Consider the following 55,212-nt stretch of genomic DNA (forward strand, 5'->3'; position numbering starts at 1 on the left):
TCCGCCGCCATTGCCTTCGCCTTGTTCGCCGTTGCCGCCGTTCCCGGCGCCGCGTTCGCACAACAGGCCAGCACCAACACCAGCCCCGACGCCACCACGCTCGACAGCGTGACTGTCACCGGTTACCGCTACGCCATCGAAAAGAGCCTTGAGCAGAAGCGTGACGCCAATGCCGTGGTCGAGGTGATCACCGCAGAAGACGTCGGCAAGTTCCCCGACAAGAACGTGGCCGATGCGCTGCAGCGCGTGCCGGGCGTGATCGTCACCCGCGACGGCGGCGAAGGTAAGAACGTCAGCGTGCGCGGCCTGTCCTCGGAGTTGACCCTGACCGAGTTGAACGGCAACTACGTGGCCACCGCCGAATCCAACGGCGACCCGACCCGTTCGTTCAACTACACCCTGCTGCCGTCGAACATGCTGGGCAGCGCCGAGCTGTTCAAGTCGCCGGAAGCACGCATCGACGAAGGCGGCATCGGCGGCACGGTGATCCTGCACACGCGCCGTCCGCTGGACATGGAATCCAACACCGGCTTCGTCTCCGTCGAAGGCACCTGGGCCGACACCACCAAGAAGACCGACGGCCAGCTCTCGGCCTCGTATTCATGGCACGACAAGGACGACCGCTTCGGCGTGTTCGTCGGTTACACCGACCAGAAGCGCACCACCCGCACCATGGGCGCCAGCACCGAAGGCTGGTCTTGGTACGGCCGCGACGAAGGTGGCACCGCGGTTGACGTCAACGGCAACCCCTCAGACTTCAACTCCAACTGGTGGGGCGGTACCGGCTTCTACGACCAGAACGGCAAGTACTACACCGGCTTCATGATGCCGACCTCGGTGAACCTCGACGTCAAGGACGAGGAACGCGAGCGCAAGGGCGGCCAGATCACCCTGCAGTTCAAGCCGGTGGACAACCTCACCCTGACCGCGAACTACTTCCGCTTCGACCTGTCGCAGAACTCCCAGACCCACACCATCAAGGTGCCGGAATGGAACATCGCCCGCTATTGGGGCGACGGCAACTGGGCCGGCGGGCGCCTGCTCGACGGGCTGACCATGGACCCGAGTGGCACCATCGTCACCGGTGCCGACTACAGCAAGCACCCCGGCAAAACGTACTACTGCAAGGAGCCGACGAAGGAAGAGATCGAGGCGGGCCGTCTGCCGGGTGGCTGGGGCTCGGACGACTGCACCGTGCCGACCCCGCAGATCACCGGCAGCTACAACATCGAAGAGGCGCTGTCGCAGACCGTCGATTTCTCCGCCGAATGGATCGGTGAGTCGGTCGACATCGCTTTCAAGGGCGGGCGCACCTGGGCCGAGGGCGGCCCGTCGCTGCAGTTCTCGGTGCCGCTCAAGCCGCGCAGCCAGAATGCGGACGGCAGCTGGAACCTGGGCAACCTGGCCAGCTCCTGGAGCCTGACCGGCACGCCGTCGATGGCGTTCTCGCCGGAACTGATGCAGAACCTGAAGAACGGCATCCTGCAGGTTGACCTGGGCTCCACCGGCTCGTCCTGGACCCGCAATACCAACCAGCAGAAGTTCGCCCAGATCGATACCACCTGGCACAACGACTCCGGCTTCCTGGAATCGCTGCAGTTCGGCGTCAAGTACCGTGACGGTGGCATCCACCGCAGCACCGGCAACAGCTACTGGGCCTGCCCTGGCACCGACCCGAGCGACTACGGCAACCGCTACTGGAACGGCCGCTGCAACGACATCGCCCAGCAGTTCTCGCCGGAATTCGTGTACGGCATGGGCAACTTGGCCGGCGGCATCAATGCCAGCGCGTTCCCGGCCATCAACTACCCGGCCTACATCTCGTACCTCAACAAGACCTACGGGCCGATGCAGACCCGCAACGAGGACAACTTCGTCTACAACGTGGACGAGAAGATCTACTCCACCTACCTGCAGGCCAACTTCCGCACCGAGCGTCTGCGCGGCAACGTCGGCGTGCGCGTGGTCAGTACCCGCCAGCACGCCGATTCCACCGACAAGGTGACCTCGTACAACGACTACTTCTACGATGACGCCAACGGCAACCCGCTGGCCTGCCAGGCCGGCGCGACGGTACCTGGTGGCGCACCCGCCGATACCTATTGCGGCACCGAAGGGTACTGGCGGCTCTCGGACGACCAGCAGCGCGAAGAGTCGTTCGCGGTCAGCGCCCTGGACCGCAACTACACCGACGTGCTGCCCAGCTTCAACCTGGCCTATGACCTGACCGACAACCTGCTGCTGCGCGCAGCCGCCTCCAAGGTGATCTCGCGCCCGAGCTACAGCAACATCGCCGCACCGGGCAGCCTGGAATACTTCAGCCCCGAATACGTCAACGATCGCCGCCTCACCGGTGGTGCCAGTGAGCAGGGCTGGTACGGCTCAGGCAGCAACAAGAACCTGGAAGCCTACAAGGCCACCCAGTACGACATCGGCGTGGAGTGGTACTTCCAGCCCGGCTCGGTGTTGGGCCTGGGCCTGTTCCGCAAGGACGTCAGCAACTTCTCGGTGCCGGTGGTGCAGGACGTCACCCAGAACATCGGCGGACAGACCGTTGTCGTGCAGAACTACTCCACCACCGCCGGTGGTCGTGATGCAGTGTCGCAGGGCCTGGAGTTCTACGCCCAGCACACGCTGGATTTCGGCCTGGGCTTCCAGGCGAACTACACTTGGAACGACACCAACGAAGCGGCGATCACCCTGGAAGACGGCACCCAGATCGGCAAGTCACCGCTGGTTGGCAGCGCCGAGAACCAGGCCAACTTCACCGTGTTCTATGAAGTCGAGAAGCTGTTGCTGCGTGCCTCGTGGAACCGTCGTGGCGAAGTGGTGCAGGGCCTGGTCAGCGGCCTGAACCTCTACCAGGAGCCCTACCAGCAGATCGATCTGAACGCCGCCTACAACGTCACCCCGGCGCTGAGCCTGACGGCATCGGTATTGAACCTGACCAAGGAAGAGACGCGCACCCATCTGGGCAACGACACCAAGGCCCGTTTCTACTCCAACGGTTACGCCGGCCGTGTTGTCTACTTCGGCGTGAACTGGAAGTTCTAAGACTGTTGTAAGCGTGTCTGGTGCACGCGGGTAATGAAAAGCCGCGCTGGTAACAGCCCGGCTTTTTTATTGAAGCTGGACGGAAACTGCTTTCCCTTCTCCCGCCTGCGGGGGAAGGTGCCCGAAGAGCCTGCCCCAGCGAACGCGAGGGGCGGATGGGGGCGCTGTTGCTGTTGCTGTTGCTGTTGCTGTTGCTGTTGCTTTTGCTTTTGCTTTTTCTTTTGCTGCTGCTTTGGCTGGAACTACTGTAGAACCACACCGAAGATCGCATCCCTTCTCCCGCCTGCGGGGGAAGGTGCCCGCAGGGCGGATGGGGGGCTTCTGCTTCTGCTTCTGTTTTTTTGGCTTTTCCTACCGCACTTCCTGGTAAAGAAGCCCCTAGGTAAAAGTCAAAAGCTCCCCTCACCCCAACCCCTCTCCCGCATGCGGGAGAGGGGCTAGCAATCCGGCATGCGGGAGAGGGGCTAGCAACCCGGCATGCGGAAGAAGGGCTGGCAATCGCGCATCCCTATAACTCACGTCAACGCCGTCATGACCCCTGTCCGATAAGCCGGCCGCTGCTGCAGCCGCGCATACCACGCTGCCAGATGCGGCAGCTCCGGTCGCTGGATCGGCATTTCAAACCAGGCATAGATGAAGGAACCCAGCGGAATATCGCCCATCGCAAAACGCTCACCGGACAACCAAGGCTGCTTTTCCAACGCCGCATCAACCAGCGCCAACAACTCCCCACAACGCAACAACGCCGCCGCAATCCGCGCCTCATCGCGATCCGCCGGCGCAGTACGTACCACACCCCAGAACAGATCACGGAACGCCACCGCGAAACTCGACGTGGTCCAATCCATCCATTGCTCGCTGCGCGCCCGCTCAACCGGATCGGACGGATACAGCACGTCCAGCGCATAACGTGCAGACAGATAGCGCACGATGGCGTTGGACTCCCAGACCGGCAGGCCTTGGTCCTCGATCACCGGCACCAGACCGTTCGGATTCATCGCGCGGTATTCGGCCGTCTGCGTGCCACCAAAGGCGCCGCCCACTTCGATGGACTCATACGGCAAGCCGATTTCCTCGGCACACCACAGCACCTTGCGCACATTGCTGGAATTGCGCCGGCCCCATATCTTCAACATTCCGCTACTCCTTTCAACTCAGTTTTCATCGCGCGCTCCCTTGCGTGGCAGCGCGCGTACCGCCGATGACTTGCCGGCACGCTTGACCTCGAACAGGCCGGTGGCATCGATCAACTCGCTCAACTTGCGGTAGCCATAATTGCGCGAATCGAACGAGGCGCGGTTGGCGATCTGGTTACCGACGGCACTGAGCAAGGCCCAGCCCTGCTCATCAGCCACTGCATCCACCGCGCCGCGCAATAGATTGAGCAGGCGCGTGTCACCACGCAGTTCATTGGTGCTGCGCGGCTTGATCGGCGCTGCCGGTGGCTCCGCGACTTCCGCTGCAGTCGTCGCAGTCGGCGCACTGCTGGCAGCCACCTGCTCGATGACTTCGGGCGCATCGTTGCCCAGCGCTTCCAGATAAGTGAACTTTGAGCAGGCGTTGACGAAAGCCAAGGGCGTCTTCTGTTCACCGAAGCCATAGACCTTCACACCGTCAGTAAGGATGCGCATCACCAGCGGGGTGAAGTCGGCATCACTGGAGACAATCGCAAAGCCGTCCAGGTTGCGCGCATAAAGCAGGTCCATCGCGTCCACCACCATCGCCATGTCCGAGGCATTCTTGCCCTTGGAATAGGCGAACTGCTGGATCGGCCGGATCGCGAACTCATGCAACACGCTTTCCCAACCCTTCAATCGCGGGTTCTTCCAATCGCCATAGGCTCGGCGCACGTTGGCCACGCCGAAGGCGGCCACTTCCACAAGAATCTCGTCGATCTTCGATGACGGCGCGTTGTCAGCGTCGATCAACAACGCGATACGCTTTTCGGGCTCAGACACGGGCTGACTCCATGGCGGCAAGCTGACCGCCAGTATCGGTCATCGCTGTTTCAAAGCACATCAATGCGATGATATGCGCTGACAACCCGCCCCCACGGCCGGTGCACCGGCCACACCGGAGTACGTCATGCCGCAACACCCGCACCTTGTCGTCATCGGCGGAGGTTTCGCCGGGCTCTGGGCCAGCCGAGCACTGGCCGATGCACCTTTGCGCATCACCCTGGTCGATCGTCGCAACCACCATCTGTTCCAGCCGCTGCTGTACCAGGTCGCCACCGCCGGCCTGTCGTCGCCGGATATCGCCGCGCCGCTGCGGCACATCCTCGGCAGGCAGCGCAACATCGAGGTGCGGCTGGGTGAAGTGGTCTCCATCGACAAGCACGCCAAGCACGTGCAACTCGGCGATGGCAGCCAGATCGCCTACGACATGCTGCTGGTTGCCAGTGGCGCCACCCATGCCTATTTCGGCCACGACGAATGGGCCGCCGATGCACCCGGCCTGAAGACCCTGGACGACGCGCTTTACCTGCGCCGCAAGCTGCTGCTGGCGTTCGAACGCGCCGAGGCCGAACCCGACCCGGCCAAGCGCGCCGCATGGCTGAGTTTCGCCATCGTCGGCGGCGGCCCTACCGGCGTGGAGCTGGCCGGCACGCTGGCCGAAATCGCGCGCCACACGCTGAAGAACGAGTTCCGCCATATCAATCCGGCCGACGCCAAGGTACGCCTGGTTGAAGCCGGACCGCGGGTGCTGTCCTCCTTCCCGGAAGTGCTGTCACTGAAGGCGCGCCGCCAGCTGGAAAAGCTGGGTGTGGAAGTGCTTACCGGTACCGCCGTCAGCCATATCGACGGGCAGGGCTTCCAACTCGGCGACACCCACGTACCCGCACGCACCGTGGTGTGGGCAGCCGGTGTGGCCGCCTCACCGCTGGCACGCACGCTGGACGTACCACTGGATCGCGCCGGCCGTGTACAGGTGGAACCGGACCTCACCGTTCCCGGCCACCCGGAGATCTTCGCCGGTGGCGATCTGGTCGCGCTGATGCAGGCCAATGGCCGCCCGGTGCCGGGCGTGGCGCCTGCCGCCAAGCAGATGGGCAAGTACGTGGCGCAGGTGATCCGCGCGCGTCTTGATGGCAAGCCGGCACCGGCGCCATTCCGCTACAACGACCAGGGCAACCTCGCCACCATCGGCCGCATGGCGGCCATCGTGCATGTCGGCAAGCTGCAACTGTCCGGTTTGCTGGCCTGGTGGTTCTGGCTGGCCGCACACGTGTTCTTCCTGATCGGTTTCCGCAACCGGCTGGTGGTGCTGCTGAACTGGGCGGTGGCCTATTGGAGCTACCAGCGCAGTGCGCGCATCATCCTCGGCGATGCCGACGAGGACGATGGCAAGGAGCCTGCTGGTTGATCGGCATGACGCCAGTGGCGATCAACTGTTGCCGCTGGCGAACTGCTCGAATACTTCGCGCCCGGTCAGCGTCGGCGTCTGGTTGGCCAGATCGTAGTACGACGGCTTTTCGTCGATGAAGATCTGGCTGGCCAGTTCGAACGATTGTTCCTGGAACAGCCCTGCCGGGACGAAGTATTCGCCGTCCGGCACCAGCCGGTAGTACAGATGCGTGCCGCAGTGTGAGCAGAAGCCGCGCTCGGCCCAGTCGGAGGATCGATAGGTCTTCAGCGCGCTGCCGATGACCTGTACCTGATCATCGCAATGCACCGCGAACAGCGGCCCACCGGACCAGCGCCGGCACATGCTGCAATGGCATAGACCTATTTCGGAATGCTCATTGGCGATCACTTCGACCGCACCGCACAGGCAGTTCCCTTTCATCACCAGCTCCATCTGCAAGAGGAATGCAGAATCTACACGGGAAAGATCCCTTGTAGTGCCGAGCCATGCTCGGCAGGGGCGTTACCGGTGGCGGTTGGTCCGTGCATGAAGCTTCTGCCGAGCATGGCTCGGCACTACAGGGTGCGCTGGTAAGGCCACTGCCGAGCATGGCTCGGCACTACAAAACAAAGGCCCGGGTTTCCCCGGGCCTTCGTGTCATTGCTGCGGCCCTGCTCAGGCGGCGAACAGTGCCTTCATCTTCTTCAGCGCGTTGGCTTCGATCTGGCGGATGCGCTCGGCAGACACGCCGTACTCATCTGCCAGTTCCTGCAGCGTCACCTTGCTGTCGGCTTCCAGCCAACGGCGGGCGATAATGTCGCGCGAACGCTGGTCGAGCTTGGCCAGACCTTCGCGCAACAGGCTCAGCTGGTTGTCTTCGCTGTCCTCGCGCTCATAGGCCTGCGACGGATCTTCATCGCGCGCGACCAGATACGCAGCCGGCGACGGCGGCGCGTGATCGTCGTCTTCATCCGACGGCGCATCGAAACCGATGTCGCGACCGGACAGACGCGATTCCATCTCCATCACTTCACGCTCGGAGACGTTCAGATCCTTGGCGACGGCGCTGACCTCGGCGGCGTTCATCCAGCCCAGGCGGGTCTTGGACTTGCGCAGGTTGAAGAACAGCTTGCGCTGCGCCTTGGTCGTGGCGACCTTGACGATGCGCCAGTTCTTGAGGATGAACTCGTGCATCTCGGCACGGATCCAATGCACTGCGAAGGACACCAGGCGCACGCCCATGTCCGGGTCGAAGCGCTTGACCGCCTTCATCAGGCCGATGTTGCCTTCCTGGATCAGGTCGCCCAGCTGCAGGCCGTAGCCGTTGTAGCCGCGAGCCACGTGCACGACGAAACGCAGGTGCGAGTGCACCAGCTCACGCGCGGCGTGCAGGTCCTGCTCGTCACGGAAGCGGCGGGCCAGGTCCTGTTCCTCATCGACCGACAGCACCGGGATCTGGTGCACGGCACCGATGTAGGCGTCCAGCGAACCGAGCGCACTGGGAATCGGGAGATTGTTTGCCACAAGGGCAGTGGAGGTGTTCAGGTTCATAGGACCTCATCTTAGCAGTCGAACTATTGGACTGCTCAGTACAGAAAAAGTTCCAGCGTTCTGTTTTTGTTCGCAAACTCGAGGTCAAACCTGAATAGGCGACAGCAACGACGGCATTCCCAACCCCGTCAAGGTAGCAAAGCCAAGGTCTCCGCGATATGACAGGAATCAAATCAGTTCAGCGATCAGCCGGGGCCGGCGGCAGGTCAGCCAGCGCCGGCAGCCGCCAGTCGATCCGGGCCTGACCGTTGCGGGCCAGATAGTCATTGGCCTGCGAGAAATGCCGGCAACCGAGGAAGCCACGGTGGGCCGACAACGGCGAGGGATGCGGCGCCTTGAACACACGGTGGCGGCGGGTATCGATGACCTTGCCCTTCTGCTGGGCGTAGGCGCCCCACAGCAGAAACACCAAGCCTTCGCGCTCGCGGTTGAGCACGTCGACCACATGATCGGTGAAACCCTCCCAGCCGCGGCCCTGATGCGCGCCGGCCTTGCCCTCTTCCACCGTCAGCACGGCATTGAGCAGCAGCACGCCCTGCTGCGCCCACGGCAGCAGGCAGCCGTGGTCCGGGCGCGGGATGGCCAGGTCGGCTTCAAGCTCTTTATAGATGTTGAGCAGTGACGGCGGCACCGGCACGCCCGGCTTCACCGAGAAGCTCAGGCCATGCGCCTGGCCATAGCCGTGGTACGGGTCCTGACCCAGCACCACCACCTTGACCTGTTCGAACGGCGTGGCGTTGAAGGCCGCGAAGATTTCCGGGCCGGGCGGGAACACGTGGGCGCCGGCTGCCTTGCGCTTGCGCAGGAAGGCGGACAGCTCGCGCATTTCCGGGCGCAGCAGCCAATCGCCGATGCGCGCCTTCCAGCTGGGCTCGAGCTGGATCTGTGCGCCGTCTTCGCTCACAGCACCACCGCCGGCTGTGCCATGCGCGCCAGCCGCAGCTGGAACAACACCTTGGTCACCAGCAGACGTTCTTCAATGGGTTTCTGCACCAGGTCATTGGCGCCGGACTGCAGCAGCGCCGACTGGTTGTGCGGGTTGCTGTCACCGGTCATCACCAGCACCGGCAGGCGGCGCTTGCCGTAGGCGAAGTCGACGCGGATGCGTTCGACCACATCGCGGCCGCTGAGCTCGCCCTTGAGGGTGACGTCGGTCAGCACCAGGTCCACCTGCCGCGTGGTGCGGCCCAGCGACTCGGCGGTGAGCAGCGAGAACGCATCCTCGGCGGTGAGCACGTGCACGACGTGCAGGTCATGGCGCTCGAGCATGCGCTTGGTGGCTTCGGCCACCACGCGGCTGTCTTCGACATAAAGCACGGTGGCATTGGCCACAGGCTCGGGCTGCACATAGCCACGGATGAAAGTCGCCAGGGCTTCATGGCCCAGCGCCTTGTCGAAATAGTCGGTGACGTATTCGGTGAAGCGGCGCTGCTCCAGATGCTGCTGGGCGTCGCCGGACACCACGATCACCGGCACATAGGCCTGCCCGGCGGTTTCGCGCACGCCGCGTGCCAGTGCCAGGCCATCACCATCAGGCAGCGCCAGCGAAGTAGTGACCAGATGCACCGGACCAGCGGCCAGCGCTTCGCGCGCCTCGGCGATGCTGGCGCAGCCAACCACCTCGACATCTGGCAGTTCGCGCTTGAGCACGTCACTGATCAGGCGCCGTACCAGTTTGGATCCATCGACCACCATTACCCGCGGCGCGTCGCTGATCAGATGCTTGAGCTCGTGCGTGGACATGCGGGCCTCAGGTTTCAGTCGGGCGAGTCTGCCTGAGGAAGTGACCAGTCACCAGCCATGCCCCCAACCAACCCAGGATCGTGGTGCCAACCAGCACCATGCCCGAATGCAGCAGATCCAGGCCATGCAACATGAAAGGACTGCCGTAGCTCTGCGACAGATTGGCCAAGGGCGCGCGCAGGGCCAGCCCGCACACGCCAATCAGGCCCAGTGCCACGGCACCGGCACCGAGCCCGTACCACGCCCCCAGATAGACGAACGGGCGCCGGATGAAACCGTCGCTTGCACCCAGCAACTGCAGCACGCCGATTTCCTCGCGCCGCGCCTGGATGTCCAGGCGCACGGTATTGCCGACCACCAGCGCCGCACCCACGCCCAGCAGCACCGACAACACCTGCACCAGACGCGCGCCGAAACCCAGCCAACCATCCAGCCGTTGCCGCCACAGCGCATCGTGCTGGACCAGATCGGCCTGCGGCAGGCTTTCCAGCGACTTGGCCAGGGCTGCATCGGCACCATCGGCCGGAGTAACAACCAGCAGCGTTGGCAACGGGTTTTCACCCAGCGCATCGATGGCTTCGCCCAGACCGGCGTTCTGGCGCAGCTCCGCCAGGCCTTCGTCCGGCGTACGCAGCAGCACCTGGCCGACATCGGCGCGGGCGCGCAGGGTCTTGGCCAGTTCCTGTGCCGCGGCGCCATCGACGTCAGTCTTCAGGAACAGGTTGATATCGCGCGACTGCTGCACGCTGCCGGAGAAATGCTTGAGGTTGTCCAGGCCGATCGACAGGCCCAACGGCAGTGCCAGGGCCAGCGCCATCACTGCCACCGTCAGCGCGGTAGCCCACGGCCTGCGCACTGCGCGGCCGAGACTGAAGACCACACTGTGCAGATGGTGGTTGATCCAGGTGGCCAGCCGCGACGGCGCTGCCGTGCTGGTATTGGCATTGGTAGCGGTTTTCTCGACGTTGTTGCTGGTAGTCATTCGGCCAGGTCCTGCGGCGAGATGTCATCGACCAGACGGCCGTGGTCGAGGATCAACACGCGCTTGCGCATCTGCTTGAGCAGGGCCAGGTCATGGCTGACCACCAGCACACTGGTGCCGCGCGCAGGCAGCTCGGCAAACAAGGTCATGATCTCCGCCGCCAGGGTCGGGTCGAGGTTGCCGGTGGGCTCGTCGGCCACCAGCAGCCTGGGCTCGGCGACAATCGCGCGGGCGATGCCGACGCGCTGCTGCTCACCGGCCGACAGTTCGCTGGGCAGCGCCTTCTCGCGATGGCCAAGGCCCATCCGCTCCAGCACCGAGCGCACCCGCTTGCCGGTATCGGCACGGCGGTCACCGCGCAGGATCAGCGGCAGGGCAACGTTCTCGCCAATGCTGCGGTCGACCAGCAGGCGGTGGTCCTGGTAGACCGCGCCCACCTCGCGCCTATGCAGGGCGACCTTGCCGCCGCGCACCTTGAGCAGGTTGCGCTCGCCAAAGATCACCGCGCCACGGCTGGGCCGCTCGCTGAGATGGATCAGCTTGAGCAAGGTGCTCTTGCCGGCACCGGAGTGCCCGGTAACGAACAGCATTTCGCCGGCCGCCACCTCGAAGCTGACGTCCACCAGCGCCTGATGGCCACCGGCATACTGTTTGCTGACATTGTCAAAACGCAGAACGCTCATCGTGCTGATTATGCAGGAGCGCAGGCGGACTGCGGGGGATGCCGGTCACGTGACGTGGGTCATGCGTAGTGCCGAGCCATGCTCGGCAAGGGGCTTTACCGGCCATCAAGCTTGTAGGAGCGGCGTAAGCCGCGAAGCAGGGATTGCATCAACCGGCAAAAAGCTTACCCCTCCCCAACCCTCCCCTTTGCTGCGCAAAAGGGAGGGAGCTGTAGTGCCGAGCCATGCCGGCATGGGGTTTTACCGGTAATGCCTCTGCCGAGCATGGCTCGGCACTACCGCTTTGATCTTGCCGGTAGAGCCTCTGCCGAGCATGGCTCGGCACTACAGGCTCGCGGCGATCAGCTGCCGGACAACATCCGGCGGATCTTGCGGCCCAGGCGGGTCAGGAACGAATCACTGTCGTTGCCGGCACGCATCGGCTTGGCCTGTACCTGCACCGGACCGTTGTTGCTGGCCACTGCCGGTGTTGCACCTTCGGCACCCTCGACCGGGCGACCGTGGCGACGGCGGCGACGCTTGCGCGGTGCGCGCTCGCCTTCCACTGCCGGGCTGTTGGCGGCATTCGGCGCACCTTCAGCGGCCGGACGCGACGGCTTGGGCGTGCCTTCGGCATTGGCCGGGGTGCCTTCGACGCGCGGCTTGCGCGGGCCACGCGGCTTGCCGTCACCACTGCGCTCGCCACGACGCTCGCCAGGCTTGCTGCCAGTGCGACCGCCGCCACGACGGGCTTCGTCAGCGGCCTTCTGCTCGCGGGCTTCGCGGAAGATGGCGCCAACACTCTCGCCTTCTTCGCCTTCCGGCAGCGGCGCGCGCTCGGGACGCGGCAACGCGGTCATCAGTTCGGCGGTAACCGACTCGACCGGGATCTTCTGCTCGATGTAGGCCTCGATGTCCGGCAGGCTCATCGCATAGCGCTCGCAGGCGAAGCTGATCGCATCGCCCTCTTCGCCCAGGCGTGCGGTGCGACCGATGCGGTGCACGTAGTCTTCGGCGTCGAACGGCAGGTCGTAGTTGTAGACGTACTTGATACCATCGATGTGCAGGCCGCGCGCGGCCACATCGGTGGCCACCAGGATTTCCAGCTGGCCCTTCTGGAACCGGTTGAGCAGGCTCTCACGCTTCTTCTGCGGCACGTCGCCGGACAGCACGCCAACACGGTAGCCGGCCTTTTCCAGCGCGCGTGCAACACGCTCGACGAACACCTTGGTGTTGACGAACACCATGGTGCGGGCGCCTTCACTGCGCGACAGCAGGCCGATCAGCAGCGGCAGCTTTTCTTCGTCGGCCGGGAAGTAGATACGCTGGCGGACGCGGTCGGCGGTGATGCTTTCGGTCTCCACAACCAGCTTCTGCGGCTCGTTCATGTGCTCATAGGCCAACTCCAGCACGCGGTGGCTGAGGGTGGCGCTGAACAGCAGGGTCTGGCGCGTGGTGCGCTCCGGCATGCGCCGCAGCAGGAAGCGGATGTCCTTGATGAAGCCCAGGTCGAACATGCGGTCGGCTTCGTCCAGCACGCAGATTTCGCAGGCATGCAGCGAAACCACCTTGTGCTGCTTGACGTAGTCGATCAGGCGGCCCGGGGTGGCGATGATCACGTCCACGCCCTGCTGCAGCAGCTCGCGCTGCTTGTCATAGTCCACGCCACCGTAGACCAGCGCGAAGCGCAGGCCGGTGTCGGCGGCGAACTTCATCGCGTCCTTGTGGATCTGGATGGCCAGCTCGCGGGTCGGTGCCAGGATCAGCGCGCGCGGATCTTCCGGCTTGCGGTCGGCCAGCGCCGGACGGGTCAGCAGGCGGTTGGCGACGGCGACCAGGAAGGCCAGCGTCTTGCCGGTGCCGGTCTGGGCCTGGCCGGCGACGTCGCCGCCCGGCAAAGCCACCGGCAGGGTCAGCGCCTGAATGGGGGTGCAGCGGGTGAAACCCGCGCCTTCAAGACCTGCCAGCAAGGCCGGCTGCAGCTCGAAGGAGGAAAATGTCACGTCGGTTAGCGGTTTGTCGCTCATTGATTTCGTCTTTGTAGTGCCAGCCGGTCAGTGTGGCCGGGCAGCTTGCATCGATTCGGGCACCGTCGCACACTGCGGCCCCTGCGCCGGGTCGCGCGACACCTGGGCCCTGCCCACTGTCCGCGCAATGCCCCAGTTTACCGCAATGCGACCGCCAACCCGGCATGGGCAGTCGCATTGCACCAGGAGACTCCAAGTGAGCGATAAGGTTTTACACGTCGGCGACGCCGACTTCGACAGCGCCGTCCTGCAATCGAGCGAACCGGTCCTGGTGGATTTCTGGGCTGAATGGTGCGGCCCGTGCAAGATGATTTCCCCGGTCCTGGACGAACTGGCTGATGCCTATGACGGCAAGCTGAAGATCGCCAAGGTCAATGTGGACGAGAACCGCGCCACCGCGATCAAGTACCACGTGCGCTCGATCCCTATGCTGCTGTTGTTCAAGGATGGCCAGATCCAGGCCACCCAGATCGGCGCAGTCGGCAAGGGCCAGCTGAGCCAGATGATCGACAAGGCGCTGGTCTGATCCAGCACGGTCCGGCGGCCCCCTGCCGCCGGCCACCGGGCCAGCCTGACCGCGGCCCAACAGGGTTTTGCAGGCGCTTGCACCGCCGCGCTTGGCGGTGTTAGTGTCGCTACATCCGGCAGCATTCGCGTGCCGCACCCTCTGGACGGGTTCTCGTCCGGACCATCCCAACCATTTCGCAGCCCCGCAGGGCGCTCGCACATCCAAGCGAGAGGAATCAAGCACTTGTCCGAGAACACTCCTTCCGAAACCGGGAGCACCGATGCTCCTGTCGAGAAGCGCGTGCGCAAGCCGCGTGTTGCCAAAGCAGTTGAAAGCGCCGACAGCGGTGCTTCTGCCCCCGCCCAGCCGGCTCTTCCGTTGCCTGCCGCCCCGGCCGCTCCGGCTCCGGTAGCTGCGGCTCCGGCACCTGCACCGGTTGCTGCGCCTCCCGCACCCGCCGCGGCGGCGTCCAGCAATGAAGGCCAGGCCCCGGCAGCAAGCTCCGGCGACAACACCTCGCAGGGTGGCCAGGACAACGGCGAAGGCAACAACAACCAGCAGCGCTACGGCCAGCAGAATCAGCAGGGTCAGGGCCAGGGTCAGGGCAACCGCCGCGACCGTTTCCGCAACCGTCGCGACCGTGACCGCAACCGTCAGCGTGACGACAACGGCATGGGCAACGACGGCGGCAACGACAATTTTGTCCCCCGCCAGATGCCGAGCGTACCGGAAGGTTTCCCGGTCTATTCGCTCAGCGACCTGAAGCGGATGCCGGCACAGAAGCTGCTGGAAATCGCCGAACAGCTGCAGATCTCCGAAGGCGTGGCCCGCGCCCGCAAGCAGGACGTGATCTTCGCCCTGCTCAAGGTGCTGACCCGTCATGGCGACGGCGTTGCCGCCGACGGCGTGCTGGAAATCCTGCCGGACGGCTTCGGCTTCCTGCGTGCGGCCGAAGCCAGCTACCTGGCCGGCCCGGACGATACCTATATCTCGCCCAGCCAGATCCGTCGCTTCAACCTGCGCACCGGTGACCACCTGTCGGGCCGCATCCGCTTCCCGAAGGACGGCGAGCGCTACTTCGCGCTGTCGATCGTGGACACCATCAACGGTGAGCCGATCGAAGCCTCGAAGAACAAGGTGCTGTTCGAAAACCTGACCCCGCTGTTCCCGCGCAAGCGCTTCACGCTTGAGCGCGGCAACGGCTCCTCGGAAGACATCACCGGTCGCATCCTCGACCTGATGGCACCGCAGGGCAAGGGCCAGCGCGCCCTGATCGTCTCGCCGCCGAAAGCCGGTAAGACGATGATGATGCAGCAGATCGCCACGGCCATCACCACCAACCATCCGGAAGTGCACATGATCGTGCTGCTGGTGGATGAGCGCCCGGAAGAAGTGACCGAAATGCAGCGCACCGTGCGCGGCGAAGTGGTCTCCTCGACCTTCGACGAACCGGCCGCGCGCCACGTGCAGGTCGCCGAAATGGTGATCGAGCGTGCCAAACGCCTGGTCGAGCACAAGAAGGACGTGGTGATCCTGCTCGACTCGATCACCCGCCTGGCCCGCGCCTACAACAACGTCGTACCGAGCTCCGGCAAGGTCCTGACCGGTGGTGTGGACGCCAACGCCCTGCACCGCCCGAAGCGCTTCTTCGGTGCTGCACGTAACGTTGAAGAAGGCGGCTCGCTGACCATCATCGCCACCGCGCTGGTTGAAACCGGCTCGAAGATGGACGAAGTGATCTACGAAGAATTCAAGGGCACCGGCAACAGCGAAGTGCACTTGAACCGTCGCATCACCGAGAAGCGCGTCTACCCGGCCATCGACATCAACCGTTCCGGCACCCGCCGCGAAGACCTGTTGATCGAACCGGAGCTGCTGCAGAAGATCTGGATCCTGCGCAAGCTGCTGCATCCGATGGACGAAATCGCCGCGATGGAGTTCCTGTTGGACAAGATGAAGAACACCAAGTCCAACGACGAGTTCTTCGGTTCGATGAAGCGCTGATTCCGGTTGGAATTGGCAGCAGGCAAAAACCCCGCGAAAGCGGGGTTTTTGTTGGGCGTTGATTGGACCAGCGATGCTGGCTTCGCGGCTTGCGCCCCCCCTGTAGAGCCGAGCCATGCTCGGCTGGGGCATTGCCGGTGACGCCGCTGCCGAGCATGGCTCGGCACTACCTCCGTATCGGGGATCAGCTGCCCTGCAGTGGCGTCAGCAGCCGCGGACCGTTGTTGTCCACCAGGTTGACGCTGCCATCGGCCAGCGCATCCGGTGAAAACCCGAGCTGCTCGCCGGCATCGAGCCAAGGCGCACGTTCACGTGGTCCCGGAACATAGGTCACCCAACGGCCCGCGTCGCGCCCCTCAGGAACATTGTCGTTCAGTGAATAACTTACCGGCACACGCACGTTCCAATAGCGCTGCGCGGGCATCGGAGGCTGCGCGGGAACGCGGAAAGTCCACTGTTTGACGCAATCACGGGCGCTCGCCGCCAGCATCTCGCGGCTCCGTCGCAGCTCACTTTCCCTCCCGAGGACTGTAAGATTCACCTGCTCGGCAAACGCATCCTGCACCTTGCCATCCATGCCTACTTTGAGCACCAGATATACGCTGCCTGACACACCGGCAGCCATTGCCTGCTGAGGATAACGCGGGGCTACCGAATCAATGATCGTGATGCGCTCCAGGCTATCCGAATCAAGACGGTTGAAATTGATGCCGCCCAAGCGGATTTCATAGCGACCACGATCAAGTTCGCGGGCGATCACCCGCAGACTCATGGGCGCACGCGCGCGCACCGCTACGCCATCTTTGAGGACAGGCTCGAAGCGCCACCTCAATGCCGTATTGCGCACCAAGTCGACCAAGGCGGTGGGCAGCGCCTCCTCTTTCTCCAGCTTTATGGCAAACACCGAGCCGTCGGTCTCAATGCCAACCTCGCCGCGTACCAACATGCTGCTTTCAATCCGCTGGCGCGCCGCACTGATACCGCCACCTCCGGCGGTGGCCACCACCGGCATCCCCATCACCAGCACCGCACCCAACGCCACTGCTGCAAACATGTGTCGCATCGCACCTCTCCCTGTGTCCCAGTCACGGATTAGAGCGCAGCCGAAATTGCGCCACAAGCATCAAGCCAAGCGCAGCGCCGTTGGGTAGGGCGGCGTGTCGGGGTAGCGTCCTTCGCAGAAGCCGGCCTGCAGGCCCTGCCACCATTCCGGCTCGAACAACTCGGCGTATTTTTCACGTACAACGTCCAACAGGGCGGCAGGCAAGCCCATGAACAGCGCGAAGCGCTCCGGGAATACATCATTCGCCGCAACATGGAACCACGGCTCCGCCGCCATCGCCTCCTCTTCGCTGCGCGGCTTCGGCCATGCGCGGAAATTGCATTCGCTGACCAGGCACAGTTCGTCATAGTCGTAGAACACCGCACGACCATGGCGCGACACACCGAAGTTCTTCAGCAACATGTCACCGGGGAAGATGTTGTTGCACGCCATGTCGCGGATCGCCTGCGCATAGTCCAGCGCAGCAGCGCGCGCCGCCTCGGCACCCTGCTCGCGCAGGTACAGATTCAACGGCCGGAACCGCCGCTGCACGTAGCACAGCGCGATCTCGACCTCATCACCGTCGATGCGCACGCTCTGGCTGCATTCCTGTACCAGCTCCTGCAGCAGCGCGGGCGCGAACCGCTGCAGGGGAAAGCGCAGGTAGCGATAAGGCTGTGCATCCAGCAATCGACCAATGCGGTCCAGGTTGAACACCAGAGCGTACTTGTCTTCCACGTCTTGCCGGCTCATCGTCTTCGGCCACGCAAAACGATCACGTATCAGCTTGAATACCAGCGGATAGCTGCGCAGGGTGAATACCGTCATCACCATGCCCGGGGTGCCATCGGCGTGTACCAGCTGCTCATTGTCGTGCTGCTGGAAATGGCTGAAGAAGGTGCGGTAACGCTCGGTCTTGCCCTGTTTGGCACGCCCCAGCACGGTATAGATTTCATCCACCGGCTTGCCAGGCAAGATGCTGCGCAGGAACACCACCGCATCGGCGACGGTCGGCAGATCGGCCTGGAAGTAGCTGCGTGACACGCCGAACAGATGCGCCACATCGCGACGGCGGCTGAGCACTGCTTCCACGCGGATGCCGCTGCCATCGTTGACCAGCGCGATCACGCATGGCGAGAAGCGGTGCTCGCCAAACACTCGCCCGACCAGATAGGCGCGGCGCTCGCGATAGAACACGGTCTGCAACAACTCGATCGCACGCACCGGGTACGGCCCCCAATGCGCTAGATCATCTTGCAGACGCACCGCGATGGCCGCCGCGCAGCGCAGCTGGTGCGAGTACGGCAACTCGAACGCGTAATCGGCCAATAGTCGCGAAAACGCCTCGACCGGACGCGCCTCGGAGACGGCATAGACATGTCGCGCTACCGGATGGGTGATGGCATCGGAGGGTTCGATATCCAGTGCCATGAACTCGATGCTGTCATCCACCCCGTGGGTAGCGAACAAGCGCCGGGTCAGGGTGTTGTAGAAGGTCTTGTAGAGCTCGCCGTCGATGCGGCCTTCGATAAGCGCGGCGAATTCGCGCTTGATCTGCTGCCAAAGTGGCTTGGCGTCAATTGCGGCAGGCAGCAGTTGCTCGAGCTGCGCGCGGCACTGCGCCACGCTGACGTCATACAGTTCGATGCGCGCGATTGCATCCGCCTTGGCAGCGGCCCAATCACGGTTCTGGAAGCGCTCGCGGGCGCGCTGGCTGATCCGGGCGAAGTCGCGGTGATAGTCCTCGAAGCCCTGTCCGATGCAGCTGGCAATGCGTTCGGCCAAGGCATTGTCTGGCGCCGACTGATTCATACCGGCATGGCCTGACGCTGCTGAGGTGCTGGTTCAATGCGGATACTGGGCAATCGCATGCGGGAGAACACCAGGGAGTTGCACTGACCATACGCCACTGGCTGCGGTTGGGAACAGGCTTGGATGCTGGGTCATTGATTTTGTGCCGATCCTGGATCGCGGGCTCCGCGCCAAAAGCACCCCTCCCCAACCGTCCCCTTTGCTACGCAAAAGGGAGGGAGAGGATCGCCGCCTTCTGCAGGCTGCGCGCAAGCACTTGCTTTGCCCCCTCCCTTTTGCGTAGCAAAGGGGACGGTTGGGGAGGGGTGCTTTGGCTTTGGCTTTGGCTTTGGCTTTGGCTCCAGAGCTCCTGCAGCCCGATCACTCCGCAGACAACTCCGCCTGGATCTTGCGGCCACACTCGCGCGCGCTCCACAGCACATGCCCGATCACACTGCGCTGTCCGCAGGCCGCCATCAACAGCAACGAGCCGCGCGGCAGCGGGATGGACTGCATCAACACCTTGCCCTCGCTGGCCTGGAGCATCAGTACGTCCAGTGTGCCCAAGGCCAGTTCGCGCCCAACTGCCGAAGCCAAGGCCAGCATGGCGCTGGTCATCGCCGCCAAGCGCTCGCCGCTGGATGACTGCGTTGCCGCCTGCGCAAGAACAAAGCCATCAACACTGGCGACCACCGCGGCGCGCACGCCATCCACCGAATCGGCGAACTCCTGCAGCCGGATGTCGATCGCCTTGATTTCCCAATCCTCCAACAGGGCCATTCCTTTCGCCTCAGACATGGTCACCCACCAAGGCCGCAGCCTCGACTTCGCTCATCAGGACGTCCATCAGCATCATCACCGCATTCTCCGAGCGCGCATCGAACGGCACCAGCGGCAGCGGCCGGCCGGCGGTCTTCTGCGCCTGCAACAGGCAGGCATCCAGGTGCACGTCCGGCATCAGATCGAACTTTGAAACACCGATCACCGCAGGCACCGTGCCCGCGTGTTCGCGCAGCGCCAGCAGGTAGCGCTCCATCTCCTGCGCCACGTCCGGACTGGATGCGTCGGCCAGGATCACCACGCCACGCGCACCCTGCAGCAGCACCGGCCAGATGAAGGAAAAACGTTCCTGCCCCGGTGTGCCATACAGGCGCAGACGATCACCGTTGGGAAGATTGACGTCGGCATAATCCATCGCCACCGTCGTCGCGAGCTTGGATGAGCTGGTATCGGTATTGATCACATCCGTATCAATGACGGTGCCGCCAGCAACCGCGCGCACCAAGGTCGACTTGCCGGCCCCCATGGCCCCCAGGATCACTACCTTGTGTTCGATCATGCATGGGTTCCTGTGCGTTGGCGCACACTGCGCCACATCCGCGCCAGCAGGGCGCTGGCGCTGTTCCTGGCGGGTGTAGCTGGTGGCGCCGCGGTAATCTCCGGCACGCGCACTTCGGCGTAACCACACAGGTAGGCCGAGCGCATGAAGGCGCGGGCTGCACTGATATCCACATCCAGCAACTGGGTGCACTCGGTCAAGCTGCAGGGCTTCTTCAGCAGCAGCGAGCACAGCCGGAAGCCATCGTGCTGATGCGCCAGCACACGGAAATCCGGCCAGCGCAGCAGGCTCACCTGTGCCTGCTGTTGCAACCGCCGATCGAAGTCGGTCCAGTTGTCGCCGAACTGCGCCATCTGCCAGAGCAGTGGCCGCAATGGTTGCCGCGACAGCTTGTCAGCCATCGCGTCGAAACGTGCCTGCGACACTTCCTGCAAGGCCAGCAGCTCGAACACGTCACCCAGTTGCTGCGCCAGCGTTGGACCGTCGGCCGGGTGCAGGTAGAGCGGCACCATCTGGTCGTGTTCGAAATCGATCAGCAGCTGTGGCTGGCCCTGCAGCGAGAGAATCGCGCGGCCCTGCTTTTCCTGCAGCCGCCGCCGCAGCAGGCGGGTGACCTGCTTGGCCCCGCTGGCCAGGTACAGGCCATCCGTGCTGGTATCGACAACCGCGCTTGGCGTTGGCGCCAGCGCGCGTTGAATCTCTGCGCGGTCAAGGTACGGAGTATCGGCGTCGCGGCCGTCGTGCACGGCGCCGGCATCATCGTGCAGCCAGAGCCGCATCGCCGGCCGCTTGCTGGCCATGTGCCGGGCGGCACTGCGCAGCGCCGGGGTGTCACGAACCAGCAGCAGGTCGCACTGGTCCAGATCCACACAACGCTGCAGGCCTTCCGGTGGCAACCCTGCAATTTCCCTCAATCGCCCGAGAAGCGTCTGCTCCTCACGGGTGTCCGAGCCCACTACCAGCACCCTGGTCATGCCCTCTTCCCCTTTCGACGCGTCCGCGTCATGCGATTCCCTGCGTGTCGAATGAGGCTATTCCAGATGCTGTATGTGAAAGGGTGATTGGACCCACAATTCGATTTTTCAGTGGACCTTTCCCTACTCGACCTTGGTCGTATCTACACGCGGTCATCACGCGAAAACAAGAAAGCCTGCCTCCTGGAAGGAGGCAGGCTTTCGATGTGTAACGGCAGCTACAACTCGCCGCTACTGCTCTTACGTTTGATCAAGCCTTGAGGCTGGCGATCGCGGCATTGAGCGTGGCACTCGGACGCATCGCCGGGCCGGCCTTGGACAGGTCAGGACGGTAGTAGCCGCCGATGTCCACGGCCTTGCCCTGCACCGCTGCCAGCTCGTCAACGATCTTCTGCTCGTTGCTGGTCAGTACTTCGGCCAGCGGTGCGAACTTTGCCTTCAGCGCGGCATCTTCGTTCTGCTCGGCCAGCGCCTGCGCCCAGTACATGGCAAGGTAGAAGTGGCTGCCGCGGTTGTCGATGCCACCCAGCTTGCGCGACGGCGACTTGTCGTTGTCCAGGAACTTGCCATTGGCAGCGTCCAGGGCATTGGCGAGCACGGTGGCGCCCTTGTTGTCGTAACGCTGACCCAGGTGTTCCAGCGATGCAGCCAGCGCCAGGAATTCACCCAGCGAATCCCAACGCAGGTAATCCTCTTCGACGAACTGCTGCACGTGCTTCGGCGCCGAACCACCGGCACCGGTTTCGAACAGGCCGCCACCGGCCATCAGCGGCACGATCGACAACATCTTGGCGCTGGTACCCAGCTCCAGGATCGGGAACAGGTCGGTCAGGTAATCACGCAGCACGTTGCCGGTCACCGAGATGGTGTCCTCGCCCTTGCGGATGCGCTCCAGCGATACGGCCGTGGCTTCTTCCGGCGACAGGATGCGGATGTCCAGACCGTTGGTGTCATGGTCCTTCAAGTACTTTTCGACCTTGGCGATCACCTGTGCATCGTGGGCACGCTTGCTGTCCAGCCAGAACAGCGCCGGGGTGTTGCTCAGGCGGGCGCGGCTGACAGCCAGCTTCACCCAATCCTGGATCGGCGCGTCCTTGGTCTGGCACATGCGCCAGATATCACCGGCTTCGACGGCGTGCTCGAACACCACGTTGCCGGCTTCGTCGCTGACCTTGACCACGCCATCGGCAGCGATCTGGAAGGTCTTGTCGTGCGAGCCGTACTCCTCGGCCTTCTGTGCCATCAGGCCGACGTTTGGCACCGAGCCCATGGTGGCCGGGTTGAACGCGCCGTGTGCCTTGCAATCTTCGATAACGGCCTGGTACACGCCGGCGTAGCAGCGGTCCGGGATGACGGCCTTGGTGTCCTGCAGCTTGCCTTCGGTGTTCCACATCTTGCCGGAGTCACGGATCATCGCCGGCATCGAGGCGTCGACGATCACGTCCGACGGCACATGCAGGTTGGTGATGCCCTTGTCCGAGTTGACCATGGCCACGGCCGGACGCTTGGCGTACTCGGCGGCGATGTCGGCCTTGATCGCTTCCTGCTCGGCTTCCGGCAGCTGCGACAGGCGCGCGTACAGGTCACCGATGCCGTTGTTGGAATCGAAACCGATCTGGGCGAGGTTGGCGGCGTGCTTGCCCAGCACGTCCTTGTAGAACTCGTCGACCACGACGCCGAACATGATCGGGTCGGAGACCTTCATCATGGTCGCCTTCAGGTGCAGCGAGAACAGCACGCCCTGCTCCTTGGCATCGGCGATCTGTGCGTCAACGAAGGCGGCCAGCGCCTTGCGGTTCATCACCGAAGCATCGACGATCTCGCCGGCCTTGACTGCGGTCTTGGCCTTCAGCACGACGGTGTTGCCGTCGTTCTGTACCAGCTCGATCTTCAGGCTGCCGGCGTTGGCGACGGTGGCCGACTTCTCGCTGCCGTAGAAGTCACCGCCGTCCATGTGCGCGACGTGCGACTTGGAGTCGGCAGTCCAGGCGCCCATGCGGTGCGGGTGCTTGCGGGCGTAGTTCTTCACCGACAACGGTGCGCGGCGATCGGAGTTGCCTTCGCGCAACACAGGGTTGACCGCACTGCCCTTGATCTTGTCATAGCGCGCCTGGATGTCACGCGACACGTCGTCGGTCGGTGCGTCCGGGTAGTTCGGCAGGATGAAGCCCTGCTCCTGCAGTTCCTTGATCGCAGCCTTGAGCTGCGGCACCGAAGCCGACACGTTCGGCAGCTTGATGATGTTGGCTTCCGGCGTGGTCGCCAGCTCGCCCAGCTCGGCCAGGTCATCGCTGATCTTCTGGTCGTCCTTCAGGAAATCCGGGAACTGCGACAGGATGCGGCCGGACAGCGAGATGTCGCGGGTTTCGACGGCGATGCCGGCGGTCGCGGTAAAGGCATCGACGATGGGCAGCAGCGACTGCGTGGCCAGGAACGGAGCTTCGTCGGTGAGCGTGTAGATGATCTTCGGCGTATTCGACATGGGGGCAAAAACTCTCTTGCTGACGGATGCGGTGCGTGGAATGGCAGCGGCGATCGGGCCGGCGCACGACCATCCAGTGGGCCGGCGCGCAAAACCCATCCGGCTACCGGATTGGGAAACCCTTGTATTGTCGCGTTTTCGACCGGGCCGGGCAAAGTAAACCCATACGCAAAGGTAGGGAATGGCGGATCGGTCGCAGCGCAAGCCCGCGCAGGCCTTGTGCCGTCTTGCTCATGTCGCTCACGACCGTGGTGGTGTCACCTGCAACCACCCGCGCCACGCATGGAACAGGTTCGCACAGTGCGCAAACCGCGGCTCCACGCAGCCGCACGGTGCGTCCTGCGGGAGCGGCGTCAGCCGCGACGCTGAGGTTGCTCGAATCCCTTCATCTGATGGTGTTTCTGCTTCGCGGCTGACGCCGCTCCTACCGCAAGCATCTACGGTTGGCGCAAAAAAAAGGCGCAGCCTGTTGGCTGCGCCCATGCGTTTCACCGGCGGGAGAGAGTTCGCCGGCTTACGCCTTGCTCACTTCACCTCGAACTGCTGCTGGGTACCGGCAGCCTTGCCGTCGACGGTGACGTCGGCGGTGTACTTGCCGGCCGGCCACGGCGTTGCCTTGGTGAATTCGATATTGGTTGTGCCTGCGTCGGTCGCGTTGAGCGTGGCGCTCTGCTCACCGGCAACCTGGCCATCCTGATAGGTCAACTTGGCGGCCACCGGCACATTGCTGGCGGTACCGCTGGTCTTGACCGAGACGATGATCTTGTCCTTGGCAGCCAACACTGCAACCGGTGCCACCGACAGATCAGCCGCAGCCGCGTTGCCGACCGTCACCGAAGTCACTGCGAGAACGGGCGCGGCAGGTGCGGACTCAACCATCGGTGCCGGGGCTGCAGCAACCGGCGGCGGTGGCGCGACCTCTTCTTCCTTCTTCTTGCAACCAACCAGCGCAACCGCACCGACCACTGCGATCATCAGGGCACTGCTAAGCGAAGTCTTCTTCATGAATTGCTCCGAATCTGGTTTGAAAGTTCGTACGTAGCGCGTGTCGGGGATCAGCCCTGACGCGCAGGAATCTTCAGTATCTGTCCCGGCCGGATCTTGTCCGGATCATCGAGGACGTCACGGTTGGCATCGAAGATTTTCTTCCACGCATTGCCATCGCCAAGCAGGTTCTTGGCGATCTTGGAAAGGTTGTCGCCGCTCTGCACCGTGTAGTGCTGCTCGCCGACGATCTCTTCAGTGCTGGTCACGGTAGCCGTGACATCGGAGAAATCAGCTTTCTGTACCACCTGCTCGGTACTGCTGACGGTCCCGGTGACATCGGAAAAGTCGGCTTTCTTTTCAGTACTGCTCATCCAGGTTGCTCCTCCGTGACTGACGGGAGCAACGATTGCATGAGGCCTGTTAAGGTTTCATCGCGCCGACGTAAAAACCTGCGTACGCAGCTGAATGTTTATTGACGCAGGTCGCGGATCGGCGCGCTGGCGACCAGACCCGGACTGGCCCGGCGCGGATTGATGTCCAGACCGCCACGGCGGGTATAGCGCGCCTCCACTTCCAGCGTGGCCGGCTGGCAACGCTGGCTCAGCTCCAGGAAGATCCGCTCCACGCACTGTTCATGGAACTCGGCATGGTCGCGGTAGCTGACCAGATAGCGCAGCAGGCCTTCGCGGTCGATGCGTGGGCCCTGGTAGCGGATGCTGACGCTGGCCCAGTCCGGCTGGCCGGTCACCGGGCAATTTGACTTGAGCAGCGCCGAAACCAGGGTCTCACTGGCCATCGTGCTGGTATCGGCAAGCAGCAAGGCCGCGTCCGGCGGGCCGTAGCTTTCAATGGCGACATCCAGGTGGTCAATGCTCTCCCCCGCCGCCTGCTCGACCGGCGGCAGGCCGAACTCGACCCGCACATCGGCACCGGCGCAGGCCGACAGATCGGTGGCAATGCGCTCGCGTACCGCCTCGGCACGGTTGAAACGCGCCCCGTTCAGCGAATTCAGGTACAACTTGAGCGACTTGGACTCGATCAGGTTTGGCGACGTGCCCGGCACGTACAGGGTCGCGGTCTCCACGCAGGGTTTGCCGCGCGCATCCAGCCAACCCAGCTCATAGATATGCCAGCGGTCCTCGCCGACGAACGGCAGTTCGCTGCCCAGGCCGATCTCGGCACGTGCGCCGGCGCGCGGGATCGGGAACAGCAGACTGGCGTCGTACTGGCGGGGGTATTCGACCTCTCGGCCGAGGCTGGAATCTTGGGGTGTGTTCATTGGCACAGTTTAATTGCGCCAGCTTGAGCGCCGCCTATACCGGGGCGCTCTTCTGCCATGAAACCCATGCCTGCGCGGCTTCAGTTCAGCAGCCGCGCCCACCACGATTTGCTGGGTTTGGCCTGTGGGATCTCCTCGCTCACCAGCTGCATCACTTCCCGCTCCGGGTCCAGCGCCGAGGGACCGTAGACCACGCGGATGCGTTCCTCCTCGGTTGCCCCGAGGGTGTCGCCATCGTTGATGACCATGCCGTTCTCGATCAGGTAATCGACGATGCCGGTGAGCCGGCTGAACACGCCTTCAGCAGTGTCCCCGGTCTCTGGAATCTCGATGTCCATCAAGCCGAGCATGTCCATGCCGCGGGTATGCCCGGTCATCACCCCGTCCGGACGCGAGCCGACGTTGATCGCCACCCAGGCAATCGGCAGCGGCTCGGGCAGGGTGGCCTGGGTCAGCTCGCGGAACAGGCCCGGCAGCACCACATGGTTGGCACTGCCGAAGTAGACCGCCTGGATGCTGTCGGACAAGGCAACAGCCGAGGCCAGCACGCGACTGAGTAGTGCGGCCTGGGCGACGAGGTTGCTGTCCTCCTGACTGTCATCGCCGAACCGCATCACGGTGACGATGGTGTGCGCGGTGTAATCCACCGGTGCCGGCGAGGCCTCCGGCCACAGTCGGCTGTGTGCGCAGATCTGGTCAATGTCATCGCCGATCTGCACCGGGATCGGCATCAAGGCGATCAGATAGTCGGCGTACTCCAGGCATTGCACCGACGAATCCTCGTCATCGGCATCCTTGTCGCCCTCAGCATCGGTTCGGGCTTCGCCCAGCCGCAGCAGCGATTGGTCCAGGTCAGGCCAATCGCTGCGCATCTGCGCAAGCAGGGCTTCGGCGGTGAACTGCGGGTCGAGCTGCGACTGCAGCAGCATGGCCAGGCTGACGCTCATGGGGCTCCTTCGTCCTTGTAGGTAAGCCCCGACAGTACCCGGAGTCAGCCTGCCTTGTCACCGTGCAGGTAATCCAGCGACACCTGCAACAGCGCGCGCAGACCTACATCCAGCGCCTTCTCGTCGAGCAGAAACTTGGGCGAATGATTGCTGGGCGCAGTGGCCGGATCGATGCCGGCACCGGTAGAACCGACGAAGAAGAACATCGACGGCACCTGCTGTGCATACAGCGAGAAGTCCTCCGAGCCCATCTGCAGCGGCGGTTCGTAGACGTTGCCCTTGCCGACCACGGCCTGCAGGCTGGGCAGCATGCGCGCGGTCAGGGCCGGATCGTTGACCGTGGCCGGGTTGCCGTCCTTCTCGTAGATGTCGGTGACGGCAGTTGCGCCGTGTGCGGCGGCGGTGTGCTCGGCGACGTTGCGCAGGTCGGCGAAGATCTGCTGGCGCATGACCGGATCGAAGGTGCGGATGGTGCCGACCATTTCCACCGAGTCGGGGATGATGTTGTAGCGGATGCCGCCCTTGATCGCGCCAAAGGTGACCACCGCCGGCTGCTTGGACAGATTGACGCGGCGGCTGACGATGGTCTGCGCGGTGCCGATCAGATCGGACGCAGCCACAATCGGGTCCACCCCGTTCCACGGCGCCGAACCATGCGTCTGGCGACCATTGACGGTGATGCCGAAGCGATCGGAGGCGGCCATCAGCGGGCCACCACGCACCGCGATCTGGCCCGCCTGCACGCTGGAGAACACATGCAGGCCGAATACCGCCTCCGGCTTGAAGTCCTTGAACAGGCCTTCCTTCAGCATCAGGTCGGCACCGCCCTGCTCCGGCGGCGGCGCGCCTTCCTCGGCGGGCTGGAAGATCAGCATCACTTCACCGGGCAGCTTGTCGCGCATGGCGACCAAGGCGTCTGCCACGCCCAGCAGTGTGGCGGTGTGCGCGTCATGGCCACAGGCATGCATCACCCCGACCTGTTCGCCGCGGTACTCGGCGGTGGCCTTGGAGGCGAATGGCAGGCCGGTCTGTTCGGTGACCGGCAGTGCGTCCATGTCGGCGCGCAGGGCGATCTTCGGGCCGGGCAGCCCACCCTTGATGATGGCGACCACGCCGTGCACGGCCACGCCGGTCTTCGGGTTCAGGCCCATCGCCCGCAGGCGCTCGGCAACCTTGGCGGCGGTGCGTTCTTCGCGGTTGGAGAGTTCCGGATGGGCGTGGAAGTCGCGACGCCAATCCACCACCTGCTGCTGCAGGCGAGTGGCGGCAGCTGCCACCTCCGGCCGCTGCGCGGCATCCTGGGCCTGCGCCAGCGGGGCAAGGGCGCAAAGCAAGGCAGACAGCAACACGGTCTTGCGGGCCATCAGCAACTCTCCTTCCAATCGGGGACAGGGTGAATGTAGGCCAATCATGGGCCAAGCGCCTGTCGGCAGGGAACCGACACGATGTAAGTAATCCGGCGTAGTGCCGAGCCATGCTCGGCAGTGGCGTTCCCCGCAGCCACCGACTTGCAGGAGCGGCGTCAGCCGCGAAGCTGGTGGTTCGCCAGATCACAAACCAATTGGTGGTTCCCAATGTGTCGGCTTCGCGGCTCACGCCGCTCCTACAACCTTCCTGCATGTTGATGGGATGCAGGGAAGGCCCCTTTGCCGAGCATGGCTCGGCACTACAACATCAGGTCAACCGATGCCGCGATGGAACGTTCATCACCTGCACGGGTCTGTATGCGTGGCCCATCGGTCATGCCTCCCAGACCACAGGCACGGGGGTATCCTCTGCGCCTTGTTCGTTCTCCCCCCAATCGGTTGCTCAGGAGTTTTCGCATGTCGCGTTTCTGGAAGATCGTACTGCTGGTCATTGCAGTGCTGCTGGTGGCCGGTATCGGCTATCGGGTGATGGGGGGCGGCAAGCAGAAGGCCGGTGCGGCGCCGGCAGGCATGAACCAGGGCGGCCGGGGCGAGCAGGACAAGGATCCGGTGCCGGTCACCGCGGTCAGCGCCGAGAAGAAAGACGTGCCGGTCTACCTGACCGCACAGGGCACGGTGACAGCGTTCAATACCGTCACGGTCAGCCCGCAGGTCGGTGGCCAGCTGCTCAGCGTCAACTTCCGCGAAGGCCAGGCAGTCAAGAAGGGTGATCTGCTGGCGCAGATCGACCCGCGCACCTTCCAGGCCCAGTACGACCAGGCCGTCGCCAGCAAGCGCCAGAACGAGGCCCTGCTGGCCACCGCGCAGTCCAATTACGCGCGCTCCAACTCGCCGGAATACCGCCAGTTCGTGGCGCAGACCGACCTGACCACGCTGCGCAACCAGGTCAGCCAGTACCAGGCCGCCGTGGCCGCCTCGCAGGCTTCGGCCGCGCAGGCCAAGGTGCAGTTGGACTACACCCGCATCACCTCACCGATCAATGGCATCGCCGGTATCCGTGCGGTCGACCCGGGCAATGTGGTCAGCGCCGGCAGCCAGATCGTCACCGTGACCCAGCTGCAGCCGGCCTATGTGCTGTTCAACCTGCCAGAGCAGCAGCTCGATGCAGTGCGCAGCGCGCAGGCCGCAGGCCCGCTGCAGACCGCCACCCTGGACCGCGAAGGCGGCAGCGTGGTCAATGCCGACGGCGTGCTGCAGGTGGTGGACAACCAGATCAGCAGCAGCAGCGGCACCTTCCGCCTGCGTGCGCAGTTCCCGAACGCCAACGATGCACTGTGGCCGGGCCAGTTCGTCAATGTACAGATGAAGCTCAACGTGCTGCCGGGCGCGATCGTGGTGCCGGCCGAAGCCGTGCAGCGCAGCAGCACCAGCGACTTCGTCTACCTGGTGAAGGCCGACAACACCGTCACCCTGCGTGATGTGGTGCAGGGCGGCCAGGTCGATGACAGCCACGTGGTGATCAGCAAGGGCCTGCAGGCCGGCGACAAGGTCGTCACCGAAGGCCAGTTCCGCTTGAAGGAAGGCAGCAAGGTCAACGCACTGGCACCAGGCCAGGCACCGCCGGCACCGACTGAAGAACAGCTCAAGGCGGCCAGCCAGAAGGGCAACCGTGGTGGACGGGGTGGCCCGCCGCGCTGATGCGCTGGCCGGCACCCGCCTCCCCTCCCCCGCACCAGGAACCGACCGTGGGCTTTTCGACTATCTTCATCCGGCGCCCGATCGCCACCTCCCTGTTGATGATCGGGCTGATGCTGCTGGGCATCCTCGGTTACCAGCGCCTGCCGGTTGCGGCCCTGCCCGAGATCGAAGCGCCCAGTCTGGTGGTGACCACCCAGTATCCGGGTGCCAGCGCGCAGACCATGGCCTCGCTGGTGACCACACCGCTGGAGCGGCAGCTGGGGCAGATTTCCGGGCTGGACATGATGACCTCCGATTCGTCGGCAGGGCTGTCCAGCATCGTGCTGCAGTTCTCGATGGAACGCGATCTGGATACCGCCGCGCAGGACGTGCAGGCGGCGATCCGCCAGGCCACCCTGCCCAGCTCGCTGCCCTACCAGCCGGTCTACAACCGGGTGAATCCGGCCGATGCGCCGATCCTGACCCTGAAGCTGGCCTCGGACACGCGCCCGCTGCGTGAGGTCAACGACCTCGCCGACTCCATCCTCGCCCAACGCCTGTCGCAGACCGACGGCGTCGGCCTGGTCTCCATCGCCGGCAACGTGCGGCCCGCGGTGCGCATCCAGGTCAACCCGGCACAGCTGTCCAACATGGGCATGACCCTGGAAGACCTGCGCAGTGCGCTGACCCAGGCCAACGTCAATGCGCCCAAGGGCTCGCTCAACGGCAAGACGCAGAGCTATACGCTGTCCACCAACGACCAGCTCAGCGACGCTGCCGACTACAACGACATCATCATCCGCTACCAGAACGGTGCGCCGGTGCGTCTGCGCGACGTCGCCAAGGTGGTCGATGGCGTCGAGAACGACCAGCTCGCCGCCTGGGCCGATGGCAAGCCGGCGGTGCTGCTGGAAGTACGCCGCCAGCCCGGTGCCAACATCGTCAAGACGGTGGAGAACATCCGCCAGATCCTGCCCAACCTGCAGGGCATGCTGCCAGCCGACGTAAAGCTCGATGTGTTCTCCGACCGCACGGTGACCATCCGCGCCTCGGTGCATGACGTGCAGTTCACCTTGGTCCTCACCATCTGCCTGGTGGTGGCGGTGATCTTCGTGTTCCTGCGCCGCCTGTGGGCGACGGTGATCCCGTCGGTAGCGGTGCCGCTGTCCCTGCTCGGTACGTTCGGGGTGATGGCCTTCGCCGGCATGTCGCTGGACAACCTGTCGCTGATGGCGCTGACCGTGGCCACCGGCTTCGTGGTCGACGATGCGATCGTGATGATCGAAAACATCGTGCGCTACATCGAGAAAGGCAAGGACGGCCAGGAAGCGGCGGAAATTGGTTCGCGCGAGATCGGCTTCACCGTGCTGTCGTTGACGGTGTCCCTGATCGCGGTATTCCTGCCGCTGATCCTGATGCCGGGCGTCACCGGCCGTTTGTTCCATGAGTTCGCGTGGGTGTTGTCGATTGCGGTCGCCATCTCGATGGTGATCTCGCTGACGCTGACGCCGATGATGTGCGCCTACCTGCTCAAGCCCGATGCGCTGCCGGAGGGCGACGACGCGCATGAGCGGACCGCGGCGGAAGGCAAGGTCACCGCCTGGTCGCGCCTGGTCGGCGTCTACGAGCGCACGCTGGACTGGGTGCTGCACCACCAGCCGCTGACCCTGGGCATCGCCCTGGCATCGGTCGCGTTGACCGTAGTGCTGTACATGGTGATCCCCAAGGGCCTGCTGCCCGACCAGGACACCGGCATGGTCACCGGCGTGGTCATCGCCGACCAGAACGTCGCCTTCGAGCAGATGCAGCAGCGCACGCAGGCCGTCGCCGCCGCACTGCAGAGTGATGAGGCTGTCACCGGCGTCGCCGCCTACATCGGCGCTGGCAGCATGAATCCCACCCTCAACCAGGGCCAGCTGAGCATCGTGCTCAAGGACCGTGGCGATCGTGATGGCTTGGATGTGATCCTGCCGCGTCTGCAGGCCGCGGCCGCGCATATCCCCGGCATCGCCCTGTACCTGAAGCCGGTACAGGACGTGACCCTGGATACACGCGTAGCCGCCACTGCCTACCAGTTCTCGCTGTCGGACATGGACAGCGCCGAGCTGGCCAAGCAGACCGAGCGTGTCACTGATGCGTTGCGACGGCTGCCGGAACTGGCCGATGTCGACGACAACCTGGCCAACCATGGCCGCGCGCTGCATGTGGAAGTGGACCGCGACAAGGCCAGCCGTTACGGCGTGCCGATGCAGACCATCGACGACACGCTGTATGACGCCTACGGCCAGCGCCAGATCTCGACCATCTTCACCCAGCTCAACCAGTACCGCGTGGTGCTGGAAGTGGCGCCGGAGTTCCGCACCAGTGATGCGCTGATGAACCAGCTGGCGATCGGCAGCAATGGCAGCGGCACGCTCAGCGGCAGCAATGCCACCACCCTGGGCCAGGTGACCTCGAGCAATTCGTCCACCGCAACCGGCATCGGCAGTGCCAATACCGGCATCGCGCTGGGCGCAGGCGGCAGCATCCCGTTGTCGGCGATTGCCAGCGCCAAGCCCGGCACCGCACCGCTGATCGTCAGCCACCAGCAGCAGCTGCCGTCGGCGACGATCTCGTTCAACCTGGCACCGGGTTACTCACTGTCCGAAGGCGTGGATGCGATCAACAAGGCGGTAGCCGAGTTGGAGCTGCCGCAGCAGATGCAGGCGCAGTTCGTCGGCACCGCCGCCGAGTTCTCCAGCAGTCAGACCGATGTGATCCTGTTGCTGCTGGCCGCCATCGCGGTGATCTACATCGTGCTCGGCGTGCTGTACGAAAGCTGGATCCATCCGCTGACCATCATCTCGACCCTGCCGCCGGCCGGCGTCGGCGCACTGCTGGCCTTGTACCTGTGCGGCATGAGCCTGTCGGTGGATGGCATCGTCGGCATCGTGCTGCTGATCGGTATCGTCAAGAAGAACGCGATCATGATGATCGACTTCGCGCTCGACGCGCAGCGCTCCGGCGCCAATGCCTATGACGCGATCCGTCGCGCCTGCCTGCTGCGTTTCCGCCCGATCATGATGACTACCGCCGCGGCCATGCTTGGTGCCTTGCCGCTGGCCTTGGGCACTGGCATCGGTTCGGAGTTGCGGCGTCCGCTGGGTGTGGCCATCGTCGGCGGCCTGCTGCTGTCGCAGCTGGTGACGCTGTACACCACGCCGGTGATCTACCTGTACTTCGAGCGTCTGTCCGAGTGGGCGGCCAAGCGCCGCGAGCAACGCGCCGCTGCACGCCTGCAGACGGCACGGTAAGCGCGGATGAACATCTCCGCGCCTTTCATCTCGCGCCCGATCGGCATCACCTTGCTGGCGATCGGTCTGTTCTTCGCCGGTCTGGTCTGCTACCTGCGGCTGGGCGTTGCCGCCCTGCCCAACCTCGCCATCCCGGTGATCTTCGTGCAGGCCTCCAATACCGGTGCCGACGCCAACACCATGGCGGCCACGGTCACCGCACCCTTGGAGCGGCACCTGGGCCAGGTGCCTGGCATCGACACCATGCGTTCCAGCAGCAGCGATGGCCGCAGCATGGTGTTTTTTATGTTCAACACCAGCCGCAACATCGATTCGGCCGCACAGGACGTGCAGGCTGCGATCAATGCGGCCATGGCCGACCTGCCGGCCGGCATCAATACGCCGACGTACCAGAAGGCCAACCCCAACGACGATCCGGTGATCGCGCTGGCACTGACCTCGGACACGCAGTCGGTGGCCGAGCTGTACAACACCGCCGATTCACTGCTGGCGCAGCGCCTGCGCCAGCTGCCCGGCGTCTCGCAGGTGGATATCGCCGGCGCTTCCACGCCGGCGGTGCGCGTCGACCTCAACCTGCGTGCGATGACGGCACTGGGCTTGAGCCCGGATGACCTGCGCAATGCGATGCGCGCAGCCAACGTCGCCTCGCCGCTGGGCTTCCTCAGCGACGGCAGCAGCCAGACCGCGATCATCCTCAATGACCAGATCCGCAAGGCCTCGGATTTCGCCAACGTCGCCATCTCCACCCATGACGGCGCAGTCGTCCGGCTGAAGGACGTGGCCACGGTCTACGACGGCCAACAGGATGCTTATCAAGCGGCCTGGTTCAACGGCAAGCGCGGCGTGCTGATGTATGTCTACCTGCGCAGCGGTGACAACCTGGTCGCCACGGTTGATCGGGTAAAGGCGGCCATTCCCTCGCTCACCGGTTATCTGGATGCCGGCAGCACGCTGACCCCGTATTTCGACCGCACGCCGACCATCCGCGCTTCGCTGGCCGAAGTACAGATCACCTTGATGATCAGCCTGCTGATGGTAATCCTGACCATGGCGCTGTTCCTGCGCCGGCTGGCACCGACGCTGATTGCCGCAGTGACCGTCCCGCTGTCGCTGGCCGGTGCCGCGCTGGTGATGTATGCGCTGGACTTCACCCTCAACAACCTCACCCTGCTGGCGCTGGTGATCGCGATTGGCTTCGTCGTCGACGATGCCATCGTGGTGATCGAGAACGTCATGCGCCACCTCGACGAGGGCATGCCGCGGCGTGAAGCGGCGATGGCGGGAGCACGCGAGATCGGCTTCACCATCGTCTCGATCACCGCCTCGCTGATCGCGGTATTCCTGCCGATCATCTTCGCCCAGGGCATGATCGGCGCGTTCTTCCGCGAGTTCACGCTTACCCTGGTTGCGGCGATCCTGGTCTCGGCGGTGGTCTCGCTGACCCTGACCCCGGCACTGTGCGCGCGCTTCCTGCATCCGCATGCCGAAGGTGCACGCGATACCCGCACCAATCGCATGCTGGACCGCGTGCATGAAGGCATGCTCAAGGTCTATACGGTCGCGCTGGATTTCTCGCTGCGCCATGCCTTGCTGCTGTCACTGACGCCGTTGCTGCTGATCGTGGCCACGTTCTATCTGGCCGGCTCGGTCAGCAAGGGCCAGTTCCCCGAACAGGACACCGGCCTGATCTGGGGCCGCGCCAGCTCCAGCGCCACTGTCTCGTTCCAGGAAATGGCCGAGCGCCAGCGCCGGCTCAGCGATACCTTCCTGGCCGACCCTGCGGTGAAGATGGTCGGCTCTCGCCTGGGTTCCAGCCGCCAGGGCAGCAGCGCACAGTTCAACATCGAACTGCATACCGAGAAGGAAGGCCGCAAGGAGCCCACCAATGTGGTGGTCAGCCGGCTCAGCGCCAAGGCGGCGCAGTTCCCGGATCTGGATGTGCGTCTGCGCGCGATCCAGGACCTTCCCTCCGACGGCGGCGGTGGCGGCTCACAGGGCGCGCAGAACCGCGTGACCCTGCAGGGCAACGACGCCGAACAGCTGGCCGAATGGCTGCCCAAGCTGGTGACCGCGCTGAAGCAGCATCCGCAATTGCGCGATGTCGGCTCCGACGTGGACAAGGGCGGCTTGATGCAGAAGATCGTCATCGACCGCGAGAAGGCCTCGCGCCTTGGCGTGACCATTGGTGCCATCGACGGCGCGCTGTACGGCGCCTTCGGCCAGCGCCAGATCTCCACCATCTATGCCGATCTCAATCAGTACGGCGTGGTCGTCAATGCACTGCCCAGCCAGACCGGCAGCCCGGCCGCGATTGAAGACCTGTATGTGCCGTCCAAGAGCGGGCAGATGATTCCGCTGACCGCACTGGCCCATCAGGAAGCCGGCCTGGCACCATCGCAGGTCACCCACCAGAACCAGTACACGGTGATGGACCTGAGCTACAACCTTGCCCCCGGCGTAAGCAGCGGCGAAGGCGATGCCATCGTCAAATCGGTGATCGAAGGCCTGCGCATGCCCGGCGATATCCGCCAGGCCGCGCCCGGTGGTTTCCGCCAGGCAATGGACCCGGTGGCGATGCTGATGCTGATCATCGCAGCCATCGCCACGGTCTACATCGTGCTCGGCATGCTCTACGAGAACCTGGTGCATCCGGTGACCATCCTGTCCACGTTGCCGGCAGCGGGCATGGGTGCCTTGCTGGCCTTGTGGGTAACCAATACCGATCTGTCGATCATCTCGATGATCGCGCTGGTGTTGCTGATCGGCATCGTCAAGAAGAACGCGATCATGATGATCGACTTCGCCCTGGTGGCGCAGCGCGTGCACGGCAAGTCGCCGGCCGAAGCAGTGCGCGAAGCCAGCATCGTGCGTTTCCGCCCGATCATGATGACCACGATGGTCGCCATTCTTGCGGCACTACCGCTGGCGATTGGCCTGGGTGAGGGCTCCGAGCTGCGGCGCCCACTGGGCATCGCAATGATCGGCGGCCTGCTGATCTCGCAGAGCCTGACCCTGCTCAGCACCCCGGCCTTGTACGTGATCTTCTCCTGCCTGCAGCAGCATTGGCGCAACTGGCGCGCACGCAGCAAGGAACGCAAGCGCCTGCGCAAGCTCGCACGCGCGTGATCCACCCCCTCCCTTGCGCGCAGCGCAGGGGAGGGATGCTCTGGCTGCTGCTCTGGCTGCTGCTCCGGTTGTCGCCTTAGCCCTTCTCCCGCCTGCGGGAGAAGGGTTGGGATGAGGGGAGCTTTGGCTTTGGCTTTGGCTTTGGCTTTGGCTTTGGCTTCAGATTTTGAGTTACATGCACGCCGCGACCCATGCGAAAAAAGGCAGCAGCCAAAGCAGCAGCAACAATGCAAAAGCTCACCCCTCCCCAACCCTCTCCTGCGCTATGCGCAAGGGAGGGGGCTGAAAGCCGCTGCACTGCGCGCAACGGAGGCGTAAAGCTGGCCCTCCGCAGCCACTTCTGCCACCGTATAGCGGCACCACGCTCCCGTCAGACACGACTGGTACCGCAATGCCCCTATTCAAATTCACCCGCCACGGCGGGCAAGCGCGCGACAGCCAGCCGCACTCTCCCCTGCCCTGGATCGCATTGATCGCGCTGATCCTCGGCGCAGTCGCACTCGGCTTTGCCTGGCTCGCCGGCTGGATCGGTCGCGATCGGCTGACGGCCCAGAACTTCACCGACGCCATCGAAGCCACCGGCGCCAACCACCCCGGCTTTCGTCGCGCCCACAGCAAGGGCGTCTGCGTAAGCGGCTGGTTCGAACCGAGCGCACAGGCGCCACAGCTGTCACATGCCCGCATGTTCGAACAGCAACGCGTGCCGGTACTCGGCCGCCTGTCGATAGGCGGCGGCAACCCGCATGGCGCCGACAACAGCGCGCGCGTGCGCAGCATCGCCATGCAGCTGAGCAGCGACGATGGCCAGCAGTGGCGCATGGCAATGAACAGCTTCCCGTTCCTCGCCGTGGCCACGCCGGAAGCCTTCTACGAGCAGACCCGCGCGCAGATCCCCGACCCGGCCACCGGCAAGCCCGACCCGGTAAAACTGGCGGCGATCCAGGAAAAGTACCCCAGCGCCCGTGCCTTCACCCAGTGGGCCAAGACCGCGCCGTGGACCGACAGCTGGGCCAGCACCGAGTTCAACAGCGTCAACAGCTTCTGGTTCACCAACGCACAGGGGCAACGCCGTGCAGTGCGTTGGCGCTGGCAGCCACAGGCCACGCCGCGTGAACTGGATGCCGCAAGCCGCGAACAGGCCGGTGTGGATTTCCTCAGCCAGGATCTGCAGCAGCGGCTCGCACAGGGCCCGGTTCGCTGGAACTTGGTGGTAACGCTTGCCAGTTCACAGGACGCGATCAATGACCCGTCGGTGCCATGGCCGGCCGAGCGCGAACAAGTGGTCGCCGGCGTCCTCAACATCGACCAGATGCAACCGCAGGAACAAGGCAGCTGCAATGACCTCAACTTCGACCCGCTGATCCTTCCGGACGGCGTTGAAGGCAGCGACGACCCCATTCTCGCCGCGCGTTCGGCGGTGTACTCGCAGTCCTTCAATCGCCGCGAGCGCGAGCGCGCCACCGGTGATGCCGCCCGTGACAACGCGCAGGTGCAACCATGAGCAGCAGCAATGGCCACTTCAACCTGCTGGCGCGCGTGCTGCACTGGAGCATGGCGCTGCTGATCCTGGCGATGCTGTTCATCGGCGTGTCCATGGTTGCCTCGGTGCACCTGCGTCCTGGCCTGATCAACCTGCACCGACCACTCGGCATCCTGATCCTGCTACTGGCCGTGCTGCGCCTGTACAACCGCCTGCGTCACCGGCCGCCACCGCTACCTGCTGACCTGCCGGCGTGGCAGGCCTGGGCTGCGACCGCTTCGCATTGGCTGTTGTATGCATTGATGCTGGCGATGCCGCTGATCGGCTGGGCGATGTTGTCGGCGGGCGGCTATCCCATCGTGTTGTGGGGCGGCGTGCAGCTGCCACCCATCGTGCCGCATACGCCATCGCTGTACGCACTGCTGCGCAATGCCCATAGCCTGCTCGCCTACCTGCTGTTCGCCACGGTGCTGATGCATGTGGGCGCCGCCTTGTTCCACGCCTGGGTGCGACGCGACGGCGTGTTCCAGGCGATGGCGCGCGGCCCGCGCCGCTGATGCACTCAGGGCGCGGGCGGCTTGCCCTCGCCCTTGCCGGTAGCGGCCCAGTAAATGCCGCCGTACAGGTGCTCCAGGTAGCGCGGATCGTTATAGGCCTCGGCCTGATGACCCAGCGCGGTCGCGAATATGCGCCCGCCTTCGAAGCGGTGATACCAGGCCACCGGATGATCCCTGCCCATGCCCTTGGCAACCTGGCCCGGCCATATCAGCGTGGGATCGTAGCTGCGCTCATCGACCGCCAGCAGCGTGACCAGGTCATTGCTGTATGGCGGGTCGTACTCGTACCACTCATCACTCCATAGCCAGCGCTGCGGAAGACCTGCAGTCGCCGGGAAATCACGGTTGACCACATCGACCATGGCGGTCTGCAGATAGGGATGAGTGCGGAATGAGCGGCCAATCATGCGGTCGTACCATTCCCACTCCCCGCGCCGTATCGCGAACGCCTTGTGCACGGCCACCACACCGCCACCATTCCGCACGTACTGCTGGAATTTCTCGCGCTGCGTGGGCGACAGCTCGGTGGCTGGAGTGTTGAGCAATACGATGGCGTCGTACTGCGCCAGGTCCTGATCGAAGGCACTGGTGTTCCACGCCCAGGTCAGCGCGAAGTAGTGCTGTCGCGCCAATGCCTCGAACTGCGGCTTGGCCATCGGGATGTAGTCATGGTGGTATTGATTGGGGATTGCAGCGACCAGTACCTTGAACTGCTGCGCCCAGGCCGGGCTGCAGATACACAGCACTACCGCCAACATCCAGCATCTACGTCGCATGTCCAGTTCCTGCCCGGGGTTGCAGCGAGCATAGTGTGCTGTCGATGCGGCAACGGCGGTGTTGCTGAAATTTCATAGCTCCCGCGGATAAAGGCATACCGCCCCCGTTTGTAGGAGCGGCGTAAGCCGCGAAGCACGTAACGTGTCCGATGCGATGGGATCCGGCTCGCACGGAACCAGTCTGCCGAGCTGGCTCGGCGCTACGTTGGTTGGGCTTGTTGGGGAGGCCCCTGCCGAGCATGGCTCGGCACTACGTTGGTTGGGCTTGTGGGGAAAGCCTCTGCCGAGCATGGCTCGGCACTACAGCCAGCCCTTTTGGCGTGCTACCCGGTGCGCTTCTATGCGGTTGGCCACGCCGAGCTTGCCGATGCATTCGGACAGGTAGTTACGCACGGTGCCGTGCGACAGGCCGAGCTGCTCGGCGATCTCATTGGCCGAGCGGCCCTCACCGGCCAGTCGCAACACCTGCCGCTCACGATCATTCAACGGATCAGCCTCCGACCAGGCTTCCACCGCCAGCTGCGGATCGATCGCGCGACCACCGCGTTGCACCTGACGCAGGGCATCCGCCAGTTTCTCGGCAGGCGCGTCCTTGAGCAGATAACCCTGCACGCCCGCATCCAAGGCGCGTCGCAGGAAGCCGCTGCGGGCAAACGTGGTCACGATCACCACCTTGATTGGCAGTTGGTGACGTTGCACGCGTTGCGCCAACTCCAGCCCGGTCAGCAGCGGCATTTCAATATCGGTGACGAGGATATCCGGCTTCAGCCGCTGCAGTTCGCGCCAGGCGATCTCACCATCGGCGGCCGTGCCTATCACTTCGATATCGGATTCAAGATTGAGCAAGGCCGACAACGCACCGCGCACCATCGCCTGATCTTCGGCCAACAAGATGCGGATCATGCGCGTGCCTCCTGTACCGGCATGCTTCCTGCTTCGACCTGCGGCGCACTGGTGAGCAATGCCGACTGCCTGTCTTGCGCCTGCACCGGAACGCGGATCCTCAAGCGTGTGCCCTGGCCCTTCGGCGACTCGATCTGCAATTCACCGCCCAATGCCAAGACGCGCTCGCGCATCCCGGCCAAGCCGTTGCCATTGGCCGAAACGCCACCGCGACCGTCGTCCACCACTTCCATCAGCACCGCCTCCGGCAAAACCTCGATGCTGATCAGCGCCTCATTGGCCTGCGCATGGCGGGCGATATTGGTCGCTGCCTCGCGCAGCACCATGGACAAGCCAGCCTCGATCCACGCGGGCATCGCCGGCGGCGGCGAATAGCGCAGGTGCACCCGCGAGGACTCCAGCAGCAGGTGTGCAGATGCCAGCTCGGCCGCCAGATCCGCAGCGCGGAAGCCGGTGACCGCGCTGCGCACCTGGGCCAGTGCATCGCGCGCGATCTGCTCGGCCTCGGCCAGTTCGCGCTGCGAACGCTGCGGGTCACGCTCGAACAGTTTGCGCGACAACTCCATCTTCAAGGTGATCAGTGAAAGCGTATGACCCAACAAGTCATGCAGATCACGACCAATGCGCTCGCGCTCCGCGGTTGCCGCCAAGCGCCGCACTTCTTCGTGCGAGAGCCGCAGCGCAGCATCCTTCTCGCTGCTCGAGCGCTCGACGTTGACGATCAAACCAATGATGACGGTAAGCGCGGGAATCCATGCCACCACCTGCCACGGGTAGCCTATCCACCATGCCATCGAGACGAAGGCCGTGTTCAACAACACGAGCTCCAACAGGTATTGCCGCACACTGATGCATCGGTTGGTACGCAGCATCACGCAACCGAACACGAAGTAGTTCATGCCGGAGGGATAGATCGGCAGCAGCGCCATCGACAGCACGATCATCGCCAGCGCGAAGATAGGCGCGTTGCGCCGGGCACTGGTCAAGGTCAGCACGTAGAAGACGATGAACAGCGGGAACGACCACAAGGTGATCAAGGCCCAGCGCAGGGTGTAGCCCGCACCGAACATCGGCGTGATGAATACCCACACCGTCCACAGCAGGTGCACCGCATCCACCCACGGCCACTTGCCGAGCTTGATGTTGTCGGCGACCACCGAGTCCGCCGCCGGCTTCAACCATTCAGGGCGCTGCAATGCCATCGGCACTCATCCTTTGCAATGCGGCAATGATGCCATCAGCCGTGCCGACGCAGGCGCCAGGCGGCCAGGGCGGCGATGACCAGGGTGAATGCGCACAACCAAAGAACATGCGGCCAGGCTTCGCCGACCTCGAAGTCCAGGGCCCCCTGCGCCAGCGCGTTCAGGTGATAACTCGGCCAGATCCACGCCATCTCCCGCAACAACGGCGGCAGCACCTTCAGCGGGAACCACAGCCCCGACAACACCGCCATCGGCAGGTAGACCAGGTTGATCACTGCGGGCGCACCATTGCCTTTGACCAGCGAGCCCAGCAACAGGCCCAGCGCGCAGAACGGCAATGTCCCAATGGTGGCGACCAGCGACAGCCGCAACGCCAGCGACAGGGACAGCTGCACGCCGGCAACGGCGACGGCCAGCACCTGCAGGATCACCACGATGGCCACGCCCATCAGCATCGCCATCACCATCTTGCCCAGCAGGTAGGCCAGCGGCGGCATCGGCATGGCGCGCTTGAGGGTGAGCAGACCGTTGTCGCGCTCCAATGCCAGCGACATGCCGAATCCGAACAGACCCGGTGCCATTACCCCGAAAGTGACATAGCTGCCCAGCAGGAAGCGTGCCGCTTGCGCGGGCTGTGCGTGGCCCAGCAGCACCGCAAACAACAGGTAGAAGGTGGCCGGGAACAACAATGTCGGCAGCAGGAAGCCGGGGTAGCGCAGGTAGCGCAGGCATTCGCTGCGGATCTCCTGCAGATAGGCGCCCAGCACTTGGCGGGACGACATTGCAGGCAACAGTGCGTCGTATTGAGCGTTCATCAGGCAGCCTCACGCTGGGTTTGTTCTGCATCTGTGCTGGTCAGGTCGGTGAAGGCTTCGTCCAGGCCAGCCGGCTGCACCTCCAGCCCGGATAGCGCCGGGTCTGCCTGCAGCAGCTGTCGCACCACGCTTTCCACGCGGTCGCTGCGCAGCTGCAGGTAGTCACCATCACGGCTGATCTGCAGCACCCCCGGCCAGCTGCCGACGGTCGGTGCGTCCAGCGCGCTGATACAGCGGATGCGGCGGTGAATCACCCGAGCACGCAGGGCATCGACGCTGCCATCGCTGACGATGCGACCGCGCAGCAGCACGCAGACGCGATCGGCCAGACGTTCGGCTTCCTCCAGGTAGTGCGTAGTCAACACCACCGCCGTGCCTTCGCCGACCAGGGCGCGCACGGTTGCCCACAGCTGCTGCCGCGCCGGCAGGTCCAGGCCAACAGTCGGCTCGTCCAGGAACAGCAGCCGTGGCCGCCCGCAGATGGCGAGGGCGAACTGCACCCGCCGCTGCTGGCCGCCGGACAGCTTGCCGTAGCGGCGCTGCAGCAGATCCTCGATACCAGCCAGTGCAGCGGTCTCCGAGAGGCTGCGCGGGGCCGGGTAATAGCTGGCCGAGAGCCGTATCAGTTCGGCCACGCTCAGCGTCTCCGGCAGCGCCGCGCTCTGCAGCATCACGCCGATGCCGCGACGCGCGCCCAGCTGCTGTGGATCCTGCCCGAACAGCTGCACCTGGCCAGCATCAGCGCGCAGCAGGCCAAGCAGCAGGCCGATGGCCGTGGTCTTGCCCGCGCCATTGGGGCCGAGCAAGGCCAACACCTGCCCAGCCTTCAGCTCCAGATCGACGCCGTCCAGTGCGCGCACTGCGCCGTAATGCTTGTGCACGCCCTGCAGGCTTGCCAGTACCTCGCCGTATCGCTCCATTGCCGTCGCTTCCTTCCGGGGATGGCGCCACGTTAGGCCGCTGATGGCGGTTCCCGCAGTGCAGGCGATCAGGCAAAGCACATGACAGCCGTCACCTGTGCGTAGGGCGGGCGCTGCCTATGATGCGTCCATCCCGGCCTGTCGCTGCCGACCGCGACGGATTGCGGTAAGTTGCGGTCACATTCTCCCTCCCACGCCGTCCTGCTACCCATGAATGCATCTGCTGAACTGCTGAAGGAACTCCGCATCGACCGCTCCGCCCCGCCGCCGCGCGGCCCAGCGCCGTCGCGCCGTTGGTTGTGGATCGTGATCGGACTTGTAGTGGCCCTGCTGCTGGTACTCGGTATTGGCGCCATGGTGGGCGGCAAACCGCCGGTGACGGTGCAGACTGCGCCGGTGGTGGCCATGAACCAGGCCGGCGCCGGCAACAGCTCGGTGCTGGATGCCAGCGGCTATGTGGTGGCCCGGCGCATGGCAACCGTGTCGGCCAAGATCACCGGCAAGGTCCGCGAGGTGATGATCGAGGAAGGCATGCGTGTCGAAGAAGGCCAGATCATGGCGACACTGGACCCGATCGACGCCAACGCCCAGCGCAGCCTCAACGCCGCCCAGCTCGACGCCGCCCGCAGCCAGACCGAAGGCCTGCAGGCGCAGCTGCGCCAGGCCGAGACGGAAGCGGCGCGCTTGCAGTCTCTGGTCGGCCAGCAACTGGTCTCACGTTCGCAGTACGACCAGGCAGTAGCCACGCGCGACAGCCTGCGCGCGCAGCTGCAGACCGCCCGTCACAACGCCAAGGTGGCACTGGATGCACTGGCCATCGCCGATCTGGGCGTGGACAACAACGTGGTGCGCGCACCGTTCTCCGGCGTGGTGACAGCCAAGGCCGCGCAGCCGGGCGAGATCGTGTCGCCGCTGTCGGCCGGCGGTGGCTTCACCCGTACCGGTATCGGCACCATCGTCGACATGGATTCGCTGGAGGTGGAAGTGGAAGTAGGCGAAGCCTTCATCGGCCGCGTACAGCCGCAGATGCCGGTGGAAACCGTGCTCAACGCCTATCCGGACTGGAAGATTCCCGGCCACGTGATCGCCATCATTCCCACCGCTGATCGCGGCAAGGCAACGGTGAAGGTGCGCGTGGCACTGGAGACCAAGGATCCGCGCATCGTGCCGGAGATGGGCGTACGCGTAAGCTTCCTGGAGAAAGCCGCTGCAGCTGGCACTGAAGCACCGAAGGGCGTGCGCGTACCGGCTGCTGCGATTGTCGAGCGCGACGGCAAGCCGGTCGCCTTTGTGGTGCAGGCCGATGACAAGGTGAAGCAGCAGGCGCTGGAAGTGGGCGAGGTATTGGCCAAGGACAAGCAGGTGCTGTCGGGATTGAGTGCCGGACAAACCGTGGTGCTCAGCCCAGCTGCTGAATTGAAGGATGGCGACAAGGTGGCATTGGAAGGCGCAGAGAAGTAAGCGCGGGCTTGTGATCTTTGCTGCGCTGCTGCGAATCACCTGATGCACTGAAGTAGCGCTTTTGCTGTTGCTGTTGCTGTTGCTGTTGCTTTTGCTTTTGCTCTAGCCATTGCTTCAGCTGTTGCTTTAGCCCTTCTCCCGCCTGCGGGAGAAGGGTTGGGATGAGGGCAGCTTTAGCTTTAGCTCTTGCCTTATCGGGGCCCCTTCCGCAGCGACGGAGCTGACGGATAAGACCCCAACGGGGCGACGTGCATGGATGCACGTCGTTTTTCGACGAGACAGGGATGTCTCGTCGAAAAATCCCGGCAGCGGAGTGGACCCGCGATGCGGAGCATCGTGGGCGCGGAGGCAGGGTGTGTTTCTTTTGGTTACTTGTTCTTTGCACAAGCAAAGAAAAGTGACTCGCTCCCCGCAGGGGAGTGAAAGCCGTTGCTGTTCTTGGCGACCACGGCATCACATGAAGCAAAGGCACTGCAGAAGCCAACGGCAGGAGCAAAAGCTGCCCTCACCCCTACCCCTCTCCCGCTGGCGGGAGAGGGGAAAGCAAAAGCCACAACAAAAACCACAACACAGCAACGGCCACAGCCAGAGCCAGAGCCGAAGCACCCCTCCCTAGCCCTCCCCTTGCCCTCGGCAAAGGGAGGGGACCAGAAGCAAAGCGAAGCGTTGCAACGTCCGACATCAAGATTTCAACATCAAACATCACCGCGTCACTGCTGAGGATCACCCATGAGCACCCTCGTCTCCCTGCGCAGTATCACCAAGACCTACCAGCGTGGCCCGGAAAAAGTGCAGGTACTGCACGGCATCAACCTCGATATCGATCGCGGCGATTTCGTCGCGCTTATGGGGCCCTCCGGTTCGGGCAAGACCACCCTGCTCAACCTGATCGGCGGGCTGGATACCCCAAGCGGCGGCGAGATCAACATCGAAGACCAACGTATCGACCAACTCAGCGCCGGCCAGCTGTCGACCTGGCGCAGTCACCACGTCGGCTTCGTGTTCCAGTTCTACAACCTGATGCCCATGCTCACCGCGCAGAAGAACGTCGAGCTGCCATTGCTGCTGACCAACCTCAACGCCAGCGAGCGCAAGCGCCGCGCGCAGATCGCTCTGACCCTGGTTGGCCTTGCCGATCGCCGCGACCATCGCCCCAACGAACTGTCCGGCGGCCAGCAGCAGCGTGTGGCCATCGCCCGCGCCATCGTTTCCGATCCGACTTTCCTGATCTGCGACGAGCCCACCGGTGACCTCGACCGCCAGAGTGCCGAGGAGGTGCTGGGCCTGCTGCAGCTGCTCAACCGCGAACACGGCAAGACCATCATCATGGTCACCCATGATCCAAAGGCCGCCGAGTACGCCACCCATACCGTGCATCTGGACAAGGGCGAGCTGGTCGACGCCCCGGTGCACTGAGGAGTACGGCCATGAAGTACTTCTCATTGATCTGGGCGCAGCTGTTCCGCAGCCGCACACGTACTTTGTTCACCCTGCTCTCCATCGTCACTGCGTTCCTGCTGTTCGGCATGCTCGACTCCGTGCGCGTGGCGTTTGCCAGCGGCGGCAACAGCGTGGCCGGCGCCAATCGCCTGGTGGTGGCCTCGCGCCTTTCCATCACCCAGTCATTGCCGATCCGGCTTGAATCGCAGATCCGCCAGATCGAGGGCGTGGACGATGTCACCTACGCCATGTGGTTCGGCGGCATCTACCAAGACCAGAAGAATTTCTTTCCGAACTTCTCGGTCGCACCGAACTACTTCGACCTGATGACCGAGTTCGACATCTCCAAGGAACAGGTGGACGCGTTCCGCAACACCCGCACCGGCGCCGTCGTCGGTGAATCACTGGCCAAGCAGTTCGGCTGGAAGATCGGCGACACCATTCCGATGCAGGCGACCATCTTCCCGCGCGGTGGCAGCAACGATTGGCCGCTGCAGCTGGTCGGCACATTCAAGTCGAAGAACACCGCCACCGCCTCCAACGAAGAACGCCAGTTGATGATGAACTGGAAGTACTTCGATGAATCCAACGACTACATCAAGAACCAGGTCAGCTGGTACACCGTGCGCCTCGACAACCCCGACCATGCCTCACGCGTGGCACAGGCCATCGATGCAATCTCGGCCAACTCCGATCACGAAACCAAGAGCCAGACCGAGTCCGCGTTCCAGCAGGCCTTCATCAAGCAGTTCGCCGATATCGGCATGATCGTCACCTCGATCATGGGTGCGGTGTTCTTCACCTTGCTGCTGCTCACCGGCAACACCATGGCCCAGGCCGTGCGTGAGCGCGTGCCCGAACTTGCCACGCTGAAAACACTTGGCTTCAAGGACGGCACCATGCTGATGCTGGTAATGGTGGAATCGATCGTCCTGGTCGGCCTGGGTGGCGCTATCGGCCTTGGTTTGGCTGCACTGGCGTTGCCAGTGATGGCACCGCAGACCATGGGCCTGCTGCCGCCGCATGTGCCGGCACAGACCTGGATCGTGGGTGCCGTCCTGATCGTGGTGATCGGGTTGGTGGTGGGTGTGCTGCCGGCACTGCGGGCCAAGCGCCTGAAGATCGTCGACGCACTGGCCGGGCGCTGAGGACAACATCATGAAGAACTTTCTTTCGAATGCGCTGGTGATCGTGCTGTTGGTGGTTGGCCTTGGCGTGTGGATCGCACTGCCATGGATCGGTGTCGTCGTGGTCGCGGTGGCAATCACGCTGTGGTTGCTGCTCACCCGCACTGGCCGCTTGGCACTGGCCGCAACCCGCATTGGCCTTGCCAGCCTGCCGCAGCGCTGGGGTTCCTCATCGGTGATCGTTATTGGTATCGCCGGCGTGGTCGGCGTACTGGTGGCGATGCTGGCGATGGGCCAGGGCTTCCAGGCCACCTTGGCGAATACGGGCGATGACAGTACCGCGATTGTCCTGCGCGGTGGCTCGCAGGCCGAGACCAATTCGGTGATCACCCGTGATCAGGTGCCCTTGCTGGAGACCCTGCCGGGCGTGAAGCGCGGCGAAGATGGGCGGCCGTTGGTATCGGCGGAAGTCTCCCAGGTAGTCAACCTCACCTCGCGTGGCGACGGCACCGATGTCAACGCGCAGTTCCGCGGTGTCGGCGAGCAGGCGTGGGCGGTGCACGACAAGGTCAAGCTGGTCGAAGGCCGCAAGTTCGGAGCTGGCCTGCGCGAGATCGTCGCTGGTCGCGGTGCGCAGAAGCAGTTCAGGGGACTGGAAGTCGGCAAGACGCTGATGCTGGGCAACCAGGCGTGGACGGTGGTTGGCATCTTCGAATCCGGCGATGCACATGATTCGGAGTTGTGGACCGACGCGCAGACACTGGCCACCACCTACAACCGCAGCGCGTGGCAGTCGATCAGCGTGCGCACCGAAGGCAAGCAGGGCTTTGAGACCTTCAAGGCAGCCGTGGACAACGACCCACGCCTGAAGTTGGACGTGGAGACCACCGCCGAGTACTACCGCAAGCAAGGTGGCGGCTTGAACAAGCTGCTCAAGGTATTGGGCACGGTGATCGGCGCAATCATGGCGGTGGGCGCGGTCTTCGGCGCACTCAACACCATGTACGCCGCCGTCGCGACCCGCGCGCGGGAAATCGCAACGCTGCGCGCAATCGGTTTCCGCGGCGTGCCAGTGGTGACCGCGGTGATGCTGGAAACCATGCTGCTGGCCCTGCTCGGTGGCTTGCTGGGCGGCGCCATCGCCTGGTTGGCGTTCAACAACTTCACCGTTTCAACCCTGGGCAACAACTTCAGCCAGGTGGTGTTCCAGTTCAAGGTATCGCCGCCCCTGCTATGGAGCGGACTGAAATGGGCCTTGGGCATTGGCCTGGTTGGTGGCCTGTTCCCGGCACTGCGCGCGGCACGCCTGCCAATCACCACCGCACTGCGCGAAACCTGATCCAACACGCCGCAGCACGCGGAATCAGCCACCCACCTGCCCACGTGCAGGTGGGTTGGCGGAAAGTCTACCTTCACGCATCTATCCGTTTAGGTCATCATGCGCGCCCGCCCAAGTCCCGGCGGCCAGCGGAGCTGTGATGGCAGATGCTGTGTCCCTCCCCCAACGGTGATGCATCTGTTACGGCGCCCCACAAGGGCGCTTTTTTTGTAGTTGGTATAAAGGAAAACCGAAAGAGATGTATTTGAAGTCGACCAAGCTGTGCTCCGCGATCACCCTCGCGTTGCTCGGCAGCTCAAGCCTCACCGCGTTCGCACAGGATGCGAGCGAGACCACCACCACCCTGGACCGCATCGAGATCACCGGTTCGCGCATCCGCCAGGCCAGCGTTGAAACCGCCCAGCCGGTCATCGCCCTGAGCCGTGCGGAAATCGAGAAGAAGGGCTACGTCAACGTCGCCGACATCCTGCAGGACGTCACCGCCGCCGGCGCACCGTCGCTGAGCCGCGCCTCGGCACTGTCCTCCGGCCGCGACTACGGCGGCATGTACGTCAGCCTGCGCAACCTTGGCCCGGAACGCACCCTGGTGCTGATCGACGGCCGCCGCATGGGCGTCAGTGCCGGCGGTTACTCCGATGTCGGTTCGATCCCCTCGGCCATCGTCGAGCGCGTTGAAGTGCTGACCGACGGTGCTTCTGCACTGTACGGCTCGGACGCCATCGCCGGCGTGGTCAACGTCATCACCCGCAAGAATTTCGACGGCGCCAATGTCAGCGCCTATGTCGGCCAATACGGCGAAGGCGATGGCCAGAAGCGCGCCTACAGCGCAAACTTCGGCAAGACCTTCGACCGCGGCTGGTTCAGCGTCGGCGCCGAGAAGACCTCGGAAGACCCGGTGCTGGGCGGCGCGCGTGAGTTCACCGCCTATCCCAACGGCCCTTACCACCCCACTGACGGCCTGAACGGCAATACCCAATGGGGCTCGGTCACCGTCGACGGCAAGACGCTCAGCGTCGGCCCGGGCGGCGACCCGGGTGATGTGGCCAACTTCAAGAAGCCCGACCCGGCGACCTACGCCAACACCAAGACCAACATGACCCTGCTCTCCTCGCTGGAGCGCAAGTCGGCCTTCGCCAATGGTGGTTTCCAGATCACCGATGATCTGCGTGTTGTCGCCGACGTTCTGTACAGCGAGCGCGAGTCGGTCAAGCAACTCGCCGGTTATCCGTACTCGGTGTCGGCCGCGCAGGCAGCCAGCGGCGCACGTGCCGCACTCTCGGCCGATAGCGCGTTCAACCACTGGGGCAAGGACGTGTTGTTCTCGCGCCGCACCGAGGAATACCCGCGTGTGACCAACAACGCGCTGACCACCAAGCGCGCCAGCGTCGGCCTGGAAGGCAGCTTCGAGACCGGTTCGCGGTTCTGGGACTGGAACGTGAGCTACATGTTCAACCGCAATGAAGGCGAGCGCCGCAGCCTGCAGAGCATGTACCAGCCGAACGTCAACCTGGCCGTCGGCCCGTCCTTCATCGACGCCGGCGGCGTTGCCCGCTGTGGCAGCGTCGGCAACGTCATCGAAGGCTGCGTGCCGTGGAACCCGCTGGCACCGGCCGGCAGCAACACCCCCGGCTCGCTCAGCGACAAGGCGGTACGCGACTACATCTTCACCCGCTTTACCGACGAAATCCGCAGCACCACCAAAGTGGTCAGCGCCAACATCTCCGGTTCGCTGGCGAGCCTGCCGGCCGGTGACATCATGACCGCGATGGGCGTGGAGCACCGCAGCGAAGAAGCCAGCTACACCCCGGACCTGATGGTGCAGAACGGCGAAATCGCCGGCACCACCGGCGCACCGACGCGCGGCGACTACAAGCTCGACGAGGTCTACCTGGAAGTGCAGGTACCGCTGCTGGCCGATATGCCGTTCGTGCGTGAGCTGTCGCTGGACCTGGCCGGTCGCTATTCCGACTACAACAACTTCGGTGGCACCACCAACGGCAAGTTCGGCCTGAAGTGGAAGCCGATCGACACCTTGCTGGTCCGCGCCACCTTCGGCACCGGCTTCCGTGCGCCGACGGTGGACGACCTGTATGGCGGCACCGTCACCACCCGTGACCGCGTCACCGATCCCTGCGATCGTTCGTTCGGCGCAGCTGCACGCAATGCTGAAGTAGCTGCACGCTGCAGCGCTGCCGGCCTGGGTGCCGACTTCCGCCAGAAGACCGGTGACGGCGAACTGGCCACCACCTCCGGCGTACAGGGCGTCACCGACTTCACCTCCGGCTCCAACGCCGCGCTGAAGCCGGAAACCGCCAAGACCTGGACCGTCGGCCTGGTCTACAGCCCGGACTTCGTCAGCGGCCTGGACCTGAGCCTGGACTGGTGGAAGATCCGCATCGACGACGTGATCGTTGGTGAGTCGGCCACCGACATCCTCAACCAGTGCTACGTGCAGAACATCAGCTCGGCCTGCGACCGCTTCACCCGCTACAGCTCCGGCAGCAACAAGGGCCAGGTCAGCGGCATGAACCGTTCGTTGAACAACGCCGGTTACCAGGAAACCGCTGGCTACGACCTCGGCGTGCGCTATCGCCTGCCGGAAATGGCCTACGGCCAGCTGTCGCTGCGCTGGAACACCACGTATGTGGACTACCTGTCGCGCAAGAGCGACAACGTGGCCACCACCCCGGTCGAAGAGTTCACCGGCTGGGAAGGCAACTTCCGCGTGCGCTCCAACCTGACGCTGGATTGGCAGAACGGCAACTTCGGCGCAAGCTGGACCACCCGTTATTACTCCAGCATGAAGGAGAAGTGCTCCTACGATCTGGACGGTGGCCCGGAGTGCAACATGCCGGACTTCCAGTCGGCGTACACCGACATGCAGCCAAGCCGTAAGCTGGGCTCCAACACCTTCCACGACCTGCAGGTGCGTTATGCCATGCCGTGGAACGGCACCGTGTCGCTGGGCGTCAACAACGTGTTCAAGCACGAAGGCCCGATCATGTACAGCCAGCCGAACAGCAGCTTCACCTACTACGGTGGCTTCGACATCGGTCGCTTCATGTACATGAAGTACCAGCAGCGCTTCTGATCCAGGTAACAACAGCGTTGGATGTCGATGACATAGTCGAAAATCCGCCACGCTCTGCTTGAAGCCCCTCTCCCGCGCGCGGGAGAGGGGTTGGGGTGAGGGCAGCTTCACCAGCTTCGTGCCTAACGCCGCTCCTGCAAACAGCTGCAAGCGCATTTTCCCTGGTAACACAGCGCCTGAAGATGCGGCCCCCTGATCTGCTTCGCGGCTTACGCCGCTCCCACAAACAAGGGCGCTGGTCTGTCACACCGCTCGCTGTTTGACCGGACACCTGATCGGTAGCGGAACTCACCGCAACCCAAACACCACACAACGGTCATCTACCTGTCATCGCCACGCGGTAGATGCAGCGCATCCTTGTGGCTACCGTGGCAGGCTCCCCAAACCGGTTCCCGCCATGCTTCGTTCACTGGCGCTGGCTGGCGTCTGCGTGATGCTGGCCGGCTTTGCCCTCTCATCTCCCGTTCCCCCGCTGTCACTCAGCGAGCGCTTGGCCGCGCCCGGTGGCACGTCGCCGCTGGTCCCCACCGAACGCATCGACGCCCTGCTCGCCAACCTGCCACACCAGCAGGGCAGCGTTACCGGCAGCGACGGCGTCGCCCTGCACTGGGTGTCATTTGAACCGGGCGATTACCGGTTGGATTACCGCTATCTCGGCAAGGGCCAACGCTTCCCGGAGTTCTCGCTGGAGGCATCGGCGCCAAGCATCGGGAACCACATCCAGCCACGCGGCACGGTGATCCTGTTGCACGGCTGGATGATGGACGGCGGTTCATTGCTGCCCTGGTCACTGGAACTGGCGCAACAGGGTTACCGCACAATCGCGCTGGATCTGCGCAATCACGGTCGTTCGGGCCATGCACTTTCCGGCTACGGCACCCGCGAAGGCGAGGATGTGGTCGCGGCACTGAAAGCTCTGGAGAGCGAAGGCAAGATCAGCGGCCCGGTGCATCTTCTCGGCGTTTCCTACGGTGCCGCAACCGCGATCTTCGCCGCCCGTGAGCTCGGCCCCCAGTTGCGCAGCGTCGTGGCAATGGAATCCTTCGATAACGCCGGCGAAGCAATCCGCACGATGGTGCCTCATATGCTGGCCAAGCCACCGGAACGCTGGAGCGACTATGTCGCACTGCCGCTGGCACGTTGGCAATACGGCGGCCGCGGTTTGGATGAAGCGATCGCCACTACCGACCGCAAGCTCGGCATCAATCTGGACAAGGTCGACGTCGGTCAAGCCTTGGCACAGGTTCCAGCCTGCGTACTGTTGATACACGGCCGCGACGACGAGCACATTCCGGTAGCCCAGGGCCGCGCACTGGCGGCGGCCGCGCCGCACGCGCGCTATCTTGAAGTCGCAGCCGAAGACCACCTGACATTGCCGATGCGCCTGGATCGTCTATCGGGTGCGGTGAACACCTGGTTCGAACAGGCTGATGACAACGGCCATTGTGCGTCTACGGTGACAGCCAGCCTTTGAGTCACCGACAGTTTTCGTGACGATTCACCAAGGCCCCGCGACCCCGTAGTGCCGAACCATGTTCGGCAGGGGCATTCCTGGTAGCGCCTACAGAACCCCAAGGCTTTGGCTTTGGCTTTGGCTTCGGCTTCGGCTTCGGCTTTGGCCCTTGCTCCAGCTGTTGCTTAAGCCCTTCTCCCGCCTGCGGGGTGAGAGGGGCAGCTTGCGAACCACTGGTTCGCTGCCCATCGAACGCCCTTGCGCCAGCGCAAGGGCCGGGGCGCGGAGCGAGGGTTGGGATGAGGGGAGCTCTTGGCTCTTGGCTTTTGGTTATTGGCTTCGCTCAAGCCTTTCCGCGCCGTTGTTGCTACGAGCTTCGCGGCTTACGCCGCTCCTACAAGTGCGCGTGCGCCTTTGTTTCGCACAAAGAAAAACCCCGCTGCTTCTGGCAGCGGGGTTTTGGGTTTAAATCCTGACGATGACCTACTCTCGCACAGCTTAGGCTGCACTACCATCGGCGCGGCTACGTTTCACTTCCGAGTTCGGGATGGGATCGGGTGGTTCCATAGCGCTAATTTCATCAGGAAGACGGTTTGAGCAGCGCGTTGCGCCGGCTCCAATGCGTTTCCTTGCGGAACTAAAGCCAGGCTGTAAAACACCTGGCTTACATAAAAAGACGAACCCCGCTGCGTGAGCAGCGGGGTTCTTAGATAAAACCCTGACGATGACCTACTCTCGCACAGCTTAGGCTGCACTACCATCGGCGCGGCTACGTTTCACTTCCGAGTTCGGGATGGGATCGGGTGGTTCCATAGCGCTAATTTCATCAGGGAGACGGTTGGAGCGTCGCCATCCAAACAACGGATTTAGGCGCCTGCCTCTCATGGATCTTGTGACGTAGCGTGCACTTGGTATCTATCGACATGTCATGTCGGCCAAGGCAACTTGAGGTTATATGGTCAAGCCACACGGATCATTAGTATCAGTTAGCTCAATGCATTGCTGCACTTACACACCTGACCTATCAACCACATAGTCTATATGGTTCCTTTAGGGGGCTTGTGCCCCGGGAAGTCTCATCTTGAGGCGCGCTTCCCGCTTAGATGCTTTCAGCGGTTATCGCTTCCGAACATAGCTACCCGGCAATGCCACTGGCGTGACAACCGGAACACCAGAGGTTCGTCCACTCCGGTCCTCTCGTACTAGGAGCAGCCCCTCTCAAACTTCCAACGCCCATGGCAGATAGGGACCGAACTGTCTCACGACGTTCTGAACCCAGCTCGCGTACCACTTTAAATGGCGAACAGCCATACCCTTGGGACCGACTACAGCCCCAGGATGTGATGAGCCGACATCGAGGTGCCAAACACCGCCGTCGATATGAACTCTTGGGCGGTATCAGCCTGTTATCCCCGGAGTACCTTTTATCCGTTGAGCGATGGCCCTTCCATACAGAACCACCGGATCACTAAGTCCTAGTTTCCTACCTGCTTGATCCGTCGATCTTGCAGTCAAGCACGCTTATGCCTTTGCACACAGTGCGCGATGTCCGACCGCGCTGAGCGTACCTTCGAGCTCCTCCGTTACTCTTTAGGAGGAGACCGCCCCAGTCAAACTACCCACCATACACGGTCCCCGATCCAGATAATGGACCTAGGTTAGAACGTCAAGCACGACAGGGTGGTATTTCAAGGATGGCTCCACTGCAGCTAGCGCCACAGTTTCATAGCCTCCCACCTATCCTACACAGACGAACTCAACGTTCAGTGTAAAGCTATAGTAAAGGTTCACGGGGTCTTTCCGTCTTGCCACGGGAACGCTGCATCTTCACAGCGATTTCAATTTCACTGAGTCTCGGGTGGAGACAGCGCCGCTGTCGTTACGCCATTCGTGCAGGTCGGAACTTACCCGACAAGGAATTTCGCTACCTTAGGACCGTTATAGTTACGGCCGCCGTTTACTGGGGCTTCGATCAAGAGCTTCGCCTTGCGGCTGACCCCATCAATTAACCTTCCAGCACCGGGCAGGCGTCACACCCTATACGTCCACTTTCGTGTTTGCAGAGTGCTGTGTTTTTGATAAACAGTCGCAGCGGCCTGGTTACTGCGACCCTCTTCAGCTATAGCTCGCATGAGCCACCAAAAAGGGTGCACCTTCTCCCGAAGTTACGGTGCCATGTTGCCTAGTTCCTTCACCCGAGTTCTCTCAAGCGCCTGAGAATTCTCATCCTACCCACCTGTGTCGGTTTACGGTACGGTCTGCGTAAGCTGAAGCTTAGGAGCTTTTCCTGGAAGCGTGGTATCAGTGACTTCGCCTTAAAGGCTCGTCTCGGTGCTCGGTCTTAAAGGATCCCGGATTTGCCAAAGGTCCAAACCTACCGCCTTTCCCCAGGACAACCAACGCCTGGTACACCTAACCTTCTCCGTCCCTCCATCGCACTTACGCGAGGTGCAGGAATATTAACC

40 protein-coding genes and 3 rRNA genes (2 of these 43 running past the window's edge) are annotated in these 55,212 nt (G+C 63.7%); 15 read left to right on the top strand and 28 right to left on the bottom strand.

Features of this window, described 5'->3' with window-relative positions:
* Positions 1–3,054, top strand: partial view of a TonB-dependent receptor gene (locus Q5Z11_RS18735; protein ID WP_303747793.1) — the 3' portion only. It extends 39 nt beyond the left edge of the window; the window shows 3,054 of its 3,093 coding nt (coding positions 40–3,093); its start codon lies off the left edge, out of view; the stop codon is at positions 3,052–3,054.
* A 515-nt stretch (positions 3,055–3,569) separates the two neighbouring features.
* Here the strand turns inward: Q5Z11_RS18735 and Q5Z11_RS18740 are convergent.
* Both Q5Z11_RS18740 and Q5Z11_RS18745 read right to left on the bottom strand, forming a co-directional pair.
* Positions 3,570–4,190, bottom strand: coding sequence for a glutathione S-transferase family protein (locus Q5Z11_RS18740; RefSeq protein ID WP_303747794.1), 621 nt, complete (start codon positions 4,188–4,190; stop codon positions 3,570–3,572).
* Positions 4,191–4,208: 18 nt separating this feature from the next.
* Positions 4,209–5,012, bottom strand: coding sequence for an NYN domain-containing protein (locus Q5Z11_RS18745; RefSeq protein WP_303747795.1), 804 nt, complete (start codon positions 5,010–5,012; stop codon positions 4,209–4,211).
* Between the two features lie 127 nt (positions 5,013–5,139).
* On the opposite strand from Q5Z11_RS18745, the gene Q5Z11_RS18750 reads away from it, so the two are divergent.
* Positions 5,140–6,420 carry an NAD(P)/FAD-dependent oxidoreductase gene (locus Q5Z11_RS18750; protein WP_303747796.1) on the top strand — a complete coding sequence of 427 codons (1,281 nt, stop codon included), beginning with the start codon at positions 5,140–5,142 and terminating at the stop codon, positions 6,418–6,420.
* Positions 6,421–6,441: 21 nt separating this feature from the next.
* On the opposite strand, the gene Q5Z11_RS18755 is transcribed toward Q5Z11_RS18750, so the two are convergent.
* The 7 genes from Q5Z11_RS18755 to rhlB form a co-directional block, all read right to left on the bottom strand.
* Positions 6,442–6,843 (bottom strand): GFA family protein, encoded by a 402-nt coding sequence (locus Q5Z11_RS18755; protein WP_303747797.1) that lies wholly within the window; start codon positions 6,841–6,843, stop codon positions 6,442–6,444.
* Positions 6,844–7,077: 234 nt separating this feature from the next.
* A complete protein-coding gene (gene rpoH, locus Q5Z11_RS18760) occupies positions 7,078–7,953 on the bottom strand; it encodes an RNA polymerase sigma factor RpoH (protein ID WP_303747798.1) in 876 nt (291 codons plus the stop codon).
* Positions 7,954–8,131: 178 nt separating this feature from the next.
* Complete coding sequence (ung, locus tag Q5Z11_RS18765; RefSeq protein ID WP_303747799.1) at positions 8,132–8,857, bottom strand: uracil-DNA glycosylase; 726 nt, start codon at positions 8,855–8,857, stop codon at positions 8,132–8,134.
* Entirely contained in the window at positions 8,854–9,696 is an 843-nt protein-coding gene (locus tag Q5Z11_RS18770; RefSeq protein ID WP_282272954.1) for a response regulator, read from the bottom strand. Before Q5Z11_RS18770 ends, ung begins: the two co-directional genes overlap by 4 nt.
* Before the next feature lie 7 nt (positions 9,697–9,703).
* Positions 9,704–10,678, bottom strand: a complete 975-nt coding sequence (gene ftsX / locus Q5Z11_RS18775; protein WP_303747800.1) for a permease-like cell division protein FtsX — start codon at positions 10,676–10,678, stop codon at positions 9,704–9,706.
* Complete coding sequence (gene ftsE, locus Q5Z11_RS18780) at positions 10,675–11,361, bottom strand: cell division ATP-binding protein FtsE (protein WP_303747801.1); 687 nt, start codon at positions 11,359–11,361, stop codon at positions 10,675–10,677. The genes ftsX and ftsE overlap by 4 nt, the downstream gene beginning before the upstream one ends.
* A gap of 341 nt (positions 11,362–11,702) precedes the next feature.
* Positions 11,703–13,367 (bottom strand): ATP-dependent RNA helicase RhlB, encoded by a 1,665-nt coding sequence (rhlB, locus tag Q5Z11_RS18785; RefSeq protein WP_303747802.1) that lies wholly within the window; start codon positions 13,365–13,367, stop codon positions 11,703–11,705.
* A 196-nt stretch (positions 13,368–13,563) separates the two neighbouring features.
* Here rhlB and trxA point away from each other — a divergent pair, with 196 nt between their 5' ends.
* Together trxA and rho are read left to right on the top strand one after the other, a co-directional pair.
* The gene (gene trxA / locus Q5Z11_RS18790) at positions 13,564–13,893 is read left to right on the top strand and encodes a thioredoxin TrxA (RefSeq protein WP_057628040.1); all 330 of its coding nucleotides are present in this window, start codon (positions 13,564–13,566) and stop codon (positions 13,891–13,893) included.
* 225 nt (positions 13,894–14,118) lie between these two features.
* Positions 14,119–15,879, top strand: a complete 1,761-nt coding sequence (gene rho / locus Q5Z11_RS18795; RefSeq protein WP_303747803.1) for a transcription termination factor Rho — start codon at positions 14,119–14,121, stop codon at positions 15,877–15,879.
* 184 nt (positions 15,880–16,063) lie between these two features.
* On the opposite strand, the gene Q5Z11_RS18800 is transcribed toward rho, so the two are convergent.
* The 11 genes from Q5Z11_RS18800 to Q5Z11_RS18850 all read right to left on the bottom strand — a co-directional run bounded on the left by Q5Z11_RS18800 (position 16,064) and on the right by Q5Z11_RS18850 (position 28,084).
* Positions 16,064–16,915: a TonB C-terminal domain-containing protein gene (locus tag Q5Z11_RS18800; RefSeq protein WP_303747804.1), complete on the bottom strand. Its 852-nt coding sequence runs from the start codon at positions 16,913–16,915 to the stop codon at positions 16,064–16,066.
* A gap of 87 nt (positions 16,916–17,002) precedes the next feature.
* Positions 17,003–18,733: a bifunctional isocitrate dehydrogenase kinase/phosphatase gene (aceK, locus tag Q5Z11_RS18805; RefSeq protein WP_303747805.1), complete on the bottom strand. Its 1,731-nt coding sequence runs from the start codon at positions 18,731–18,733 to the stop codon at positions 17,003–17,005.
* A 360-nt stretch (positions 18,734–19,093) separates the two neighbouring features.
* Positions 19,094–19,510 carry a roadblock/LC7 domain-containing protein gene (locus Q5Z11_RS18810; RefSeq protein WP_303747806.1) on the bottom strand — a complete coding sequence of 139 codons (417 nt, stop codon included), beginning with the start codon at positions 19,508–19,510 and terminating at the stop codon, positions 19,094–19,096.
* Positions 19,503–20,051: a GTP-binding protein gene (locus tag Q5Z11_RS18815; RefSeq protein WP_303747807.1), complete on the bottom strand. Its 549-nt coding sequence runs from the start codon at positions 20,049–20,051 to the stop codon at positions 19,503–19,505. Before Q5Z11_RS18815 ends, Q5Z11_RS18810 begins: the two co-directional genes overlap by 8 nt.
* Entirely contained in the window at positions 20,048–21,025 is a 978-nt protein-coding gene (locus Q5Z11_RS18820) for a hypothetical protein (protein WP_303747808.1), read from the bottom strand. The genes Q5Z11_RS18815 and Q5Z11_RS18820 overlap by 4 nt, the downstream gene beginning before the upstream one ends.
* Positions 21,026–21,275: 250 nt before the next feature.
* Entirely contained in the window at positions 21,276–23,507 is a 2,232-nt protein-coding gene (locus Q5Z11_RS18825; protein ID WP_303747809.1) for an NADP-dependent isocitrate dehydrogenase, read from the bottom strand.
* Between the two features lie 525 nt (positions 23,508–24,032).
* Positions 24,033–24,512, bottom strand: coding sequence for a hypothetical protein (locus Q5Z11_RS18830; RefSeq protein ID WP_303747810.1), 480 nt, complete (start codon positions 24,510–24,512; stop codon positions 24,033–24,035).
* 50 nt (positions 24,513–24,562) lie between these two features.
* Positions 24,563–24,865 (bottom strand): LysM peptidoglycan-binding domain-containing protein, encoded by a 303-nt coding sequence (locus tag Q5Z11_RS18835; RefSeq protein WP_303747811.1) that lies wholly within the window; start codon positions 24,863–24,865, stop codon positions 24,563–24,565.
* Between the two features lie 98 nt (positions 24,866–24,963).
* Positions 24,964–25,773, bottom strand: a complete 810-nt coding sequence (gene queF, locus Q5Z11_RS18840) for an NADPH-dependent 7-cyano-7-deazaguanine reductase QueF (protein WP_303747812.1) — start codon at positions 25,771–25,773, stop codon at positions 24,964–24,966.
* Between the two features lie 80 nt (positions 25,774–25,853).
* A complete protein-coding gene (locus tag Q5Z11_RS18845; RefSeq protein WP_303747813.1) occupies positions 25,854–26,720 on the bottom strand; it encodes a DUF4261 domain-containing protein in 867 nt (288 codons plus the stop codon).
* A 44-nt stretch (positions 26,721–26,764) separates the two neighbouring features.
* Positions 26,765–28,084, bottom strand: a complete 1,320-nt coding sequence (locus Q5Z11_RS18850) for an amidohydrolase (protein WP_303747814.1) — start codon at positions 28,082–28,084, stop codon at positions 26,765–26,767.
* A 459-nt stretch (positions 28,085–28,543) separates the two neighbouring features.
* On the opposite strand from Q5Z11_RS18850, the gene Q5Z11_RS18855 reads away from it, so the two are divergent.
* The 5 genes from Q5Z11_RS18855 to Q5Z11_RS18875 all read left to right on the top strand — a co-directional run bounded on the left by Q5Z11_RS18855 (position 28,544) and on the right by Q5Z11_RS18875 (position 38,220).
* Positions 28,544–29,785 (top strand): efflux RND transporter periplasmic adaptor subunit, encoded by a 1,242-nt coding sequence (locus Q5Z11_RS18855; protein ID WP_303747815.1) that lies wholly within the window; start codon positions 28,544–28,546, stop codon positions 29,783–29,785.
* 47 nt (positions 29,786–29,832) lie between these two features.
* On the top strand, positions 29,833–33,057 hold the full coding sequence (locus tag Q5Z11_RS18860) for an efflux RND transporter permease subunit (protein ID WP_303747816.1): 3,225 nt from the start codon (positions 29,833–29,835) through the stop codon (positions 33,055–33,057).
* Positions 33,058–33,063: 6 nt separating this feature from the next.
* On the top strand, positions 33,064–36,183 hold the full coding sequence (locus tag Q5Z11_RS18865; protein WP_303747817.1) for an efflux RND transporter permease subunit: 3,120 nt from the start codon (positions 33,064–33,066) through the stop codon (positions 36,181–36,183).
* Between the two features lie 391 nt (positions 36,184–36,574).
* Complete coding sequence (locus Q5Z11_RS18870; protein ID WP_303747818.1) at positions 36,575–37,684, top strand: catalase family peroxidase; 1,110 nt, start codon at positions 36,575–36,577, stop codon at positions 37,682–37,684.
* On the top strand, positions 37,681–38,220 hold the full coding sequence (locus Q5Z11_RS18875) for a cytochrome b (protein ID WP_303747819.1): 540 nt from the start codon (positions 37,681–37,683) through the stop codon (positions 38,218–38,220). Before Q5Z11_RS18870 ends, Q5Z11_RS18875 begins: the two co-directional genes overlap by 4 nt.
* 5 nt (positions 38,221–38,225) lie before the next feature.
* Here Q5Z11_RS18875 and Q5Z11_RS18880 read toward each other — a convergent pair whose 3' ends face one another.
* The 5 genes from Q5Z11_RS18880 to Q5Z11_RS18900 form a co-directional block, all read right to left on the bottom strand.
* Positions 38,226–38,996 (bottom strand): ThuA domain-containing protein, encoded by a 771-nt coding sequence (locus Q5Z11_RS18880; RefSeq protein WP_303747820.1) that lies wholly within the window; start codon positions 38,994–38,996, stop codon positions 38,226–38,228.
* 300 nt (positions 38,997–39,296) lie between these two features.
* On the bottom strand, positions 39,297–39,899 hold the full coding sequence (locus Q5Z11_RS18885) for a response regulator transcription factor (RefSeq protein ID WP_303747821.1): 603 nt from the start codon (positions 39,897–39,899) through the stop codon (positions 39,297–39,299).
* The gene (locus Q5Z11_RS18890) at positions 39,896–41,101 is read right to left on the bottom strand and encodes a sensor histidine kinase (RefSeq protein WP_303747822.1); all 1,206 of its coding nucleotides are present in this window, start codon (positions 41,099–41,101) and stop codon (positions 39,896–39,898) included. Before Q5Z11_RS18890 ends, Q5Z11_RS18885 begins: the two co-directional genes overlap by 4 nt.
* A 35-nt stretch (positions 41,102–41,136) precedes the next feature.
* Positions 41,137–41,916 (bottom strand): ABC transporter permease, encoded by a 780-nt coding sequence (locus Q5Z11_RS18895; protein ID WP_303747823.1) that lies wholly within the window; start codon positions 41,914–41,916, stop codon positions 41,137–41,139.
* Complete coding sequence (locus Q5Z11_RS18900) at positions 41,916–42,836, bottom strand: ABC transporter ATP-binding protein (RefSeq protein WP_303747824.1); 921 nt, start codon at positions 42,834–42,836, stop codon at positions 41,916–41,918. Before Q5Z11_RS18900 ends, Q5Z11_RS18895 begins: the two co-directional genes overlap by 1 nt.
* A gap of 210 nt (positions 42,837–43,046) precedes the next feature.
* Here Q5Z11_RS18900 and Q5Z11_RS18905 point away from each other — a divergent pair, with 210 nt between their 5' ends.
* The 6 genes from Q5Z11_RS18905 to Q5Z11_RS18930 all read left to right on the top strand — a co-directional run bounded on the left by Q5Z11_RS18905 (position 43,047) and on the right by Q5Z11_RS18930 (position 52,768).
* On the top strand, positions 43,047–44,297 hold the full coding sequence (locus Q5Z11_RS18905; RefSeq protein ID WP_303747825.1) for an efflux RND transporter periplasmic adaptor subunit: 1,251 nt from the start codon (positions 43,047–43,049) through the stop codon (positions 44,295–44,297).
* 729 nt (positions 44,298–45,026) lie between these two features.
* Entirely contained in the window at positions 45,027–45,713 is a 687-nt protein-coding gene (locus Q5Z11_RS18910; protein WP_303747826.1) for an ABC transporter ATP-binding protein, read from the top strand.
* Between the two features lie 11 nt (positions 45,714–45,724).
* Positions 45,725–46,885: an ABC transporter permease gene (locus Q5Z11_RS18915; RefSeq protein WP_303747827.1), complete on the top strand. Its 1,161-nt coding sequence runs from the start codon at positions 45,725–45,727 to the stop codon at positions 46,883–46,885.
* 10 nt (positions 46,886–46,895) lie between these two features.
* Positions 46,896–48,203 (top strand): ABC transporter permease, encoded by a 1,308-nt coding sequence (locus tag Q5Z11_RS18920; RefSeq protein ID WP_303747828.1) that lies wholly within the window; start codon positions 46,896–46,898, stop codon positions 48,201–48,203.
* 238 nt (positions 48,204–48,441) lie between these two features.
* The gene (locus Q5Z11_RS18925) at positions 48,442–51,294 is read left to right on the top strand and encodes a TonB-dependent receptor plug domain-containing protein (protein WP_303747829.1); all 2,853 of its coding nucleotides are present in this window, start codon (positions 48,442–48,444) and stop codon (positions 51,292–51,294) included.
* 397 nt (positions 51,295–51,691) lie between these two features.
* Positions 51,692–52,768 carry an alpha/beta fold hydrolase gene (locus Q5Z11_RS18930; protein ID WP_303747830.1) on the top strand — a complete coding sequence of 359 codons (1,077 nt, stop codon included), beginning with the start codon at positions 51,692–51,694 and terminating at the stop codon, positions 52,766–52,768.
* 449 nt (positions 52,769–53,217) lie between these two features.
* Here Q5Z11_RS18930 and rrf (Q5Z11_RS18935) read toward each other — a convergent pair.
* The 3 genes from rrf (Q5Z11_RS18935) to Q5Z11_RS18945 all read right to left on the bottom strand — a co-directional run.
* A 5S ribosomal RNA gene (gene rrf / locus Q5Z11_RS18935) occupies positions 53,218–53,332 on the bottom strand.
* 131 nt (positions 53,333–53,463) lie between these two features.
* Positions 53,464–53,578: ribosomal RNA gene (rrf, locus tag Q5Z11_RS18940) — 5S ribosomal RNA — on the bottom strand.
* A 124-nt stretch (positions 53,579–53,702) separates the two neighbouring features.
* Positions 53,703–55,212: ribosomal RNA gene (locus Q5Z11_RS18945) — 23S ribosomal RNA — on the bottom strand (it continues 1,368 nt past the right edge of the window).

Origin of the sequence: Stenotrophomonas sp. 610A2 (assembly GCF_030549615.1) — a bacterium.
Lineage (GTDB): Bacteria > Pseudomonadota > Gammaproteobacteria > Xanthomonadales > Xanthomonadaceae > Stenotrophomonas > Stenotrophomonas pigmentata.

Bases quoted from the DNA above. Each gene is read 5' to 3' on its own strand.
- Q5Z11_RS18740 (WP_303747794.1), bottom strand. From the start codon at position 4,190: ATGTTGAAGATATGGGGCCGGCGCAATTCCAGCAATGTGCGCAAGGTG.
- Q5Z11_RS18750 (WP_303747796.1), top strand. From the start codon at position 5,140: ATGCCGCAACACCCGCACCTTGTCGTCATCGGCGGAGGTTTCGCCGGG.
- Q5Z11_RS18755 (WP_303747797.1), bottom strand. From the start codon at position 6,843: ATGAAAGGGAACTGCCTGTGCGGTGCGGTCGAAGTGATCGCCAATGAG.
- rpoH (WP_303747798.1), bottom strand. From the start codon at position 7,953: ATGAACCTGAACACCTCCACTGCCCTTGTGGCAAACAATCTCCCGATT.
- Q5Z11_RS18770 (WP_282272954.1), bottom strand. From the start codon at position 9,696: ATGTCCACGCACGAGCTCAAGCATCTGATCAGCGACGCGCCGCGGGTA.
- ftsX (WP_303747800.1), bottom strand. From the start codon at position 10,678: ATGACTACCAGCAACAACGTCGAGAAAACCGCTACCAATGCCAATACC.
- ftsE (WP_303747801.1), bottom strand. From the start codon at position 11,361: ATGAGCGTTCTGCGTTTTGACAATGTCAGCAAACAGTATGCCGGTGGC.
- rhlB (WP_303747802.1), bottom strand. From the start codon at position 13,367: ATGAGCGACAAACCGCTAACCGACGTGACATTTTCCTCCTTCGAGCTG.
- aceK (WP_303747805.1), bottom strand. From the start codon at position 18,733: ATGAATCAGTCGGCGCCAGACAATGCCTTGGCCGAACGCATTGCCAGC.
- Q5Z11_RS18810 (WP_303747806.1), bottom strand. From the start codon at position 19,510: ATGTCTGAGGCGAAAGGAATGGCCCTGTTGGAGGATTGGGAAATCAAG.
- Q5Z11_RS18815 (WP_303747807.1), bottom strand. From the start codon at position 20,051: ATGATCGAACACAAGGTAGTGATCCTGGGGGCCATGGGGGCCGGCAAG.
- Q5Z11_RS18820 (WP_303747808.1), bottom strand. From the start codon at position 21,025: ATGACCAGGGTGCTGGTAGTGGGCTCGGACACCCGTGAGGAGCAGACG.
- Q5Z11_RS18825 (WP_303747809.1), bottom strand. From the start codon at position 23,507: ATGTCGAATACGCCGAAGATCATCTACACGCTCACCGACGAAGCTCCG.
- Q5Z11_RS18830 (WP_303747810.1), bottom strand. From the start codon at position 24,512: ATGAAGAAGACTTCGCTTAGCAGTGCCCTGATGATCGCAGTGGTCGGT.
- Q5Z11_RS18835 (WP_303747811.1), bottom strand. From the start codon at position 24,865: ATGAGCAGTACTGAAAAGAAAGCCGACTTTTCCGATGTCACCGGGACC.
- queF (WP_303747812.1), bottom strand. From the start codon at position 25,773: ATGAACACACCCCAAGATTCCAGCCTCGGCCGAGAGGTCGAATACCCC.
- Q5Z11_RS18845 (WP_303747813.1), bottom strand. From the start codon at position 26,720: ATGAGCGTCAGCCTGGCCATGCTGCTGCAGTCGCAGCTCGACCCGCAG.
- Q5Z11_RS18850 (WP_303747814.1), bottom strand. From the start codon at position 28,084: ATGGCCCGCAAGACCGTGTTGCTGTCTGCCTTGCTTTGCGCCCTTGCC.
- Q5Z11_RS18855 (WP_303747815.1), top strand. From the start codon at position 28,544: ATGTCGCGTTTCTGGAAGATCGTACTGCTGGTCATTGCAGTGCTGCTG.
- Q5Z11_RS18865 (WP_303747817.1), top strand. From the start codon at position 33,064: ATGAACATCTCCGCGCCTTTCATCTCGCGCCCGATCGGCATCACCTTG.
- Q5Z11_RS18870 (WP_303747818.1), top strand. From the start codon at position 36,575: ATGCCCCTATTCAAATTCACCCGCCACGGCGGGCAAGCGCGCGACAGC.
- Q5Z11_RS18875 (WP_303747819.1), top strand. From the start codon at position 37,681: ATGAGCAGCAGCAATGGCCACTTCAACCTGCTGGCGCGCGTGCTGCAC.
- Q5Z11_RS18880 (WP_303747820.1), bottom strand. From the start codon at position 38,996: ATGCGACGTAGATGCTGGATGTTGGCGGTAGTGCTGTGTATCTGCAGC.
- Q5Z11_RS18885 (WP_303747821.1), bottom strand. From the start codon at position 39,899: ATGATCCGCATCTTGTTGGCCGAAGATCAGGCGATGGTGCGCGGTGCG.
- Q5Z11_RS18890 (WP_303747822.1), bottom strand. From the start codon at position 41,101: ATGGCATTGCAGCGCCCTGAATGGTTGAAGCCGGCGGCGGACTCGGTG.
- Q5Z11_RS18895 (WP_303747823.1), bottom strand. From the start codon at position 41,916: ATGAACGCTCAATACGACGCACTGTTGCCTGCAATGTCGTCCCGCCAA.
- Q5Z11_RS18900 (WP_303747824.1), bottom strand. From the start codon at position 42,836: ATGGAGCGATACGGCGAGGTACTGGCAAGCCTGCAGGGCGTGCACAAG.
- Q5Z11_RS18905 (WP_303747825.1), top strand. From the start codon at position 43,047: ATGAATGCATCTGCTGAACTGCTGAAGGAACTCCGCATCGACCGCTCC.
- Q5Z11_RS18910 (WP_303747826.1), top strand. From the start codon at position 45,027: ATGAGCACCCTCGTCTCCCTGCGCAGTATCACCAAGACCTACCAGCGT.
- Q5Z11_RS18915 (WP_303747827.1), top strand. From the start codon at position 45,725: ATGAAGTACTTCTCATTGATCTGGGCGCAGCTGTTCCGCAGCCGCACA.
- Q5Z11_RS18920 (WP_303747828.1), top strand. From the start codon at position 46,896: ATGAAGAACTTTCTTTCGAATGCGCTGGTGATCGTGCTGTTGGTGGTT.
- Q5Z11_RS18925 (WP_303747829.1), top strand. From the start codon at position 48,442: ATGTATTTGAAGTCGACCAAGCTGTGCTCCGCGATCACCCTCGCGTTG.
- Q5Z11_RS18930 (WP_303747830.1), top strand. From the start codon at position 51,692: ATGCTTCGTTCACTGGCGCTGGCTGGCGTCTGCGTGATGCTGGCCGGC.